Source organism: Bartonella sp. HY406 (assembly GCF_025449315.1).
Classification (GTDB): Bacteria; Pseudomonadota; Alphaproteobacteria; order Rhizobiales; family Rhizobiaceae; genus HY038.
On the sequence record NZ_CP104893.1, the window covers coordinates 3,205,001 to 3,261,520 of the forward strand.

Sequence of the window (56,520 nt, forward strand, 5' to 3'; positions counted from 1 at the left end):
ACTCGGCAAATTGCACGCGTAACTTCGGAAGAAGCGTGACCCTTTAGCGGGCAACCGTTAGGGGGTGGCACAGACCAGGGGGTAGCGACTGTTTACCAAAAACACAGGGCTCTGCGAAGTCGCAAGACGACGTATAGGGTCTGACGCCTGCCCGGTGCTGGAAGGTTAAGAGGAGATGTGCAAGCATTGAATTGAAGCCCCAGTAAACGGCGGCCGTAACTATAACGGTCCTAAGGTAGCGAAATTCCTTGTCGGGTAAGTTCCGACCTGCACGAATGGCGTAACGACTTCCCCGCTGTCTCCAACATAGACTCAGTGAAATTGAATTCCCCGTGAAGATGCGGGGTTCCTGCGGTTAGACGGAAAGACCCCGTGCACCTTTACTATAGCTTTACACTGGCATTCGTGTCGACATGTGTAGGATAGGTGGTAGACTTTGAAGCAGTGGCGCCAGCCATTGTGGAGTCTTCCTTGAAATACCACCCTTATCTACATGGATGTCTAACTGCGTTCCGTTATCCGGAACCAGGACCGTGTATGGTGGGTAGTTTGACTGGGGCGGTCGCCTCCTAAAGAGTAACGGAGGCGCGCGATGGTGGGCTCAGAACGGTCGGAAATCGTTCGCTGAGTGCAATGGCATAAGCCTGCCTGACTGTAAGACTGACAAGTCGAGCAGAGTCGAAAGACGGTCATAGTGATCCGGTGGTCCCGTGTGGAAGGGCCATCGCTCAACGGATAAAAGGTACGCCGGGGATAACAGGCTGATGACCCCCAAGAGTCCATATCGACGGGGTTGTTTGGCACCTCGATGTCGACTCATCGCATCCTGGGGCTGGAGCAGGTCCCAAGGGTATGGCTGTTCGCCATTTAAAGCGGTACGTGAGTTGGGTTCAGAACGTCGTGAGACAGTTCGGTCCCTATCTGCCGTGGGTGTAGGAATATTGATAGGATCTGTCCCTAGTACGAGAGGACCGGGATGGACGTATCTCTGGTGGACCTGTTGTGGCGCCAGCCGCATAGCAGGGTAGCTATATACGGAAGGGATAACCGCTGAAGGCATCTAAGCGGGAAACCCACCTAAAAACGAGTATTCCCATGAGAACCGTGGAAGACGACCACGTTGATAGGTCAGGTGTGGAAGTGTGGTAACACATGAAGCTTACTGATACTAATCGTTCAATCGGCTTGATCGTTCCCATTACCTATATCCAGTTAATAAAAAGCAGAAAATCAAAACCAGCTTCAATTCGTTCATGCCTTTCGCCGACCTGGTGGTTATGGCGGAGCGGCTGCACCCGATCCCATTCCGAACTCGGCCGTGAAACGCTCCAGCGCCAATGGTACTTTGTCTTAAGACACGGGAGAGTAGGTCGCTGCCAGGTCTGCAAAATGCATGATTGAATACTATCTCTTCACCATCAAAACACCCTTATTAATCTATCTGATCATGCTTAAATAACAACGCAAATACATCAATCAGATAATGACTTTGCTCGATTATCAATAATACTTCTAGCAAAGACTATAGGTGACGCGGGGTGGAGCAGCCCGGTAGCTCGTCAGGCTCATAACCTGAAGGTCGTAGGTTCAAATCCTGCCCCCGCAACCAATATTACCCATCATTGAAATAAGAAACTATTTATACCATACCCCCAAAGAGCGGTCGTTGGCGGTTCTAACGCCATAATGCCAAATCAGTACATGAGGGCTATAATACCAATTCGGTACATGCGCCAAAGCGAGCGCTGCTAATATGGTAGAACACACCTCTTCGCAACCAAGGAAAACCATAACCAAGATGTGTAAGTAATATCGAAGCAATAAAACAACTCAACTAACACCAAGTTTACAATAACCTACAAAGGGGGCTCTTGGCGTTCTTACGATTATGAAAAAGCGGTACATGCACAAAAACGAGTACTGCATGGTTATGATGTAGCTAAATGAACGACATAGGTAGAGCTAAGTTCCAAATTCATTGATGGTAGAGATAAGCTCTTCCTGAAGGCCAAAAGCTTTATGAAATACTTGTAAATGCCTCAAGACATTAAGCCTGGGTTGGTCTGGGATATTTGGCGTGATAACCTAACCCTAAATTTATTCTATTCTTAATCACCGTAGAATTAAAAGACATTTAAACTAGTTTTTGGTGATCTTAATACGGTGTTGGTGGTCGTTTTTTACGAGATATTTTTAGGTGATATAACAGCGTAAACATTGCGAAATAACCTTAATACAAATTTTTATATCTAATTTTGTTTTTGCACGATGGTGTAAATTTTTGCTTGTTTCATTCAACTTCCTTTGTAGTTTTAAAAGGCAAAGCCAACAAACCGTTTAAAATTGTTTCTACATCTGCATCGAGTTTAAGGTCACGCGTAGTGTGCACGCAATATAACCCCGCACCAACTACAATTTGATTTTTAGGATTGCCAAAAAAACGCGGAGCGAGCTCACATAAATAACGTGGTTCAAGTATATTCTGTTGCTTAGTTTGTCTATCGACGCATTTATATAGCGCAGGCGCAACGAGATCAGCTAACTCTAATAGAGGTTCCTCGCTCTTCTTCTTTACTGTTATTTTTTTAATGTCAATATATTGTAATTTTTGAGTATTTTCATGTCTCGGATTTGATTGGCATGATCGTAGTAAATTACGCATTTTATTGTAGTCCACGTTGGCATCTTCAAAAACAATATCAAGATTTTCGGGCGGAATTTGTCGTGACTCCATAAACCAACCTACGCGCTCCAAGAGATATTGGACGCATTTATTATAGTACATTTTACTATTATCATCAATGCGGCTTTTATAACCACCCAAAGTTTCTTTGCGTGATATAATCCCAAATAGGCGTATATTCTGTTTAATAATTTGCCGAGTGAAGTGAATTATTTGGTAATGATTTAGATCTGAACAGTGAAGTGATTTTTTTCGTAATTGGGTTCGAACCTCTACTAAAGTATTCTCAATGACTTCTCTATCTCGGTTAGCGATAAGGCACGCGCCTAATGTCATGTAAGGGGATGCACCGCTGGAAGATTCCGAGCGAATTTTTTAATGTCCGCCTCGCCACTTTCATCAATAAAAATTGTATATCTTTCTTCCATAATGAAGACCTTATAAAATTTTGAAATCAATATAAGTTATACTAAAAATTTTAAATTGTGTGAATATTTAATCTAGATGATTTATTCAAATTTTGGGGCTGGCATAGATAAGGTTTAAGTATAATTATTTCATAAAGCTTGACAATACTTTTATCAATTTCTGTGTTGAATGATTATTAAAACGCCATACACACTACTTTAAGTAGAGGTGAAAGTGCTCTTTTGGTATGCCATTAAAACGACGCATATGACGCTTGGCTTGGCTCCAGAAGTTCTCGATCCTATTGATATGATTGTGCTCATCCAAAAAGGTTTTTGCTCAAAGGTTTTAAATGGTTGATCCGCTCATGGTGAAACTCAGATACATCGAGAACATCATAGGCAGAAAAGCTTATCTCGATAAATAATGGAATCTGGCTTAATTGATTGCCTAATAATCGGTAAAAGTGTTTCATTACGGGCATTTGGTATAGGAAAAGCATGAACTTTTCCATTACGTTTTAACAATCCGAATACGGGTGTTTTCCCACCAGCTCCGCGCCCTCTTTTGCCTTTACTCACCCCACCAAAATAACTCTCATCAAGTTCAATTGCACCGCACATGAGTTCGGGGATTTCTTGCTCAAGGCGTGAGGCTATTTCCTCTCGCAGCTTGTGGAAATAAAGGGTAGCTGTGTTCCTGTTTACTCCTGCTAAAACGGCAGCAGAACGAGCCGTTGAGCCTGCTACGAAATACTTCAATCGGTTCTTCTTGTTTTACTTGCAAAAGACGACTTTTGCGATGGGACTTATCCATTTGAAACCAATAACTTTTTTTAGCTATCTATGCCAGCCCTAAAAATAAATACGCTCGCCCAAGTATTTTCCGTAAGGTTCACCACATTTCCATTCATCGCTTAGCAGGTAATAGCCGGTCAAGATATCTGCATATCCCTTTGCCTCCAATTCAGCAAAGCTTGAAGGATAAAACAATTTATCAAATACATCAAAATCGATGAGACAGGAGGGGGTATTATTTACACATTCATCAGGCGATGCAAAGGATACGGAAAATTCGCTATCCCAACCGATTAAACCAATCTTTTCCAATGTCCAAAATTCTATTTCAGCGTTATCAATATTAGGGTAGTAAAAATAGAGTTTCACTATAAAATCCTTTAAATGAATAGATGAATTTAATAAAATTGCACCACATCATCTTTGCTTAGCGGTTTAAGCACAGTTGTAGCTAACTTCTTTTGTAATAAGATTAAATAAAAATGAAAAAAAGTTTAACAATGCAATGAAAATTTTGTTTTATTGCGCTTCGATTGCGCTATTACTCTCATTTTCTTTGGCAAGAAAAGCATCAACATTTTTAATAACCTGCCGTGTTACTGCATCACGTTTGCCGCGTGTGCTCATCACTGAAAGATGGGCTTTGGCATAAATTGGATAACGTTCCGCAATTAACCGCTCCATGACGGCGCGGGGATTATCATTTTGCAAAAGTGGACGATGACTACGGCGTGAAACGCGATCCATCAAAGTATCAAGATCAGCATCAAGCCAAATCGCTAGTGCTTGATCATGAATAGCCTCGCGAGTTTGTTCATTAATATAAGCACCACCACCTGTTGCAAGAACAATTGGCCCTTTATTTAACAAACGCAAGATAACACGTTTTTCAAGATCTCTAAATTCTTGTTCGCCATATTGAGCAAAAATTTCACTAATGCTCATTTGTGAAGCGTGCTCTATTTCGTGGTCAGCATCATAAAAATCAAGATTAAGCAATTGGGCAAGCCTTTTGCCGATTGTTGTCTTGCCTGCGCCCATCAAACCAACAAGCACCAAAGAGCGCTCGCCAATATTGCTGCGCAGTCGATGGATAGCTTTGTGGATCGAAATATTTTTACTCATTTAAAATCTTTCGACATTTATCGCACATCAAGTCAAGAGGGTAGAGGCATTTCTTATGGATTTTAGCTACTGGAAGAGCAGTTTTTTGTGAAAATCTTTAAAATCAGCACGCTCTATTGTCATTTACTTGCCTTTTATCAAAAAATGAAATTTATAAATTGCAAGTCTTAAAACAGATTAGCCTAAGCAACGATTAGGCGGTTATTGGCTTTAATGGTAAAACATGTTTGACCTGCCAATTTTTAATTGCATTATGGCTAGATGCTGTTGATAATACCAACTGATCAAAAGCCATTGACTTACTGGCAAATATTTTTTGTATTTTTTCAATTTCTTGACGTTTTAACAGGCTATTCTCTACACCATAAGCTAAGGATAGATGCGGCATAAAGCTATCAAAATCATCGGTTTTTAAATAATCAGCAACTCGCTGTTTTAGAGCTGCCAAATTTTCTACCAGATCAAATGCAAGATAGAAAGAACGGAAGAAAACATCTTCTTGGCGCACATCAATAATTGGTGCAGAAAAAATGGATATATCCTTGGCAATTGCTTCCATTAGCGCAATGAGGCTTTCTTCGCCCTTTTCAATATCCATACTGATATCGCCTGCAAGGGTCATATGTGGCTCAAAATTCTCGCTATTAAAAAGCTGCGAAAAATGTGCGACAGAATCGCTCAAGGATGTAAAATCAACTGATTTTGGACGCAGCCAAATAGAATAATAGGATTTTTGCAACGCATTCCCCTTTGCTGAGATCTTTACTGGATTGCTTATAATGAGTGGCGGCTCTAAGCAATAGTTTTAAGCTGCTTGATGAATAATAATTGCTTGGTGATCGCTCGATATTCGATAAGCGATTTTTGCTATAATGATTTAAAAACCATTTATTTACGCTTTCAATAAAAGTTGAAAGCCTTTGTGTTTGCGGGTGTTGAGATTAGCTAAAATTTGCCATGATTGGGTGCAAATATCAAATTTTAAGAACATATTTTTAAACAATGGCAGAATGGGATTTAAAATGACCAACCATTATAAACAAATTTCAAAAAAGGCTCTTGGCAAGGTTCTTGCGTTTGCAGTTTTTGCAAGCCTTGTATCAAGCACAAATGTTTTTGCAGCGCCAAATGACCATATGCCGCAGCGCATTGAACAAAGAAATGGGCCGATCAATCAAGGACTTTATAATGGCTATAAGGGCTATCGCCATCATCGCCCAGGTTATCAGCGCCATAGTGATGGTTGGTGGTATCCAGAGGCGGCATTTAGGCATATTCGCCCTGCGCCACCAATTTATGACGGCCCTCATAATAGCGATCGTGGTCCGCGCCCACCGCTTTCTAACCACTTGGATCAACCGCGTCCCAACCATCCAAGTATCAATAGACCGATGCCGCAACGCCCTGTTTTGAACCAACGCCATATTAAGTGGTGTGCTCAACAATATCGCACTTACCGCCCATCCGATAACAGCTTTGCTGTTAGAAGAGGCGAGCGCCGCATCTGTGTATCGCCATTTTCACGCTAAAGCCTATATTTCAATTTTGAAATTCAAAGTTAGTTAATTTTAGTTGTAATTTAAATTTCAATGAAACCGTAATAAGATCCTTTCTTATTACGGTTTTTTATTTGGTTAGTATGAAAATATTCAATGGCGATGTCCAGTTTTGAAAGCATGGTTCTTAGCCAAAAATGCAATAATAAGTGCAATAAATATAAGGAGAAGAGAAAGCGTAGGTAAAGATTTGGCGCTTGTCCAGTCTAATAGATAGCCACCTATACGACCACCACCTGCCACTCCAAGGTTAAACAGCGTTACAAAGAAAGATTGTGCCATATCGGCTTCATCACTAGCGGCATCGGCAAGGGCGGTTTGTAGCAAAGTTAGCGCCCCCCAAAAAGTTAGTTCCCAAAGCGCAACACTTATATAAACCAGTGCCAAATGGTTAAAGACAAATGTTAATAAAACCATAGCGGTGGCAAAACGAGTAAGCAAAAAAGCGGCGAGACTGAAAAGGGGAGCGATAGTTTTTTTTTCATAACGATGCACCGCCATCGATTATAATATCTTGACCGACAAGATAATGCGGGCTTTGTGATAACCATTTTATAGTTTCAGCTATTTCTAAAAGGGTGCCAACTCGCTTCGAAGGGTTGCTGTTAAAGATTCTTATGTCACGCATTTTTTTGTCTTCTCCGGAACGATATGACAATTTAGTGTCAAATGGTCCAGGACTGAGCGTATGAACACGTAAATTAAAGGGCAAAACTTCAAGTGCAGAGGTTTGACTTAAAATGGTTAGAGCAGCTTTTGTTGCTCCATAACCACCCATTAGAGGTCGTATTGAGTGCAGACCAATATTAGACGCAATATTTATTATGCTTCCATTTTTATGGGGTTTCATCAATGCGATTTCTTCTTTCATACAAAGCCATACACCATAAAGATTCGTATTTATCATTTGTTTGAAATCACTGTTTGTCATGGTATCAATTTCACCATTTTTGACTAGCCCAGCGCAATTAATAGCTATATCCATTTTGCTATTTTGGTTTTGCAACCAATTATTGATATTTTTAAATGCACCAGCGACATAATTTTCATCACATACATCAATTTTTTCGGTCTTAATACTGCCTGTTGCGGACTTTATTTCATTATGAACCATGTGTAATTTTTGATCTGAACGTCCTGCTATAATAAGGTTAGCGCCTAGTTTTGCATAATGTTTGGCGAGATAATAACCAATTCCAGATGTTGCACCGAGGATAAATATTGTTTTGTTTTCAAAGCTCTTTTCGGACATCATTATCTTCCAGTATAATTCTTTGTTGATCATTAAAGAATGCAGACTTGTTTTATTTTGTCAAATGAATTATTTATCAATTGACAAAGAATGGCGTGGGAATTGACATATGAGATTGAAAAATGGCAGGTAGACCAAGGGAATTTGATAGAGATGAGGCTTTAAAAAAAGCACGTAATCTTTTTTGGCAATATGGCTTCGAGGGAACCTCTATGGCAGACCTCTCACAAGCGCTTAATATTGCATCGGCTCGTATTTATGCGGCCTTTGGCTCTAAAGAAGCGCTTTTTCGTGAAGCTGTTGAGCAATATCAGCTTGAAAAAGGCTCCTTCGCCAATGTAGCGCTTGCGCAAAATAGCGATGCACGTGCCGCAATCGAGCAAGTTTTACGTGGGGCAATAGATGTTTATACCGATAAATTCATGGGCTGCATGGTTGTATCTTCAGCCGTTAATTACTCGCAAGACCATCATAATATCGCACAATGGCTCACCGATATGCGCAATGAACGCACTGATCTGATTAAATCCTACCTTAAGCAGGCTAAATGTGATGGTACAATTGCGCCAAACTTTAATGAAACTGCTTTTGCTGATTTTTGTTGCACTGCCCTTTGCGGCTTTTCAGTACAGGCACGCGATGGGGTTGATACCAAACGTTTAAATGCTATCGTTGACCTGATCATGAAAGCCTATGACAGTGAAGCGCAGTCTAGGATTTAAAAATTCATCAAAATAGCTTATTTTTATTTGGTAAAATAACCCAATATGCAATAAAGCCATTTTCAGCGTGTTTATTCTGTTTTATAAACCAAATGCCCCAAAACTCTGCATTGGAAAAAATAGTGCTTTTTATACGATCGATATTATTCATATTTGCTTTTTATACCGCATCGATATTGCAGGTTTTTCTTTATACGCCGTTTTATTTTTTCTTGCCGCGAAAAAAAGCATGGATAGTGCCTAAAATATGGGGCCGCGTTACCATGTTTTTATTTAGGCATATTGTTGGCACTAATTATCGCCTTGAAGGCATGGAGAATATACCAAAAGGTGCTTGTATTATCGCACCCAAGCATCAATCCATGTGGGAAACAATCATGCTATGTATGTGCCTTGAAGATCCAAGTCTTGTGCTCAAACGCGAATTAATGCGCTTGCCAATTTTTGGGTGGTTTATGTGGAAAATTGGCATGATTCCTATTGATCGTGGCTCCCCAATCAAGGCGATGAAAGCGGTTATTAATGGGGCGCGTGAAAAGGCTGCCGATGGCCGGCAAATCGTTATTTTTCCTGAAGGCACGCGTCAAGAGCCGGGTGCGGAACCGAGCTATAAGCCGGGAATTATACCAATTTATAGTGAATTATCCTTACCCGTTATTCCTATTGCGCTTAATGCGGGGCTTTTTTGGCCGCGATCAACTGTCATGCGCTATCCTGGCACCGTTATTATGCGGGTTTTACCTGCCATTGAGCCAGGTCTTAATAAACGTGAATTTTTAAAAAAATTGGAAGAGGTTACTGAAAAAGCCTGTGATGATTTATTGATTGAAGCAGCAAATAGCAAAAATCCACCAGCTATGCCCCAAACAGCTGTTAAAAGACTGGCGGAACTTGGCATTGATTGGCAGGGGCAAATACGGTGAAAATTGCAACTGCCACGGCTTTAGCTAGTCCCACTTGCGATAAGCATATACAGTTGGAAGATGTCACATTAAAGCTTGGCAATAAGACCATCTTACAATCGATAAATGTAACATTACAACAACAGCGCATTGGTGTTATTGGCGCTAATGGTTCGGGTAAAAGTAGTTTTGCAAGATTGTTAAATGGGCTTTTGCTACCTAATACTGGCACGGTTTTTATCGACGGTTTAGATACGAAAAAGGACGGTAAAAATATACGTCGCAAAGTTGGGTTTATTTTTCAAAATCCCGACAATCAAATCATTATGCCAACAATTGAGGAAGATATTGCTTTTGGGCTTAAAAATATGAAGCTCACAAAGGCGGAAATCCAAAGGCGCAGTGATGATGTTTTACAGCTCTATAATCTTGATGCGATTAAAACATCATCTGCCCATAATTTAAGTGGTGGACAAAAGCAATTATTGGCGATTTGCGGTGTTTTGGTTATGCAGCCTGAAATTATGGTTTTTGATGAACCAACAACCATGCTCGATTTGCGCAATAAAAAGCGCATTGCCGCCCTCATCAACAATCTGCCGCAACGAGTTGTCTTGGTAAGTCACGATCTTGAATTATTGCAGGATTTCGATCGTGTGATCGTGATCGATGAAGGCAAAATAGCCTATGATGGCAGCGCCTATGATGCAATTGAATTTTATAAAAATTTAATGCAATGATGAGCAATTTTGAAAACAATGAGTCCGCACGTTTATGGGCGAAAAAAACACCTATTTGGGTGAAAATTATTTTCCTTTTTGCCCTTGGCTTATTTGTATTTTTTTTCACGCGCATCGATATTATGGCAATTGCCTTCCTATTGGTGCTGCTTGCTTATCCAATAGTTGGATTTAGCTTAACACTGCCAATTAAAAATCTTGTAAAATTATGGTGGCTGTTGCTTGGATTATTTTTGGTGCAATGGCTAACTATTCCATGGGCAGCTAGTTTAGCAATTACTTTGCGTCTTGCAATTTTATTACTTGCCGCAAATTTGATTAATGCAACGACCAAAGCAAGCGATATGCTTGACGCATTTGAGCGATTCTTTATGCTCTTTAAACCGCTTGGCGCTAACCCCAAAAAAATTGCATTGGCCTTGTCGTTGACCTTGCGATTTGTACCAGTTGTGAAAACGATTGCCGATGATATTTATGAAGCACAAAAGGCTCGCGGTTTAGAGCGTAGCTTTTTAGCACTCTTTATCCCTTTGCTTATTCGCATTATAAAAATGGGTGATGATGTTGCGCAAGCAGTTTTGTCGCGCAGCTATGACAATGAATGATTCGATCAAGACATTTTTAAGCTTGAGCATAAGACTTAGCAAAGCCAAAAATACCCAATAAAATATATAAAAAATGGCAAAGAAAGAAAGCGAAAAAATATGCGCCATGCTTTAGCCGTAATGCAAACCATTTTTTATCAGATTACGGCAAAATTAGGCCTTTATGAAAGAAATATGACTAAAAAAGGCGCTTTTTGCATGCTCTTCGCAGATCAGCTATGCAAAGTTAATACTACTCAAATTATCGTGAAAAACCTATATTCATTTTAACAAAACAATAAAACGTAACAAACAATATCTAGGTGATTAAAATGAATTTGGTTCGCTCTTTCAATAACTGGCGTCGTTACCGTACAACGGTTAATGAGTTAAATAGCCTTTCTGCTCGTGAGCTTAATGATCTTGGCATTAACCGTGCTGAAATTCCATCAATTGCTCGTCGCGCAACACGTTAATATTCAAAATTGATCATAAAATTTGATCATAAAATTTGATCTAGGCGCTCGCTGCTAAGTTGAGAGCCTTTAAATTGAAATTTAAATTTTTAGGGTAAATCTCCTCCTCCTATACCCTGAAAATTCTGGAAGACTGACATCTCCTCCTCCCAGTCGGTTTTCAATTCAAACACCTGCTGCATTTCCTCCCGCAGCAGGTGTTTTTTTATGGCAAAACGCATTGCCTAAAGAGCTATTTAATAAAGCCTATATTAGGAATTTTTTTAGAAATCTTTGTGAAATGGCTAGGGCAGCTATGCAAACTTGGCACTACTCAAATAAATGTGAACAGCCTATATTCAGGTTAACCAAGCAATAAAGCTTAACAAACAAAATCTAGGTGATTAAAATGAATTTGGTTCGCTCTTTCAACAACTGGCGTCGTTATCGCACAACAGTTAACGAGCTTAGCCGTCTTTCCTCTCGTGAGCTCAATGATCTTGGCATTAATCGTGCTGAAATCCCAACAATTGCTCGTCGCGCAACACGTTAATAAATTATTCATAGGCGCTCTCCAAAAATGGGTTGAGAGCTTTTGAGTTAGAAATAAGTATTACTACAGTTTTTTCAGGGTTCTCCTCCTCCTCCTATACCCTGAAAATTTTGGAAGACCGACATCTCCTCCTCCTCCCAGTCGGTTTTCAATTCAAGCGCCTGCTGCACCTCCTCCCGCAGCAGGCGTTTTTTTATGCGTAAAATTTAGTGTTAAGCAAAGCCGCGCAAAAAAACCGCATATAATATGCGGCTTTTTGATCAAAAATGGCGAAATATCAGCATATTTAAAAAGGTGAGATATTTAAACCAACTCTTATCCTGATATACGTTTGCTATTCCATTTCTTCGCGCAGCATTTCAAGCTCCAGCCATTCCTCTTCTTTTTCCATTAGCGATGTTTGCTTTTGCTCAAGCTTTTTAGAAAGGTCATGGAAACGGTCGGCATTTTTGCTATAAAGATTAGGATCAGATAATTCTTTTTCAAGAATCGCTATTTCACCATTGAGCTTTTCCATCTCAATCGGCAAATTATCAAGCGCATATTTTTGTTTAAAAGAAAGCTTCCGTTTTTGTTCCTTTGCCGGCGCATTATCGTTTTTTTGTCCGGCATTTGCCGTGTCATTATTTTTGGTTGCTTTTTGCTCTTTGCGTATGCTTAGCGCCTTATCTTTACGCTGTGCTAACATATCACTATAGCCACCGGCATATTCCAACCAATCGCCATCACCTTCTGGCGCAATAACCGATGTGACGGTGCGATCAAGAAAATCGCGATCATGACTTACAAGAATTACCGTGCCTGGGAAGCCGGCAACGAGTTCTTGCAAGAGGTCGAGGGTTTCCATATCAAGATCATTGGTGGGCTCATCGAGGATAAGCAAATTTGCAGGGCGTGCCAAAAGCCGTGCTAGCATTAATCTTGCGCGTTCACCACCCGAAAGCTCTCGAATTGGCGTGCGTGCTTGCTCGGTTTGAAAGAGAAAATCTTTCATATAGGATACAACGTGTTTTTGTTCGCCATTAACAATAACGCTATCGCCGCGCCCGTCAGTCAAATAATCTTTAAGGCTTTCATCAAGATTAAGGCTGCGTTTTTGGTCAAGCATTGCCACTTCAAGATTAACCCCAAGGCGCACACTGCCTTTATCAGGCTCAATAAGGCCGGTTAAAATTGAAAGCAGCGTGGTTTTGCCGGCACCATTAGGGCCAACAAGTCCAATACGATCGCCACGATTAATACGGGTAGAAAAATCTTTAATCAAAACACGCTCGCCATAGGCTTTAGCAATATGTTTGGCTTCAACCACTAATTTACCCGAATCGCGGCTATCGGCGGCTTGCAATTGCACAACGCCTTGTGGTCCTTGATGGCTACGATGGCGGGCGCGTAAATTATGCAATTCATCAAGACGGCGAACATTTCTCTTACGCCGCGCTGTCACACCATAGCGCAGCCAATGCTCCTCACGCTCGATCTGGCGGCCAAGCTTATGCTGATCGCGTTCTTCTTCTTCTAAAACCTTATCGCGCCATTCTTCAAAAAATTTAAAGCCTTGATCCAAGCGACGGGTAACACCGCGATCAAGCCATACGGTTGAGCGGCTCACGGTTTCAAGAAAACGCCGATCATGGGAAATAATTACCAATGCTGAGCGAATTTGCGCAAGCTCATTTTCAAGCCATTCAATGGTGGTAAGATCAAGGTGGTTGGTTGGCTCATCTAATAATAAAACGTCGGGTGAGGGCGCAAGTACACGGGCAAGGGCTGCACGGCGCGCCTCACCACCAGATAAATCACGCGGATTAGCTTCACCACTTAAACCCAGATGATCCAACAAATAACCAACGCGGTAATGGTCATCAGCTGGCCCAAGTCCTGCCTCAACATAGGCCTCCACCGTGTCAAAACCATCCATATCAGGACTTTGTGGCAAATAGCGAATGGTCGCACCTGGATGACGAAAAATTTCGCCATCAGTTGGCTCAACAAGGCCAGCTGCTATTTTTAAAAGGGTGGATTTACCAGACCCATTGCGGCCAACTAATGCAATGCGCTCCCCCTCGCTAACGCTTAAATTGGCATTGGTTAATAAAGGCGTGCCCCCGAAGGTAAGCGATAATTGATCAAGGGTTAAAAGAGGAGGATTGGCCATAATATCTCATATTGTTAAGCAGCTTTAAAACTTTAATAGCGCTGTATAGCATTTTAGCTCTAAGTGGAAACCGCTTTTATAGGAACTAGCAAAATAAAAGCAAAAAACCGGCTTTTTTAAAACCGGCTTTAAAGCAGTGAAGTAAATTAGGCTTTATTGTGCATCAAGTTCTTTGACCTTGTCGATGAACTTCATAGCATCTGCATCGCCCCAAGGAGCAGAGCCGATAAGGCTAGCCGTCAAACAACCATCCTTGTCAATAATCAATGTGGTTGGAAGTCCGAGTGCCAAACCTTCACGGCGTAATTTATAAAAAATTGCCATTGAAGTATCGCGATAAAACGGCAAATTATCGGCTTTATATTCTTTTAAGAAGTCATGCACATAGCTATCTTCTTGCTTATCAACATTGACTGCAACAACAGCAAGAGAATCATCTGCTTTTTCGTCTTGCACCTTGGCAATATCGGGCATTTCCTCACGGCATGGCCCACACCACGTTGCCCAAAGGTTTAAGAAAACTGTTTGTCCTTTAAAATCAGAAACTTTAACTTCTTTGCCGTCCGCGTTTTTAAAGGTTAAATCACCGGCATAAAACGGATCTTGTGCCATAATAACGTTGGTAAACTCGCCAGAACGACTTTTTTTCAACGAGCTTAATTTTTGTTCATTTAACGCACAAGACTTATTTTCTGCCATTGAGGGTGCGGGGAAAATCGCGTATAGCAAAAATGGTAGAAGGGCAAAAATATACGAGCTTTTAGGTTTAAAAATAGTTTTTATTGCTGTTTTAATCCTTTTGCCATAAGGTTTTTCTTCAAGCATTTTATTATTCCTTTAATTCAGGGCCAAGATTATGACTGAGACCGATAAAAGCAACCAGATGTGGGGTGGACGTTTTGCCTCTGGCCCCGACGCTATTATGGAAGAAATTAATGCTTCCATTGATTATGACCGCAAACTTTATAAACAAGATATCAAAGGTTCCCTTGCTCATGCAGCGATGCTTGCTAAACAAGGTATTATTTCTGCTCATGATATGCAAGAGATAGAGCGCGGATTGCATATTATTTTGAAAGAAATTGAAAGCGGTAGCTTTGTTTTTTCACGCCGCCTTGAAGATATTCATATGAATATTGAAGCGCGTCTTAAGGATCTTATTGGCGAACCGGCAGGGCGTTTGCATACCGCGCGTTCGCGTAATGATCAGGTGGCGGTTGATTTTCGTCTCTGGGTTAAGGATGAAACGCAAAAGACCGCTGCTAGCCTTCATAAATTAATTGTTCTTTTAGTAAAGCGTGCGGAACAATTTGCTGGAAATTATATGCCGGGCTTTACTCACTTACAAACGGCGCAGCCAGTTACCTATGGTCACCACCTTATGGCCTATGTTGAAATGTTTGGCCGTGATTTGTCGCGTATGCAAGATGCGGTCAATCGCATGGACGAGTCACCCCTTGGTGCCGCAGCCCTTGCCGGTACGGGCTTTCCAACCGATCGTTTCATGACCGCCAAATTATTAGGCTTTCGTGAACCAACCCGCAATTCGATTGATAGCGTATCTGATCGTGATTATGCGCTGGAGTTTTTAAGTGCAGCCTCGATTTGCGCCACCCATCTATCCCGTATGGCCGAGGAAATTGTTATTTGGTCAACACCACAATTTAATTTTGTGCGCTTGTCTGACAGTTTTTCAACCGGGTCATCGATTATGCCTCAAAAGAAAAATCCTGATGCCGCAGAGCTTATCCGTGCAAAAACGGGCCGTATCAATGGTGCGTTAATCACATTGCTGACTGTGATGAAAGGCTTACCGCTTGCCTATTCTAAAGACATGCAAGAAGATAAGGAAGCGGTATTTGACGCGGCTGAAACCTTAGAGCTGTGCATTGCTGCTATGACGGGTATGATGAGCGATATTCACATTAATACCGATGCTATGGCAAAAGCTGCAGGCTCTGGTTTTTCCACCGCTACCGATCTTGCTGATTGGCTAGTGCGCGTACTTGGCTTACCCTTTAGGGAGGCTCACCACGTTACTGGACGTGCGGTTGCACTAGCTGAAGAAAAGAAAGTGGAACTTGGTGCGCTAACCTTGCAAGACTTACAATCTATCCATAAGGGTATTACCAGTGATGTATTTGATTACCTCACCGTAGAAAAGTCGGTTGAAAGCCGTCAATCTTACGGTGGTACAGCGCCAAATCAAGTGCGCCAACAAATCGAAATTTGGAAAAAGCGCTTATCATAAAATTGCAATCTACTTTTTTAAGATTGCATAGTGCAACAGCATGGCGGACTCACATTTTAAGTCCGCCTGACTTAGCCTTTTTGATAAAAACAATTTTAAAATACCTCATTTTATCAATCGCGTGTAAAATTAATATGCGTGGGAAATATATTGGTAAAATAGATACGGTATAGTTTGATTTTTTGTCGCGAAACTTTGTTGAAATTCATTAAAGTATTTACAAATAATTAAAATTGAGGTTATCTAATTACTCAAGTAACCTGTTTAATCAGTATTTAAATACAACTTAAGCGCGATTTAGAGAATTATAAATATATTTAATCAAAAAATAATGGCTCGAAATGGAGCTAGTTTATATTTTCTAATATTAATTTCTTGGAAATTATGTAATTTTTAGTTGTATTTTTCTTAAGATTTAAAACAAAACAGTTTTCCACCACATTATAGCCATAAACTAATTAGCCGGTTAATTTTATTTGACATGAATCAAAATACACCATATAGTTGTATTGCTATCATATGATATCCTGCATGTGTTAGCGGCAGAACGGTGCCCCGCAATTAGCCGTCTGTCATCCCGGCCTCAGGACGTAATCCGGATGCTTCTGCATCCGGATTATTATTTTATAGAGATATTGGTTAGCAAGAAATTATTGCCGTTCCTGAGTAGTTGTATTTAAACCAATATAGCCTTATCTCTTGCCAGTTTTTACGCAAAAATATTAGTTTAATCTAAAATATCCAAAAATCTTTCGTAATACCGACTATAAGCTTTTAAAAAATCCAAAATTTATTCAAAAAAATCGAACTAAAAATTAATTAGGCAGTTTGTGTCGAGTTTTACTTGAGCTGGTTTGGCAAAATTCAGATTAGTTAATATTATGGACATAGAACTTCTGCATTTATGATAAGTCTTTCGTAAAATGCTTATGACAAAATATTCTATTAAGTGTTTGCTGCGACATTCATGCTATTTAAAGCGCCAAGGATATCAATATGGGCTTTGATGGGTAGGTGATCTGATGCAATGCGGGCCAAAGCACTTTTGTGCACCTCTACAGAATTTATTAGATTTTTAGGATAAGCAAACACGCGATCCAAAGCTAAGACGGGAAAACGCGCAGGAAAACTTGGTAAAGTTCCCATTGCAAGGTCAAAAAGCGGTGATAGGCTGGTGAGAGATGACCCTTTACCAATACGCCATTCATTCAGGTCACCAATTAATAAAGTTGGCATGTCTGGGCGCGTTTCAAGATAGCTTAAAATAGTTTTTGCTTGCTGTATACGCGAACGGTGTAATAAACCAAAATGCGCACCAATAACTCGTAGGGGGCCATAAATTAACTCAAATTCAACAATGACAGCGCCGCGCGGCTCTAATCCTGGCAATTTTATCTGATGTACATCACGCACTTCGCCATTACGAAAAAATAGCCCATTGCCGTGCCAACCGTGCCCCAGCGATGACATGGCCTGTATTGGTACGGGCTTTAATCCGGTGCGCTCATTTAAATAATTCAGATCCAAAAGGCCTATGCGTTCACCAAAGCGTTTATCGATTTCTTGCAAACCTATAATATCAGCATTAAGTTCAGAAATAACATTAACAATTCTTTCAGGATTAAATATCTTGTCAAGGCCCACACATTTATGAACATTATAGGATGCGATAACCGTATCGCCACCCTCCCTATCTGCTGATAGTGGCCGATGTCCGCGACGATTTCTAATCGCAGAATCGACATTCTGGCGTAGTGTTTTATTATTGAGCTTAGGAAAGGAAAATCGCTTTTTCTTTTTATCCATTTTTCACTTCCTCATAGATCATTTTTAGCAACTAATTTTCGTCACCGTCATTTTATCCATTACGATCCCAAAAAACATCAATTTACTGTTCATATTGTTAAAAAAATAATCAATTATCTGTGTAACATTGTCGTTTTGCAATTTGTCATTTTGACATTACAATTTTATGAAAGGTTCAACGCCGTCTAAAGTGTTTCATTATAAGGCAAATTCTAGCAACTTAAATCAGTTGCCTTTATTCAATTTATAAAGGTTTCTTTGACCCGTTTGGAGCAATATATATAAATTAATAAAATTATATCTATGAATAAAATCAAAAGAATCTCAAAATAAAATTTAAAAAAATAATTCAAATATTCAAAATTTGGTATTTGCTTTATATAAGCTGCATTATAAAGAAAATTACTTATTAAAAATAATATAAACATAGTAGGGAAATAATAGTATTTTTTGAAATATCCAATTGCAATGATAAAGAGCATCACAAATTGGAATAAAAATAATGGAAACAAAAAGTTTGTATTTAATAGCTTCGCTACAATGAAATTATTTGAAAAATCAGCATTAAAGAAATAAGTTGAAAAATCACTATTAAAAATTGCTATGATGTCGCGTATACATGAAATTGTAAATAAAATAAGATAAAGGGCAACCAAGTAAAGCGCGCCGCCAATTTTAGTATTTTTTACAATTTTTCCCTTCTTTGCGGTGATATTGCTACTTGTATTTATACCATTCATAACGGTTCCAAACTCAATCTAAGAATTGAAATAACTATATTTAAAAAACAATTAATTAACGAAGGTGTTTTTTACTCGCTTAGAAAAAATAATATAGAATAGAAAAATAACAGCTATAAAACAGCCTAGCCAATAAATAGGGGACGTAAACACTTCATCTTTTTTAAATCTATATTTAAAAAATAAGGCATAACCAACATCCAAGCAAATTCGATAGATCAAAAATGCAATAAATACATATGGGAAGGTTCGTTTTTCCTTAAGTAACCCTATGAAAGCCATTGTCATTAAGACTAAATCAAATGAGAATGGAGCAGAAAGAAATGAGACTAAAACTTGGGTAAAGCTGTCAAAATTGTAAATAAATTGAACCTTATTTAAAATATAGCTGACATTATAAACCACGTGATATGTTAAGTATATTGCAACCAAATAAAGCAATCCACCAATTTTAGGGTCACTTTTTTGCAATTTATTTTTCACTACTAAATTACTTGAAACGTTCAATATGTTTTCCTCGATTGGCAGCCAATTATAAATCAGTTCGATATAGTTAAAATATTAGAATTTTTTTAAGATATGACTTATTTGATATATGACTAAGGGTCGACTTTATAGTCAACGGCGTTACTATAAACAATGTAATGGTGGTTATTCAAGTGCTGGTTATTTTATATATTATAAAATCATTATTTTGCTTTAATATCTACTAAGGTAGATGTTGGTTAATATTTTTATGCTGATGGTTAAACAAAGAAAACTATCATAAATTTTGATAAATTCATTTATTTTATTTGCTGTTGCTAGTGAGCGCTTTTGGCTTGTACGCTTAATGTAAATACAAGACGCCAGCTATTAGCTTGTATTCTGGCACAAAATTGCGCGCTACAAATGAGCTCTTTATGATTTTTCAACATATTAGCTTGGCTTTGCTTGGAAATGGTGTGGCGTTTTCAGTATCAAAATAGCGTTTAGCGCTTCAATATCGGTATTTGGATAATTTGTTCAGGTTATTTTTCTTGCAAGAAATAGGTGCTAAACATGGTTGACGTTAAACAGGCTGCTATAAAGTTTACCGCCTGTTTTAGTCATAAAAATACGCAAATGAGTGATCCGCAAGGATATTAGCGATTAGGTTCGGGGAATATCAAAACTCAAACAAATTCTCGCACTTCGCGTTGATGGAAAAGCTCATAATTGGTTTAGCAGGCGTGAAATTATTAAAATTTTACGGCAGATTAAAAAACTGTTTAGATGAAAAAACATGAAATCTCATTGCACATTATTGAGTGAGATTATTGTGAATATATGTAAATGCATCAAGCTCTAAGTTAGATAATTAAAAATCTATGTTTTTTTTATCGCTCCCTTAATTGCCATATGGATAAGAGTAAAAAGGCTAATGAGGGCAGCAGCATAGATCAGATAAATAGAAATGCCAAAGGTTTGGTTAATGTCAACGCCGTTTTTGGCAAGGCATGAATTAAATGCTGTATCAATACGTTTTGCCATCACGAAGAATATGCCAAATAATGAAGCAAAGCTGCAAACTATGTATGCGAAAATAGTGCTTAAAATTTCGTAGACCGACATGATGATAAAAATAATGCCAAGGAGGATGCTTGCCCACATCATCGAATAGGAGCCAATACGCCACATCTTATATTGGTTCCGAAAAAGAAAACTAACACTGAGCACCAGTGGCAAGGCGACAAAAAGCAGCCAAATAATTGGACCAAATGTTGTTGCCAAAAGTGGGGTGCCGCCCCAAATAGTCAATTCGGGTTGGTTTTTTGGGTAATGATAGGTGGTGAATGCTGAGGCTATTATACAGATGATGACTGCAAAGCTTGCTACATTAAAAAAACGTTGTGATGGATTGTTCTCGGCTTTAAGAGTTTCAAGATCGTTTTTTTCTTGCATTTTCGCCTCCTTTAATATATTTGAACATAATTCAATATTGAACGACGTTCAATATGAAAGAGAAATAAAGCAAATTTATGATATTATAATTTGAAATGTGTTATGGAGTATTTAAAATTTTACATAATAAACAATTGGTTATATTTTTTAAGGAAATTAAGTGATTGTTTTGTGTTAAATGGAATCAAATAGGCGGATTGTTTACTTGGCGCTCGTCACTTGGTAAAAACCACTTATCAGCTACGGATAGAGAGCGTGACTGCATATTAAGTCGAGGCAAGCACTCTAATCTTTTTTTAAATGCTATTGGCAGCAAAATTTAGGAATAAATTTTAACCCTTTGGAAACCATAAAATAGAAGAAAGCATTTTTTGGCTCAAAATATAAAACTTGATTTCATTGTTTAAATCAAATTTTACACTTATTGCCGACAATGATGCTGTTTTCTTTTAAACTTTCAGGTAATATGGTTAATCTTGACCACTGGAAATGTGAAAACAAGGCGGGGTTTATATTGGAGTTTTATAACGTGTTTTTAGGTCATTACATACGAAGCGGCACAAAAAAAATAATTACTGCTGCACTTTTATCAGCCGCATCATTTGCTGCGCTACCCGCTATGGCTGCCGATTATAATAGTGGCAATGGCTATAATAATAATGGCAGTGGCTATAATGATGGCATTGCTATGCCGCAAGAAAAAGCACATTTTTGGTCTGGTAACTGGTCGCTCACCTTAGGCGGTTCTGCTTATAGTGCGCCGAGCTATGAAGGTGATTCTAAAAACGAACTTAAGTTTGCGCCCATTTTTTCGATCGGTCGCACTGGTTCTGAAGCACGCTTTTCTTCACGAAATGATAATCCTTCCTTTGGTCTCATTTCCTCTGGCCCATTTAATGCCGGTATTGTTGGCAAGATTATTTGGCAACGCGATGGTGGCACATCCGACGATCTTAAAGGCATGAAGCGCGTAAAGCTTGGCGGCGAAGCAGGTCTTTTTGCTGAACTTTATCCAGTTGATTGGATGCGCGCCCGTGTTGAAGTGCGCCATGGTATCCGCTCTCACCAAGGTGTTGTTGCCGATATTGCTGTTGATGCTTTCCACGATGTTACGCCAACCGTTCGTGTGTCGGCAGGCCCAAGAATGTTTGTTGCTTCAAAAGATTATTATAAAGCCTTCTATGGTGTTGATGAAATTCGTGCACCATTAACCGGCCTCAAGCCCTATAATCCAAAGGGCGGCATTGGTTCTGTTGGTGCTGGCGGTGCTGTGACTTGGAAAACTACTGATAAGATTACCACCAGTCTTTTTGCTGAATATGATCGCTTAACTGGTCCTTCTGCTGATTCTAGCCTAGTTAAGCAACGCGGCTCTAAAAATCAATTCACCGTTGGTGTATCAGGCAGCTACCGTTTTGACTTCACTCTTGATTAAGAGTTAAACATTAAGGCATAAATAAAGCGCTTGTGTTTGTTGAACACAAGCGCTTTATTTATTTTTGAGGCATGATTACCGCGATTATTAGACTTAATGGGCGGTATTTTTTTCTCTATAGGCATCAATGGCTGTTTTAATCGCTATACGAGCAGCCACCGCATCCTCAAAGCCATTTAACTCGACTTTTTTGCGCCCTTCGGGTAAATTTTTGTAAATGGCGAAAAATTGCTCAAGCCGCAAAACTTCAATTTTTGGCAAGTCTTTAAGGTCTTTTATATTGTCATAGGTTGGATCAATTTTTGATGTTGGTACGGCAACAATTTTATCATCGGCTTCGCCGCCATCAATCATTTTTAATATGCCTATGGGGCGTACTTTAATCGCTGCACCTGGCATAATTGGGCTGCGAGTATAAACAATGACGTCAAGAGGATCGCCATCACCTGCAAGACTGCTTGGCACCGAACCATAATTGGCAGGATAAACCACAGGCATAGATTGGAAGCGGTCAACAAAAATAAGCCCGCTTTCCTTATCAATTTCATATTTTACATTACTGCCTTGCGGTATTTCAATGACGGCGACAAATTCGTCTGGAACCTTGTCACTTTGCGGTAAGCGGTCAAGATGTACTTGTGCAAAAGCAGATAAAGCAGACATAGACAGCAGCGCCCCAATTGCGCAAATACGAAAAATTTTTAACATAATAACCTCGACATTCCAAATACAGTCAAGTGTTATCGTTACGACATTGCAGTTTCATGACAAAACTAGGTGGCGATGGGGCAAGCTTGTTTATATGGAGCTGTTGTGACAACTATTGCAGCGTGATTATTATCATAATAGTCAGATTTTCAGCCTGTTTAGCTTCTTCCTCTCGAAAATTTATTTAACCAACGACGTATGAGATAATTAGCAATAGAGCCTGTAGGAGGAAGACTAAAGTTCTGCGGATGCTCTTCAAGCAGCATGGTCTTCACTTCACTACGGTCAAACCATTGGGCCTGCTCAATTTCGCTATCATCAATTATAATATTATTATCAAGGGCATCAGCAAAACTACCAAGCATTAAGGCTTGGGGAAAAGGCCATGGTTGGCTTGCAATATAGGTGACTTCACCAATTTTAATCTGCACTTCTTCAAATACTTCGCGGCGTACCGCTGCTTCAAATGTTTCACCCTGTTCAATAAACCCTGCAAGACAGGAAAAGCGCTTTTCAGTAAAATTATGATTATGGGCCAAAAGGCATTTATCGCGTCGTGTTACCAACATGATGGCAATAGGATCAACCCGTGGGAAATGCTCCGCTCCGCAACGGCTACAACTGCGACGATTGCCGCCACCACGCATCAAGGTTTCATTGCCGCAGCGCGCACAAAAGCCATTATTATCATGCCAATTTAAAAGCGATGAAGCTTGCGCCAAAGCACCCACCAATGGTGGTGCAATTTTTGTATCAGTATAAAGGCTGCGTAAATTACTGGCAGTAAACGGCTCGGTTAAATCATCAATCTTGATATTACTATGGGCCGCGAGAATCGAACGGCCACGATATTGCCCGAGATAAACGGCACTTTTCCAATTGGGATCAAATTGCTGGACTTCGCCAAGAGTAAGTAATGGCGTATCTTCCTTTTGTACAGCAAGACCATTTATAAACAATATTACTAAGCTTTCGTCAGATTTTAGTGCAAGCTCCACACAATCGTCGCTGCGCTTTTCGCTATCGCGGATAATTGGATTGCCAGTAAAAGCAATATTTGACAAAGAAATTGGTGCTGGCATATCATTCCCCCGAAAACTGCAATATCACAAATAAAAGAATGCCTTGACGTTTACAGGCCAACTTGAAAAAGCCTACTTGGTCCGAAGCAAAGATGAACAGATTTTACAGAGCAAAGCATCTTGTGTTCGCTCGTTCTATTCTACATATGGCAGCATTTAAAAATTTCATCAGCAAAGATAAAAATTTTAAAATGACCGATATTTAAATGCTATTAAATAGGTTAGTCGTTTTTTCGGCTATAGATTAACATCTTGTAAATTATATTTAAAATCATATAATCTTTGCTTCTCAAAGCTATGCTGCAACTTTATTTTCTTTTTTAATTAAGCACATCTTTGCCTAAAGCATGTTTGATTTTATCCATTACAGTAAAGGCAGCCTCATCATCATAAGCTATTTTTCCTGCAACGCCCCAAACTGGTCCTGGCCAATTTACATCATTTTCATGGCGGGCAATAATATGAATATGCAATTGGCGCACAATATTGCCAAGCGCACCGGTGTTGATTTTTGCATCGGGGAAAATATTATGCAAGGCTTGCGATACACTCATCATCTCAGCAAATATCGCGCTTTGGCTGGTTTGATCTAGCATGTGTAATTCAACCACATTAGCGATTCTTGGAATAAGAACTAACCAAAGCCAACGGCTATCATCAAGCAGGCGTAAATCACAAATTTTTAAGGAACATATTAGTTTTGTGTCGTTTTCTAAGCGTTTATCAAGGGAAAATTGGCTATTCATTGTATTTTCTTACCATTTTTTAAAAATCAATACTTGCTTTTTGCGCCCAAATTGACGATATGACAAGTGGGAAGCTGGTGGTGGACGAACCACTCGCCAATCGGGTCAGGTCCGGAAGGAAGCAGCCCTAACGAATCTGGGTCGGGTCACCGTGCCAGTTTCCCACCTTTGTAAGGTTTGCAGCAAATCAAATATTCTTTAGGATATCGATATTTCAGCTGTGTAAAGCGCATTTTTTTTGCAAATAAATAAATTGCAAAGCTGTTGGCAAAATGCCATAAATCTAGAAATATTTTAGCCAACCTTTTTTCAGATATTTGGATTGATAGCATGGACAATAATACGGCAGAACAAGCTTATCGCGTTCTTGCCCGCAAATATCGTCCGCAAGATTTTTCTGATCTTATCGGTCAAGAGCCGATGGTGCGCACCCTAACCAATGCCTTTGAGGCGGGGCGCATTGCGCAAGCATGGATGCTGACTGGTGTACGCGGTGTGGGTAAAACTACTACAGCTCGTATTTTGGCGCGCGCTCTTAATTATAAGACTGATACTATCGACCGCCCAACCATTGACCTATCAGTGATGGGTGAACATTGCCAAGCGATTATGGAAGGGCGCCATGTCGATGTGGTAGAAATGGATGCTGCTTCCCATACCGGTATTGATGATATTCGTGAAATTATTGAGCAAGTGCGTTATCGCCCTGTTTCAGCACGCTATAAAGTCTATATCATCGATGAGGTGCATATGCTTTCAACGCAGGCCTTTAATGGTCTGCTTAAAACATTGGAAGAACCGCCACCCCATGTGAAGTTTATTTTTGCAACCACCGAAATTCGTAAAGTTCCAATTACAGTATTAAGTCGGTGTCAGCGCTTTGATTTGCGCCGCATTGATTCTGCTACCTTGACGCAGCATTTGCAAAAAATTTCGAGTGCCGAGAATATCACTGTTGATAGTGAAGCTTTGGCGATGATTGCGCGCGCTGGTGAGGGATCGGTGCGAGATGCCTTGTCTATTTTGGATCAAGCTATTGCTCACGGTGCTGGCAGTGTTCATATTGAAGCGGTTCGCTCAATGCTTGGCCTTGCCGACCGCGCTCGTATTATCGATTTATTCGAGCTTATTATGAGCGGTAATATTGCCAGTGCTTTGCAAGAATTTAAAGGCCAATATGATGCCGGTGCTGATCCGGTAGTGATTTTAACCGAGCTTGCGGACTTTAATCACTTGGTAACCCGCTTGCGCTTTACCCCGCAATTGATTGATGATGTATCGCTTTCCGAAGAAGAGCGCCGCCGCGGTGCAGATTTTGCAAGCAAGCTTTCTATCCGCACTTTGTCACGTAATTGGCAAATGTTGCTAAAAGGCATTAGCGAAGCTGATAATGCGCCGCGCCCATTGCAAGCGGCAGAAATGCTGCTTATTCGGCTGGCTCATGCTGCCGATTTGCCAACAATTGATGAAGCTTTAAAAGCTATTACTGACGGTAAAACCCCTGATATTGCATTGAGCCAAATGGCTGTCGCCATGCAAAAGGCAGCGCCCCAACAACTAGCTGCACCACAAAGCGCAAATGTAATAAGTCTAAATGGGCAAAACAAAATTGAGCAAAATCCTGCTCTGCAATCCTTACCAGTTGTTGATAATGCTGCAAATGTAGTCATAGAGGCAACCACTCAATTAGATAATACTGGCTTAGATAATAAAAATCATGAGCAAGCACCAGTGGATAAGCAATCGGCTTTAATCCCACAAGTAGAAGACAAGGTTGAAGAAAAGACGCAAGTTGCTAACGCAGTGAAAGATGAAGGCGTTGCACCGCTTTCCACCGTTGATGAAGTAGACAGCTCTTTATCAATTGAAGCAACCGCGCCTTTAAGCGACAAGCAACAAGCTGAAAGTCAAGCGGTTGAGGTTGACGTTTTACAGCAAGCTGAAAATCAACAACCTGAAAGTCAAAAGCCTGAAAATCAACAAATTGAAAGTAAAGCGCAGGGCGAAGATGAAGCCTCTATTGATGGGCAAGTAAAAAGCGAAAAAAAAAAGCCTGAAATTAAACGCTTTAATGATTTAATCACGCTTGCTGATGAAAATCGCGATCTGCATTTTAAATTTTATTTAAAAGAATATGTTCGCCCAATAACCGTCAAGCAAGGCGTGTTGGAATATGTACCAACCGATGATGCACCACGTAATCTCTCAACCATTATTACCAAGACTTTATTGGAATGGACGGGAGAGCGTTGGGCGGTAACCGCCTTGCGTGATGGTGGTGGCATGACAATTGCCGAAGCCGAACAAGCTCATCGCGATGAGCTTTTATCAGATGCCGAGGCTGATCCCGATGTTGGTCGGATTTTATCACATTTTCCCGGTGCAAAAATTGTTGATGTGCGTTTAAATAATATCGATCCGGAAGATGAAAGCGATGACGATATTGATTTAAGCGATGAGCATGCCGATATGGAAGAAGAATAAGCTTTAGCGTTAAGCTATGGTTCGTTGATTATTTTAAGGAGTTATTGATGCGCGATATGATGGGCATGATGAAAAAGGCCAAAGAAATGCAGGCCAAAATGCAAGAAATGCAAGATGAAATGGCCAATATGGAAGTAACCGCCACATCTGGCGGTGGCATGGTCAGTGTCACATTATCTGGGCAAGGGCTGATTAAGGGCATTAAAATAGATCCTTCACTTAATAAGCCTGAAGATACCGAAATTTTGGAAGATCTGATCATGGCTGCCCACAATGAAGCCAAAGGCAAGATCGAAGCTGCAATGGCGCAAAAAACTCAAGAAATGACTGCAGGTCTGCCAATTCCTCCAGGTTTTAAATTGCCATTTTGATTTTTCAATCAAATAATTTTTACAAAGCCCATCTATTGCTAAGCAATTGGTGGGCTTTTTTTATAATAAAGGCAGTTGTTTGTGCAGAGCATAAAAAATGCCATTGATTGAATGGGCCGATGATGGCACAGTTGATGGAGTAGGAAAAAAGCGTTTTCAATTTGTACTTTAGGGTTCAGTGAAGGGATCAATCACCGGCATTATAGCTCTATGGTAATCATTATCGTTTTTTTTAGAAAAGAGTGTTTATGTCTCAGTTTCAAACTTCTTTGCTTAGTTCATCTGTCGTCATTGCATCGGCTGCACGCACGCCGGTGGGGTCATTTAATGGAGCTTTGTCGTCTCTGCCTGCCCATGAATTAGGAAAGGTGGTGATTGAAGCTGTGTTGGAGCGTGCCAACATTACTGCTGAGGCAGTTGATGAAGTTATCCTTGGGCAAGTTTTAACCACTCTTGGGGGGCAAAATCCCGCACGTCAAGCGGCGCTTTTGGCGGGACTTAGACAAGAAAGTACAGCTTTTGGCATTAATCAGCTTTGTGGCTCGGGGCTGCGCGCCATTATTCTTGGCATGCAACAAATTGTAACAGGGGCGGCTGATATTATCATTGCTGGCGGTCAAGAATCTATGTCGCAAGCGCCTCATGCAGCCTATTTACGCCAAGGTATAAAAATGGGCGATGGTTCTTTTGTTGATACAATGATTTATGATGGCTTGCGTGACGCTTTCCACAATTATCATATGGGCATTACTGCAGAAAATATTGCTCGGAAATTGAATATTAGTCGTGAAGAGCAAGATCAATTTGCACTCCACTCCCAACATAAGGCAGAAGCTGCCCAAAAGGCTGGACGCTTTGACGCGGAAATCGCACCCGTTGTGATTAAGGGGCGTAAGGGCGATATAGTTGTTAGCAAGGACGAATATATTCGTCAGGGAGCAGTAATTGAACAATTGCAAAGATTGCGTCCCGTTTTTGATAAAGAGGGCAGTGTAACTGCCGGCAATGCATCTGGCATTAATGACGGCGCAGCAGCGGTTTTATTGATGAGTGCTAATGAGGCGCAGCGCCGTAATATCGAGCCGCTTGCTCGCATTGTGTCATGGGCAAGCGTTGGGGTCGATCCAGCGATTATGGGCATGGGACCAATTCCAGCCACCCAAAAAGCTTTACAGCGTGCTGGTTGGACAATTAATGATCTTGATTTGATCGAGGCGAATGAGGCTTTTGCAGTGCAAGCTTTGAGTGTATGCCGCGGTCTTAATTTTGACCACTCTAAGGTTAATGTTAATGGCGGTGCGATTGCGCTTGGCCACCCAATTGGTGCATCTGGCGCACGTATATTAACTAGCTTATTGTTTGAAATGCAGCGACGCGATGCCAAAAAAGGCTTAGCCACTTTGTGTATTGGCGGCGGTATGGGCATTGCTTTATGTGTTGAGCGTTAAATAATTATTTTGGCGCAATGATCACTATTTTAAAAAATTGATAGGCGGATAGATGAGCGTTGTAAATGCTTTTTCATCGCTTTCATTGCAGCACTACTATCACTTTCAATAATCGCCTTAACTATGGCATCATGTTCGCCCTCAGCTGCTATAAAAGTGCCTTTGACTTTGCTGGCATTATCATGGGCAAGGTATAAGAATTGTGTAAAAAGTGGATAGAGATTTTCAATGACCGATGAAAAAAGTGGATTTTTACTGGCTGTTGCAATGGCTGTATGAAAACGCATATCGGCTTGTGTGCGCTCATGAAGTATATCGCCAGCATTTTTCATAATGGCAATTTCTTTTTCTAAGGCTGCAATATCGCTTTCATTGCGCCTTAATGCGGCAAGCCCAGCAATTTCAGGCTCTATAATCCGTCTTAGTTCCATAATATTGGTAGGAGAAATGGAAGGCTGCAAAGACGAAGCCAATATATCAATTGTGGTTTTTTGCTCGACAACAAAAGCTCCGCGCCCTTGTTGGGTCTCTATATTGCCAGTTTGTTTAAGGCGGGCAATTGCTTCGCGGATGACAGATCTACTCACTTTAAACGCTGCAGATAGCTGCTGTTCGGTTGGTAGTTGATCGCCGGGGCGCAGACTTCCCGTGGCAATGCGTTCCAGTAATACATCGCAAATCTGCCCTGCCAAACTTTGTTTGCGTTTGACAGGAGCAATATCAAGGCCATTGGTTGTTGGCTGGTTTTCTTGCGTCAATGATATGTTATTTTTCTTTGCCATTGCCTATGCTCCCATGCCATAGAAACATACACTATCTGAAAAAAATAATTCAATGAAAGAATTCAAAGGTCTTATTTCATTGATCGCTTTTGCACCATTTATTGTAATTTTTCTAAATTTCAGATCCCATATTCTCGTTTTGATCATTAATGAGAGAGAGAATATGGCGACCAATGGGCAGTGATGCGGTAGCAGCCGGCGATGGCGCATTGCAAATATGGATACTGCGCGCCGTCTGCTTGATAAGAAAATCATGCACAAGGTCGCCATTGGCCAAAACTGCTTGCGCACGAATGCCACAAGGATAGGGTTGCAGATCAGAAAGTTTTAAGCTTGGGCAATATTTTTGGCATAATTTTAAATATTGGCTACGCATAAAGGCGCTTTTTAATTCAGATATTGCTGATTTGCGATTCTTCCACACCACATGCCAAAGCCCCGAAAAGCCAATCATGGTGGCAAAATCTTTAAGGCTAAAGCCAAAGCGGCTATATTTTTCGCGTGCCAAGGCAAGACAGGCATTGGGACCAACAGTTATAGATCCGTCAATCATGCGGGTTAAATGCACACCCAAAAACGGTAGATCAGGGTCAGGAACAGGATAAATTAAATGCTGGGTGATATTGTTGCAAGAAGCTGGCAGCCGGTAATAATCGCCGCGAAAGGGAACAATTTGAAAGTCAACATCAAGGTCGGCCATTTTAGCGAGCCGGTCAGCTTGTAATCCAGCACATACAATCAATTTTTTGCAACAAATTTCAAGCTTATCGGTGGTAACGGTGACATTTTCAGTGGTTTCTTTAATGTCAATACATTGATTGGCAAAGGCAATCTTACCACCAAGGCGGGTAATTTCCTTAACCATGGCTCTTGACATGCCCGGATAATCAACAATACCGGTATCTTTAACCAATAGGCCACCAAGTCCAGTAATATGGGGTTCACGCTCGCGCAATGCCGCGCCGTCAAGCCTTTCTAAATCAAGACCATTTTGCTCGGCGCGCTTTTCCAAGGCATCAAGGCGCTCTAGCTCTAAAGGCGAAGTTGCAACGATTAGTTTGCCGCATTGATCATAGGCAACATTGTGAGTTTTGCAAAATTCAATGGTATCAGCAAGTCCCTCGCGGCAAAATTTAGCTTTCATACTGCCCGGCGCATAATAAACACCAGCATGGATGACACCGCTATTATGGCCGGTTTGATGAAAAGCGGGCGTTGCCTCTTTCTCAATAACAATCAATGATGCATTTGGCTTTGTTTGCAAAAGTTGCATGGCTGTTGATAGGCCAACAATGCCGGCGCCAATAATACAAAAATCAAAATTTTCCAAAATATCCTCCCAATACCGCCCATAATCTTTATATTTTTGTGATGTCAAAAACAAAAATGCCCAAAGGTGATTTTCGTTATAAATCGAAATGCTGATCTATCTTAATGCAAATTATCGAACTTGCATGTTATCAGACAACATGATAACTAGTCAAATAATTCTTTGCATCAGCGTTGAGAATGTTTTCAATAAAATTATTGTAATATACTGTTTTTACATGGCTATTTTTTCTCATTGAGGGTGAGTTAAACAATATGCAATGTGCTGATGCAATATTGGTTTAAATTTTTTTTGTAAGTTTTACGACAAATTTTAAACAAAGCACATAGTGGAGTGTTAGGAGGAGGAAGTAATATGGGTGCAATAAATCAGCCCGAAACAGCGCATGAAGAGCGCAAACGTATTCGCAAAGTTGCAGTTGCAACTATTGTTGGCTCAATGTTGGAATGGTATGATTTTTATCTTTATGCGACCATGGCATCAATTGTTTTTGGCCGTATCTTTTTTGATAATACTGATCCCAAAACAGCAACATTGAAAGCCTTTGCCACTTTTGCCATTGGTTTTATAGCCCGCCCATTTGGTGGCATTTTCTTTGGTTATCTTGGTGATCGTTATGGACGTAAGAAAATGCTCATGGTGACTTTTTGTCTTATGGGTGTTTGTACGGCATTAATTGGTGTTATCCCCGGTTATGAAGTTATTGGTATTTGGGGCGCGGTTTTTCTTGTTATTATACGTATCTTCCAAGGTTTGGGCGCAGGTGCAGAACTTGCCGCTGCCGCTGTCACATCTTATGAACATGCAAATAGCAAAAGGCGCGGTCGTCAAGGTGCTTGGCCGGCCTTGGGATTAAATCTTGGCTTGTTACTATCTTCAGCGACTGTTTATCTGTTGACTATCAATGGTGATGAATTCTTATTGTCTGGTGGTTGGCGTATTCCGTTTCTTTTGTCGATTGCTTTAGTGTTTGTTGGTTTGTGGGTGCGCAAAAGCTTGCCTGAAACACCTGATTTTGTGAAGCTAGAGCAAACCAAAAAGGAGAATAAAACGGCAATCCTAGATGTTTTCAAGTATAATTTTAAAGGTTTGCTCGTGGTGTTCGCCATTGCTATCGGTTACAATGCTTTGAGTTATATTTTCAAAACATTTTCCCTTGCTTATTTAACCCAATTTCAAGATGTTAGTGCGTCTGTCACCTCGTTATCGGTAACGATTGCCAGTTTTGTCGCAATCTTTGCAGTACCAGCACTTGGTTGGTTATGTGACCGTTGGAGCTCTAAAAAAGTGCTTATAATGGGTGGTGTGCTTTCGGTATTTTTCGCCTATCCATTTATGGCTCTTTTGCAAACGGGGCAAGCGCATTTAATTTATCTCGCTCTTGCTATAGCAACCGGTATTTTGGCGCCAATGATGTTTGCACCGCAGGGATCGTTTTTAAGTCGGCAATTTCCCGTAAATACCAGATCCACAGGCTTTGGCATGGGGCGTGAAATTGGTACGGCGATTGCTGGTGGTTTAGCACCCTTATTAGCATTGGGGTTAGTTACGGCTTCGCCCACTAATTCGGTAACAGGGGTTATAGTAATATTGGTAATCTCTGCAATTATCGTTGTTGTTGCTGCCTTGTTTGACCAAGGTGGGCGCTATTCAGGCGATAAGAACTAAAGCATTTTCAGCAAAAGTTGTATTGACTTTTGCGTTCGAAGAAATTGAAAAACGACAATTTAGCGCGCTGCCGTTTTTTTAATCAATATTCGTGTTGCAAATGCGCTAATTAACTTAAAATATTTATATTAAAGCTTAGCCCTATTTATTTGCGGCTAAGCTTTGTTTTTATTTTATCATTTAAATATATAAATCTTTATTGTTGATTTTTGCAAATAATTATGCTAGCCGTTTGCCATCAAAGGAACGGGATAATGTAATAGATATTTTTTTGCCACATAATTAATAATAAAGAAAAGAAATCAGCTTTGATTTCTCAATGAATTATTGTTGGCACATTTCTCACAAATTATGAATATTGGTTGTCAAAGAATGTGATCTTTGTCAGGAACCTTTTTGCTTGAGTTTTATGCAAACATGCATGAGACAATGGTAAATTGTGTTTTTGGTAAAAATCAGTTTATTGAAGACAGATTAACTTCCCTTAAATATTGGGGCGATTAGGCACTTGCCATCATGCTTGGCAAGGATTGGTTTATTGCGTCTTTATGCGCGTAACTGATGGTGCTTTTGCTTGTCTTTATAATAGTTTTCTTTGCGCAACTCTTAGAGCATTTTTAACTAAGGCCGTTTTCACGCTTTTAGTTAGCAATACTCTGTGTTTAAAAGAGTTATCTATTATGTCTCATTTATTCAATTCTATCCGCAAATATCCCTCGACACCGCATCTTGATGGATCAGGCTTGCAAAAAGGTGATAAACAAGCGGATATTATACCATTTTCGGCGCTTTTGGGGCGCAATGTGGTTTATGAAGAAAAATTGGATGGTGCGAATACCGGCTTTGGTTTTCATGATGATGCAACGCTTTTTGGTCAAAGCCGTGGGCATTATCTGGATTTAGCAAAGCGCGGTGGCCGTGAACGACACTTCAACCGCTTCAAGGATTTATTGCTTGCAATAGAAGACGCGCTTTTTGATCGTTTGGCTGGCCGTTATATTGTCTATGGTGAGTGGCTTTTTGCAGCTCATACTTTGTATTATGACCGTTTGCCGCATTATTTTCATGAATTTGATGTGTTTGATACGCAAAACCAAGTCTTTCTTGATACGCCCTCGCGCCATCAATTATTACAGGATTTGCCATTTTGCCATGTGCCGGTTTTATATCAAGGGCCAGCTCTAAGTCTTGACCATCTTAAAAGCTTTATCCAACCATCGCTTTATCGCAGTTTAAATTGGCAAGACCATTTGGTTGCAACCCTAAAACGCGAGGGGCTTGATGAGGCACGCAATATGTCGCGTTTTGAAGCCAGTGAATTGTCGGAAGGTATTTACGGCAAGGTGGAAGAAAATGGCATTGTCACCATGCGCTTTAAGTTTGTGCGACCAAATTTTGTGCAAACGATCATTGACAATAATAGCCATTGGCATTCGCGGCCGATTGTACCAAACGGCCTCATTAAGAGTGATACATTTTATCAGATGAAAGGAGATGAGTGATGAAATCTTGGCTTAAAAGCATTTTTGATGGCGATATCCAATTAGCAAAAGCCATATTTCCCTTTGCTGATCTTCTTGCCAATTGCCCTCATGATCCAGTCTATCATGGTGAAGGCGATGTTTGGATTCATACGCAAATGGTGGTTGATTGTATGATTAATCATCAAGGTTTTCAAAAAAGCGATAAAGAGCAGCAAATCATTTTGCTGCTTGCTGCTTTTTTGCATGACCTTGCCAAACCGCGCACAACGGTTGAATTGTGGGATCCGATTGAAAAACGCATCCGCGTTAGCCAGCCGGGGCATGCTCTTAAAGGCGCGCATCGGGTGCTTGATCTTTTATGGCATAATGGCGTTGCTTGGCCAATTATTGAAAAGGTCTATTGGTTGATTGCTTGGCATCAAAAGCCGTTCCATATTTGGAAAAGCGATAGGATGAAGCGTCAAGCTATTGAGTTTTCATGGATTTATGATTGGCGGCCGCTGCTTATTTTAGCAGAGGCTGATAATCTTGGTCGCATTTCGCCACAGGTCGAACAAACCGCATTTGAGCTTGAACTTTTGCGGCAATTTTTGAACGAAGAATCCATGCTTCATGCGCCATATCCTTTTGCTAATGAAGAAAGTCGGATTTCATATTTTGAAAAGCCTGACCGCTATGAGGGCTATCAAGAATATGAAAAGCCAACGGCAACAGCTCATATATTAAGTGGTTTGCCGGGGGCGGGCAAAGACACATATATTGGCAAGCATTTGCAAGAATTGCCAGTCCTATCGCTTGATGCTATCAGGGAAGAAATGGGAATTCTTCCAACGAAAAATCAAGGGAGAGTGGTGCAAGCAGCGCTTGAGCAAGCAAGGGAATATTTGCGGCGTGAACAAAGCTTTGTTTGGAATGCTGTTCATATTAGTGAGCTTAATCGCGGCCGCGCCATCAAGCTTTGCCGCGACTATGGTTTCCGTGTTGAAATTCATGGGCTTGTGACCAATAGTGTTCAGCTTTATAGCCAAAACAAAAAGCGTGAAGCTAGGGTGCCAGAAAACATCATTGCGGGTCTTGCTGCCAAATGGGAGCCGGCAACATTGCTTGAGGCGCATCACGTCCATTGGATCGTTACGTGATTGACCATAATAGCCGAGCGTTTTTAAAAAATGCTCGGCTATTTAATTGAGTTTTGCAGCAAATATTATATGCTTGTTAAAAATCTTATTATTGGGTGTCAAATGAAGCACATTAAAGCAAGTGATTATAAAGTAATGCCATGGAAAAATGGCGGTGGTGAAACCCGTGAAGTGGCATTCGGCAATAATGAAAAAAGTACCCAACAAGCTCCAGATTGGCGGGTGAGCATTGCTACCATTTCAAAGTCTGGCCCATTTTCCACCTTTTTTGATATTGATCGCACCATTGCTTTAATAAAAGGCGATGACGTTGTTCTAACCATTGATGATACGGAAAAGGTTGTCCTTAATCAAAATGGCGATTGTTATTCATTTAAAGGCGAAGCCAAGGTTTATGCAGAGGTTAGCGGCGGCGCATCGACTGATCTTAATATTATGACCAATCGTCATTACTTCCAGCATCATATGCAGCGTTTAAGCCAGCCTTTACCATCACTTAATGCGGCTCAAATTATCAAAATATTTCTTATAGCAACCGCTGCCACAGATTTAAGCATTGGTGAAAAATTAGTAGCTTTAGGCGAGTTAGATACGCTTATTTGGGATGGTGGCGATGTGCTTGATAATTTGCCACAAAATGCCAATGTCATTGCCATATTTGTTATGAACAAGGCCTAAAATATCGGCTCAAAATTCTATCTGCCAAAACTTAATGCAACGCGCCTTACTTCATTCATAAAAAATTCAACGGCAGGGGATATCGCCCCTTCCGCTCTCAAGGTCATGCCAACTGGCCCCAAGGTTGATGAGGTATCAATCGGCAAAGCGGCTAATGCACCGCTCGCAATATCTTCTAAAACAACGCCTTCCGATATCACCCAAACCGTATCACTTGCCCGCACATATGAACGGCTAAAGGCAGTTGAAACTGTCTCGGTAATGATGTTAAGGCGCGGTAAATTGGCAATCAAAATTAATTTATCCACCGCAGGGCGAATAATTGATTGCTCGGATGGCATGATGAAATCATATTGGGCAATTTTAGCTATATCAAAAGTTTTAAGGGCTAAAAGTGGGTGATCGGGGCGCACCGCAAAGCATATTTTTTCTGAATAAAGATGCTCGAAATGTAAACCCATCATTTCGGTAGGTTCCCCCATGCGGCCAAGGACAATATCTACCTTACCTTCGCGCAAGTCGCGGATAAGATAGCCATTAGAGCCAGTTACAATCACCGGCTTACCCCCAAGTTTCTTGGTGTTGTAGCGCAAAATTGCCCTTGGTAATAGCCGCGCTGATACGGTTGGCAAAGCCCCAATTTTTAAAGGAAGTGCATTGCGTTCTTTAGCTTCTTGTATTTCTTCAATACCTTGGTTTAACGCCAGCATCGAATTTTCAATATGGGTTAAAAAACGCTTGCCAATTGGGGTTAGCCGCAAAGTGCGGTGGCTACGGTCAAATAATTCGGCATTTAATATGGTTTCCAGCTCTTTAATGGTTTTAGATACGCCGGGCTGGGTAATGGCTAGCACATTAGCCGCACCGCTAATACTTTTTTGCCGTGCAACTTCTTGAAATGTTTTTAAATGACGAAGCCGAATAAGATCACTGGGTAGCATTTTATCACCGCGTTTAAATAACCTATAAGTTATATTTCTTGTATAATTTATCATTTTACATAATCTGTCAATTCATTTAGAACAATTATTAGGAGGACAGACCAATGCAATTTACCATCGCCAATGATATAGTCATGCATTACCAAACTGCTGGTCGTCAAGACGGCCAGCGCCTTGTCTTTATCAATTCGTTGGGAACAGATTTTCGTATTTGGAATGATGTTATTGCAGGTCTTGAAAAAGATTATGCTTGTCTTTGCTATGATAAACGCGGGCATGGTCTGACAGATCTTGGTTTAGTTTTGCAAGATGACAGTTACTCGATTGATCTTTTAACTGATGATTTGCATGCTTTGTTGCAAAATATTGGTTGGGATAGCGATATAACGCTTATCGGCCTATCGGTCGGTGGTCTTATTGCTCAAAATTATGCCTATCGTTTTAAGGATAAGGTTAGCCGTTTGGTGCTTATGGATACGGCGGCAAAAATTGGTACTGAGCAATCTTGGAATGAGCGGATCACTACCATAAAGGCGCATAGTATTGCAGCTATTGGCGAACAAATCATGGCGCGCTGGTTAACCGATGATTTTAAGAATAATCAGCAAGCTGCCTATCAAGCCTATCGCAATATGTTGGAGCGTACACCAAAAGTCGCCTATTGCGCGACCTGCGTGGCTTTGCGCGATAGCGATTTACGTGAGCAAACGGCTAAATTATCGCTTCCTGCTCTTGTTATTGCTGGTGCACAAGATGGTTCGACACCGCCAGAATTGGTGAAAGAAACCGCACGATTGATTAAGGGCGCGCGGTTTGAACTTATTGACGCATGTGGTCATTTGCCCTGTATCGAACAACCGCAAGCAACAATAGAATTATTAAAAAGTTTTCTTTCGGAGGAAGTCCATGGGTGATAATGAGCATAGTGAACGCTATCAAAATGGCTTGAAAACACGTCGGCTTGTGCTTGGCAATGCTCATGTTGATAAAGCTTTGGCAAGTGCCACACCGTTTGATGACGCTTTTCAAACCTTTATTACTGAAGGCGCATGGGGAAGCCTTTGGTCGCGCGATCATTTTTCTAAGCGCGAGCGTTCAATCGTGACGCTTGCCTTGCTTGCCGCTCTTGGCCATGAAGAAGAATTTGCCATGCATGTGCGGGCAACGCGCAATACGGGTGCAAGTCCTGAAGATATTCTTGAAGCTTTAATGCATGTTGCAGTTTATGCCGGCGTTCCTGCCGCCAATAGCGCTATAAAAATCGCTAAAAAAGAATTGCAGGAAGTGGAGGAACATAATGACGAATAATTTTTTTGAACGGGGTGGAAATTATTTTCAACGCGATAGAGAATGGCACCCAGCCGCCTATACGCCAGATTATAAAACCAGTATTTTGCGCTCGCCGCGTAATGCACTTTTATCCTTGCCTGCCACCATATCTGAAATAACAGGCCCAGTTTTTGGTCATGATATATTGGGGCAATATGATAATGACCTTATTCGCAATTACGCCAAGGATGGCGATCCAATTGGTCAACGTATTGTAGTCTATGGTCGCATTTTGGATGAAAATGGCAAGCCGCTGCCCAATACTTTGCTTGAATTTTGGCAGGCAAATGCTGGCGGACGTTATCGTCATAAAAAAGAAACTTATCTTGCTGCAATTGATCCCAATTTCGGTGGGTGTGGGCGTACCATTACCGATGAAGAGGGACGTTATATGTTTCGCACCATTAAACCTGGTGCTTACCCTTGGCCAAATGGCGTTAATGATTGGCGCCCCGCACATATCCACTTTTCGCTATTTGGCCATGCCTTTGCTCAACGTCTTATCACCCAAATGTATTTTGAAGGTGATCCGATGATTTGGCAGTGCCCGATTGTTAAGACAATTCCTGATCCCGCGGCTATTGATCGGCTTATTGCAGCTCTTGACCGTAGTGCCACTATTCCAATGGATAGCCTTGCCTACAAGTTTGATATTGTCTTGCGTGGACGACGTTCAACCATGTTTGAAAACCGTATGGAGGGCAATTAAAATGGCACAAGAATTAAACTATTTAAAAGAAAGCCCTTCGCAAACGGTTGGCCCTTATATCCATATTGGTGCAACGCCTAATTATGTTGGTATTCATGGCGTTTATCCTGAAGATTTAGGCAATAAAATGATTAATGCGCACACCAAAGGCGAGCGTATTATTATCGAAGGACAAGTTTTTGACGGGGGCGGCGAGCTTATCAAAGATGCTTTAATCGAGATCTGGCAAGCCGATGCGGATGGTCTTTATAATTCGGTTAATGAAACGCGTGGCGTAGCTGATAGCAATTTTACTGGTTGGGGGCGTCAGCCAGCATCAAGCGACGCAGCTTTCTTCCAATTTGAGACCATCCGCCCGGGTTCGACGCCCTATCCTGATGGGCGCAACCAAGCGCCGCATATTACCTTTTGGATTGGTGCGCGCGGTATTAATATGGCGCTCCATACCCGTGCTTATTTTTCTGATATGAGCGAGCAAAACGAGCAAGATCCGCTCTTAAACCGTATTGATGCCAAAAAACGCCGTGAAACATTAATTGCGCAAAAATCGATGCGTGATGGCGTGCCTGTTTTTACCTTTAATATTATTGTTCAAGGTGAAGGCGAAACTGTGTTTCTAGATATGTAAAATCTTGCCCTTGCAAATTCTAAGTAACCGTAAATTTTAAGTTTTTTCAAGACTTGAATTTTGTAAGGGCAAAAATAAACGGGAGATGAGGCGCTTAAGCCTTTTGGGTAGATTTTTGCCCTTATCAAAATTGGGAGGTTTTGATGACAAAATTAGATGGATCAACACGGCTTTATTTTGTGGTTGGTGATCCAATAGCACAAGTACAAGCACCAGTTGGCGTCACCGCAGCTTTGCAAGATTTGGGGCTTAATGCGGTTTGCGTTCCAACCAATGTTGCAAGTCAAGATATAGCGACATTTTTTAATTCTGCCAAAACGATTAAAAATCTTGATGGTATTTTAGTCACCATTCCTCATAAAATTTCAGGTTCGCAATTTTGCGACCATTTAAGCGATAGGTCGAAATTTTTACGTGCGGTTAATGTTGTGCGTAAAGATGGAAACGGTCTTTCAGGCGATATGGTTGATGGTCTTGGCTATATTGCTGCTTTAAATGCCAAGGGTTGTGAGTTTGTGGGTAAGCGCGTTTTATTATGCGGCTTGGGCGGTGCAGGTAGTGCTATTGCTCATGCCCTTGTTACCAATGGCGTTGGCGAACTTGCAATTTTTGACATGGATGAAAACCGTCAAAATGATAATATTGCACGTTTAAATGCCTTGGGGCTTTGCCGTGTTGTGAAAGGTAGCCGCGATGTGAGCGGTTTTGATGGCGCCATTAATGCAAGCCCAGCGGGCATGCGTGATGATGATCCGCTACCCTTTGATGTAACAACCCTTAGCGCTCATACTTGGGCTGGCGATGTGATTGCAAAACCAGTTGAAACAGCTTGGATTATTGAGGCTAAAAAACGTGGTTCAACCACGGTGCTTGGGGTTGATATGTTTGCCAAGGTGCGTGATCTTGTCGTCAATTTCCTATTGGCAAAAGATACAAACGCGTAAATTGAAAATGCATTGCTCATTTAAGGATGCAATAAAATGCCCCATTATTTTTCGCTTGCTTTTCTAACTGTTGGTAATATTTCACCGGTTGAAACCATTAAAATTGCGGCTCAATACGGTTATAAAGCGGTTGGCTTGCGTATGTTGCCTGCCGCACCAACCGAGCCTGCCTATCCATTATTAACTGACAAGCAATTGCTAAATGATACAAAACAAGCATTGTTTGATTATGATATGGCAGTGGGCGATGTTGAAATCATTCGCCTTAAGGACAAAACCAATATTGCTGATTTTAAACCCTTTATTGAGCGCGCTTATGAATTAGGGGCAAAAAATATTTTGGTTGCTGGCGATGATTTTGATGTCGCACGCCTTAGCGATAATTTTGCCCAATTTTGTCAGCTTGCTGCAACTGCCAATCTTACCGCAGACCTTGAATTTATGCCATGGACCGCGGTTAAATCTTTAAACGAGGCTCGTCATATTGTTGAAAAGGCGGGCGAAAAAAATGGCGGAGTGCTGATTGATGCCTTGCATTTTGACCGCAGCACGTCAACCCTTGATGATGTGGTAGCGCTTCCCCCATCAATGATTCATTATGTGCAATTATGTGATGGGCCAGTGCCTTATGGTAAAAGTGATGAAGAGCTAATTGCCATTGCAAGGGGCGCACGGCTTATGCCCGGCGATGGTGGCATTGATCTACCAGCCTTGATGCAGGTTGTGCCGCAAAATACCCCAATTAGCATCGAAGTTGCTAGCCATGAAATTATCAATGCTTTTGGCGTTGAAAACTGCGCGCGTATGGCGATTGAATCGGCACGCAAGATTTTAGACCTTGCACAGCGAGACTATGTCTAAAACGCGTCTTTGGGAGGCATAAGGGAGAGAGAAATGGGAAGTAAAATTCGCGTTGCAGTTATGGGCGCAGGTCTTATTGGCAAACGCCATGTCACTATTATTGCACAAGATAAAAATGTTGAATTATCGGCAATTATTGATCCTGTTGATGCTGCAAAAGATTATGCGATAAGCCTTAATGTACCATGGTATCCTGATATTAAGACCATGCTATTAAGTGACCGCCCTGATGGCATTATTATTGCAACCCCTAATCAATTTCATGTCGCCAATGGGCTTGAAGCAATAGCCGCCAAAATTCCAGTTTTAATGGAAAAGCCGATTGCAGATAATGTCGATGAGGGCTTAAAGCTCGTTGAAGCGGCAGAAAAAAATAATGTACCGCTTATGGTTGGCCATCACCGCCGCCATAATCCCATGCTGCAAACGGCTAAAAATATTATTGAATCTGGTAAGTTAGGGCAAGTCCTCGCTGCTCATTGCATGTTTTGGATTTTAAAGCCTGATGATTATTTTAACGCGCAATGGCGGCAGATAAAAGGGGCAGGGCCAGTTTTTGTCAATATGATCCATGATATTGATTGTTTGCGTTATCTTTTTGGCGATGTCAAAACCGTGCAAGCGGTCGAAACAAAGCAAATTCGTGGTTTTGAAAATGAAGAAAGCTGCGGTACATTATTGCATTTTAAAAATGGTACTATTGTCACCCTTTCCATTTCTGATGCGATTAGCGCACCTTGGAGCTGGGAACTTACCGCACGTGAAAATCCTGACTTTCCCCCACGTGAGCAAAATAGCTATTATATTGGTGGCACCCATGGTTCTCTTGCACTGCCAAGCCTTGAATTATGGAGTTATACCAATGAGCGCACTTGGCTTAAACCAATTGATAAAAGCGACAATGACCGCCCATTGATTGATCCATTCATTTTGCAATTAGAAAATTTCCGCGAGGTTATTTTGAAAAAAGCGCAACCTTTGGTGTCTGGGCGTGAGGGATTGGAAACTTTGCGGGTTACTTTTGCGGTTAAACAAGCAGCACAAAGCGGCCAAACCATTCATCTTGAGTAGAGCACGTCTGTTTATTGTTCAAGCAACATCGTGCTTTAAATTCTTCAATTTGACGCATTATCCGTACGCTAAAGTTGACCCAACTTTAGTTGGAAATGCTCAAGTTATTAGTTTTTGCAGATCAGCAGAAAAGAGCAGTTATAATGCAACACCATCCTTCTAGCGATATGGAACAGATAGAATGTGACCTACTGGTTATCGGTTCTGGCGCTGGTGGTTTATCAGCAGCAGTTACCGCCGCTTATCACGGACTTGATGTCTTGGTGGTGGAGAAAGACCGGTATTTTGGTGGTACTACGGCTTTTTCTGGTGGGTGGCTATGGATACCACAAACATCGCATGCCAAAAAAGCTGGTATTATTGAGGGTGATGATGCGCCACGGCTTTATTTGAAAAATATTATGGGCAACCGTTATGATGATGTGATGGTGGATACTTATTTGAAAAAAGCACCTGAAATGGTGGATTTTTTTGAAACAAAAACCGATGTTGCTTTTAATGGCGGCAATGCCGTTCCTGATTTTCATGGCAAGGTGGATGGCGCGGTGATTGGCGGTCGCTCGGTGGTTGCAGCACCTTTTGATGGTCGAAAATTAGGAGATCTTCTTTATAAATTGCGCAAACCCATTCCGCAAATGACGCTTATGGGCATGGCCATCGCATCAGGCGCAGATATGCGGGCATTTTTAACGGCTTTGCGGTCAATATCGTCCTTTAGCCATGTAACAAAGCGGCTTATGCGGCATTTTTATGATTTGGCGTTTTATCGTCGTTCAACGCAAATTGTTAATGGCAATGCGCTAGTGGCACGTTTGTTAAAGTCGGCGCAGCATTATAATGTCAGGCTTTTATCCGACACTCCAGCTTTATCCTTGATAAAAAATAATGATGATATTTGTGGCGCTATTATTGCGCACAATGGTGTCAAAAAACAAGTCTTTGCCAAATATGGCACGGTGCTCGCAACTGGAGGCTTCCCTCACGACCAATTAAGAAAGAAACGGCTTTTTGACCATGTGCAAAATGGCTCGCCGCATGAAAGTGCCGCACCTTTAAGCGTTGATGGTGATGGCTTAAAAATAGCTGAAAATATTGGTGCCTTGGTTGATGAAACATTGATATCATCAGGTGCTTGGGCGCCAGTGTCCTTAGTACCTAACCGGCAAGGTGGCTTTAACCGTTTTCCCCATTTAGTGGAGCGTGGTAAGCCAGGGCTTATTGCCGTGCGGCAAGATGGTAAGCGTTTTGTTGCAGAGGATATATCCTATCATGATTTTATGGTCGGGCTACTCAATGCAACCGCGAAGGGCGAGCCGGTAAAAGCTTGGCTGCTTGCTGACCAAAGGTTTATCCGCCGTTACGGGCTTGGTGCGGTCAAGCCTTTTCCGGTGCCTTTTTCTAAATGGCTTAAAAATGGCTATTTAAAACGCGCTAATAGTTTGGCAGAACTTGCCCAAAAATGCGGTATTGATGAAGGTGCCTTACAAGCAACCATTGCCAATTATAACCGCGACGCCGAGCAGGGCATAGATAATGAATTTCACCGTGGCACAACGCCTTACCAATTGGCGCAAGGCGATAAAGATCATTTACCCAATCCCTGTATTGCGCCCATAGTGAAAGCTCCATTTTTTGCGGTTGAAATTACTGCTGGCAGTTTGGGAACTTTTGCTGGGCTTATTTGTGACGATAAAGCGCGGGTACTTGATGGGCATGGTGAGCCAATTAATGGGCTATTTGCAGCAGGAAATGATATGAATAGCATTTTTGCCGGAACTTATCCAAGCGGCGGCATAACCCTTGGGCCTGCAATGACTTTTGGTTACATTATTGGTGAAAATGTTGCCGTTGCGCGAAATAGAGTACAAGATAAGGCATAGGGGAGGATTAAACATGTCAGGGAGTAAGCCAAATGCGCCTTTATCTCAAAATACTATTGAGGAAGTAGATGTTTTGATTTTTGGTGCTGGTGCTGGCGGCATGAGTGCAGCATTAATTGCTAAGCTTGAAGGGCTTGAGGTTTTGCTATGCGAAAAAACCACACAAGTTGGCGGCATTACTGCAACATCAGGCGGTACAACATGGGTACCGGGTACTAGTCTAAGTGTTGCAGCTGGTGTCGCTGATAGCGCCAAAGACGCTGAAAAATTTTTAAAAGCCATTATTGGTAATCGCGGCGGTGAAGCTAAGCGGTTAGCTTTCTTGCGCTCTGGCGCAAGCGCAATTGACGATTTTACCCAAAAGACCGAAGTGCAATTTGTGGCTTCCAAAGCCCATCCTGATTATCTTGATGGTGACGGCGCAGCCTTTGGCGGCAGGGCGTTATCGCCTTTGCCGTTTGATGGCCGCTTGCTTGGCAAGGATTTTGAGCGGGTGCGACCACCGCGCCCTGAATTTATGGGACTTGGCGGCATGATGGTGGGCCGCGATGAATTGGACATCATCTTAAATCGCTTTAAAAGCCTTGCCAATTTAAAAACAACTTTAAAAATTGTTAGTCGCTATTTTAAGGATCGTTTGCGTTTTTCACGCGGGACTCGCGTATTAATGGGCAATGCGCTGGTTGCACGGCTATTTTTTAGCCTAAAACAGCAAGGCTGCATGCCAGAATTTGAGCATAGCCTTAAAGAACTTATACAAGAAAACGGCCGCATCATTGGTGCTAAAGTCGCAACGCCAAACGGCATACGCATTATTCATGCGCGCAAAGGCGTTGTTTTGGCAACAGGTGGCATTGCTAATAATAAGGAATTGCGCCAATCGCTTTATCCTGAGGGGACAAGGGAGCAGTGCCTTGCACCTTTAAGCAATAATGGTGATGGTGTTGACAATGCGATTAAAATTGGCGCGCGGCTTGATGATGGTTGCGATAGCCCTGCTTTATGGATGCCATGTTCATCTTATAAAAAGCCAAATGGTGAAATGGCGGTTTGGCCGCATATTATTTTAGATCGCGCTAAGCCTGGGCTTTTGGCTGTAAACCAAAAGGGCGAGCGGTTTGTAAATGAATCCAATAGCTATCATGATTTTTGTATGGGGGCGTTGCAACGAAACAAAATGGTGCCAACCATACCAGCCTATTTGATTGTTGATGATGCCTTTATCCACCAATATGGTTTGGGGCTTGTTTTACCAGGTGGTGTTGGTCTTAATCGACTTATCCAATCGGGTTACATCATTAAGGCCGATACATTGGAGGCTTTGGCGCAAAAAATCAATGTCGATCCTCAAGGGCTCATCAATACCGTAAAGCAATATGATGAGGATGCATTAACCGGCGTCGATCAAGCTTTTGGGCGTGGAAGCAGTGTTATGAACCGCTTTAACGGCGATAAGGACAATAAGCCAAATCCGTGTATGCGCGTTTTAGGTAAAGGGCCATTTTATGCGGTGAGCGTTCGCCCCTATGATCTTGCTAGCAGTGGCGGCATAGATTGCGATGAATTTGGCCGCGTCGTCGATAATGATCAAAAGCCGATAGAAGGGCTTTTTGCTTGCGGCAATGATGCAACCTCAATATTTCGTGGCACCTATCCAGGCCCTGGCACAACCCTTGGACCAGCGATGGTTTTTGGGTGGCGCATTGGCAAATATCTCGCCGGTTTACTTAAAGACTAAAGTCAGTTTTATGGCCGGCTTATCGTGATAAGTCGCTTTAATTTATACAAACCAAAAAAGAATTTATATAACCCAAGAAAGGTCAATTATTATGGAACGTTATGAAATTGCAACATTGCAGCTTGCCATGGGCGGCGCTGCCAAGGCCGCCCCTGCGATTGAAGAATTTTGCTCGCAATCAGGGGCAAGGGGTAAGCTTTTAGGAGCTTTTGCCACTGAAGTTGGACCACTAAACCAAGTTATTTTATTGCGTGGTTTTGATAGCGAAGATGATTTTAATAGTGAGCGTCAGCGCACCTTAAATGCCGCTAATCCTTTTGGCGCTTCAGAATGGATGAGCAATTTGGTTTTGGATAGCTACATTCCTTTTCCATTTTTAAAGCCAGTTGAAGCTGGTGAATTTGGCCCAATTTATGAAATGCGCAGCTATGTCTATAAGCATGGCGGTTTACCGCATATTTTAAAAGCTTGGGAAAATGCCGTGCCAGCGCGTGAAAAAATATCGCCCCTCACTATTGCGCTTTATAGCATTGATGGCGAGCCAAGGATTACCCATATTTGGCCATTTAAAAATGCTAGCGAGCGTTTTGATTTACGCAGTGAATCGGTCAAGCAAGGTGTCTGGCCACCAGTTGGTGGGCCGCAATGGCTAACGAGCGATATGCGCTCGCTTCTTGCTGTACCGCTTAGTATTTCCCCTTTACGCTAAACTATTTTAAGTACAAAATTTTATGCATGAAAAAAGCAGCCATTTTATAAATGGCTGCTTTTTTTAAATTTTAAAAAAACTTATTAGAAGCGGAACTGGGTTGAAATGAGGAACGTTCTACCCTGACCGGAATTCGCCGAGCTTAAGAATGGCGTATAAGTTTTGTTAAAGAGGTTGTTGACCTTGAAGGATAATTCAATATCTTCTTTGAATTTATAGGTGGTGAAGATATCAACAAGGCCATAGCTGCCATCTGATTTATCAACACCTGTATAGGTTGAGACCTTGCCTGATGATACATACCGATAACGACCACCAACAGTGAGTTTACGCTCGAATAGACGTGCACCACCACCGATTGAAAAGACATTATCTGGCAAATATTGGCTAGCACCAAGGCCAGGTAATATACCTGGAAGATCGGATTTTGTATGGGTATAGCTTAAATTGGCAAAGGCAAAGCCAGCATCATAAAGGGCTTCAGCTTCAAAGCCGCGGACGCGGGACGTACCGGGCACATTATTATACCAAGTTTGGCAGCGACGGTTTGCCAATGGATCACAACCATCACGCCCTTCACTGACGATATAATCTTTAATATCCATGTCATAATAAGCAGCTCTTGCACGGACGAAATCGCCTGCAGTAAAGACATCAGCCTTTTTGACATTTACACCAAGTTCCCAACCTTTTTGCTTTTCTGGCTCAAGATTAGGATTGGCAATAAAGCCAAAGGTTGTGCTGCCTGGATGAATGCCGCCAACCATAGTTTCTTGTAAAGTGGGGCTGCGCATAGATTGAGAATAGGTAACATAAGGTTGCAACCAGTCGGTAACATTAACCGCTAAGGTAATACGCGGGTCAACCGAATTATGCGATTGGTCAACAAGGGACGTACCATCTTTTGCATCACCATTCATTTTATAGAAATTATAACGCAAACCAGCAGTTAGATCGACAATCTTATAGGAGAAGGTTGCATCAGAAAAAACGCCGCCACTGCTTGCTGTACCATTACTTGGATTAACGCCAGAATTAGCTCCTTCAATCTTATCGCGGAAATATTCAACGCCATAAAGCCATTTGACGCCAACCTCTCCAAGATTAAAGCGTGATGTATTGGAAATATCAAAGCCAACACCACGATCTTCAATTTCACGGCCGCTAGAGCCTCCCCATACACCGCGTAAATTTTCAAAATATTCCATTTTCAAGCGGTTGTAATAAGCATTGACATGCAAATCCACCCAATCATTATCCGTAGGATTATAGGAATAATTGGCGGTTAATGTAGTATTTTTGACATTTTGATTATAGGAATTTGCACCAAAATCATTATTATAGAAAACACCACCAAGATTAAGACGATGATCGGTGCCATAGCCAAATTCGGCTTTAACCAAACCCGAAGTCAATTCTTGGCCGGTATTGCTTTGGCGGTTGCCATCACCATCCTTAAAATCGCGTGAATCACGGCGGCTGATTGCTGCTGCAACACCAGCAATATCATTGCGCGCACCGCCAGCAATCATCTCAGAAAAGCCAACACCGTTGCTGCCCCATGATGCCTTGCCAAGAACGCCATAATTTTGACCGGGCTTGATAATATCTTCAACGCTTAAAGTGCGCAAATTAACGCTACCAGCCAAAGCGCCGCCGCCAGCGCCAACAACGGCACCGCGCTCTACATCTATTTCAGTTAATAGGTTTGAATCAACATAGGAATAGCCCGAAGCATCATGGCCGGTAAAGCGGAAGTTTTGACGCACGCCGTCAATCATGGTGTTAACGCGGCCAGAGCCTTCAAAGCCACGAATATTAATTGCAAGGCCGGGCTGGCTAGGATTATCCCAAGTGAAAGTACCTGGAATATCACGGATAACATCCTGTAAATTGCCACTACCATAGCGGTTAATGTCTTCAGCCGTAACAACACTTACGCCAGCTGGTGTCATTGCTCCATTGCTGCCGGTAACCGTTACGGTTTGCAATGTATCACTATTTTCGCCGCTATGACTATCTTGGGCATGGGCAATATTGGCCACCAAAAGGATGACCGAATTAAGTGCTATACCAGCCATTAAAAGATGCTTTTTCATTTTAAAAGCAACGCGCATAAGTATTCTCCAAAAATAGAAAAAATTTTAATTGAACCATTTTTATTAAATGAACAAATGCACCAATCATAAAAATCGAAATTATTTTTAGAATCATTCAATTTAAAGGAAGTTAATACTTGACTTTAAATTTTAATAACCAGATTTAATATTTTAAGATGGTGCAGATATAATATGGCTGGCTATTTTTTTAAATTTTTGCTGGCTTTATACTGTATTATACCTATGTTCTACATAAACAGATTTTTTCTATCAAACATGACTATAATAATCAAGTATTAATTCACGGAAAATTTATCTTAAGTGTATAATTTAAAATAATTGGAAAATTGGCGCCAATAAGGGGGCTTCTGCTTGCAAAAATTTTTAAAATTACAAACGCAATTGGAGCATTGGCAAGCATTGATTTATTTTGCCAGTGTCTTGCTGGCACTTCTCATTGTTTGGGGTAATCCCAATAGTCAAAAATTTACACCATTTTTGGAAAATCTTATCAATCCAGCCCTTGCTTTCATGCTTTTTGTAACATTTTTGCAAGTACCGCTTGCGGCTCTTGGGCAGGTGTTTAAAGATTTACGCTTTTTGTCAGTTTTGCTATTTGGCAATTTTATAGTCATTCCATGCCTTGTTTTTGGTTTAAGTCAGATTTTCCCTTTGGATTTTTTAATCAAGCTTGGCGTTCTAATGGTATTATTATCACCTTGCATCGATTATGTGGTGACTTTCACTCATATGGGTAAAGGTGATGCGCGCGCGCTGCTTGGTGCAACGGCACTTTTATTATTATTGCAAATGATGTTTTTACCGCTTTATTTATCACTTTTTTTGAGTAAAGAAGCAGCAAATTATATCCAAATTGCTCCCTTCACTGATGCATTTTTATGGCTGATCATTATGCCCTTATGTCTTGCAAGTTTTGTGCAGATTTGGGCAAAAAAGCAAAAATTCGGCTTTCGTTTAAAACAGTATTTTGATTGTCTTCCAGTTCTCGCTACAGCCATGGTGCTATTTATTGTCATTTTAGCTATTGCACCGCAACTTGGCTTGGCTGGCAAAGCGCTGCTTACTGTTTTGCCTATTTATATCAGTTTTGCAATTTTGGCGCCAATTCTGGGGGTAATTCTTGGCAAAATTTGCAAGCTAAATAAACCACAAAAACGCAGTATTGCCTTTAGCATGGCAACACGTAATTCTTTGGTGATTATGCCGCTTGCCTTAACAATTCCAAACGCCGTGCCATTATTACCGGCGATTATTGTTACGCAAACCCTCATCGAATTAATATGCCAATTGATTTATGTTGAGATAAGCAAACGTCTTTAGTGTGCAAAATATAGGTTTTATTTCTTATAAATATCATTATTTATTCATGTTATTTTTCTGACATAAATATGTCATTTATCTGTAACATCGCTACTGCATTAGCACCCTTAATAATTAACTTTGGCAACATTGGATATTGAGGGCAGCTTTGATGCTAAAAACGACACAGAAATTTTTTTCCTATCTTTTATTGAGTTCGGCTTTAGTGACGATTGCAGGGGTGCAAGCACAAGCGCAAACCAATACAAATATTAAAGCGACAGAATTGCTTATGGGTTTTAGTCAGCTAAATTCAACCGAAGCTGGCCGCAATGCCTTGCGTGAAAACTTGGAAACAACGTTGCGCATTAATAATCAGGCAACAGCAGCAGAGCGCCAACAGGCAATTTATGATGATACAACCGGCTATCTCGTCGGCTCGCTTTATAATGGTCTTTTAGCAGCAGATGCATTGGGGCCGCAGCTTGCACAAGTCTATAAGGACAATAATTCCGTTACTGAGCGCTTTCAAGTAACGACCTTTTCACCAAACTTTTCTAAATATATGAGCGCAATGAGCGCGATTGTTGTTGGTGGCGATTCTGCTGTGGCGAAAAATTATTTTGCCAATGGTAGTTATGATGGTAATCCCGATCATCCGCTAACCGGCATCACAATGCCAAGTGATGGCATATTTAATACCTATGATGTTGCTTATAATCCATTGCCAGAAAACGCCAATAGCGTTGGTGACAGCCGACCATTGCAAGTTGCACCAGACCGGGTTGTGGCTTTTGATGGCGTTAATTATTTTGGCAAGCCAGTTAATACTGCAACCAATATTTTCCCCGGTGTAAGCCATAATGCTGCTTTTCCTAGTGGCCATTCGGCAACCGGCTTTGTAACGACGATGAGCATGGCAATGATGGTGCCAGAGCGTTATAAGGAAATGATGCTGCGCGGTAGCGAATATGGCAATAGTCGTATCGTGCTTGGCGTGCATTATGCGTTTGACGTCATCGGTGCGCGTATTCATACGCTTTATGCTTTGACCCAAGCGCTCAATAATAATCCAGATTATTTAAATAGCGAAGTTCCTGGTATTTTGGGCGGTCGTTTTGCCTTGCCATCAGATTTTAAAGCGCTTTTTGATGCTGCCCAGCAAGATTTGCGTAATCTTTTAAATGAAGGTTGTGCGGGAGATCTTACGCTTTGCACCAAAACCACCGATGGTTTTGCCCAATCATTAAAAGATAAGGAAGTTTATCGCTACCGTTTAACTTACGGTTTGCCAACTGTTGGTGCCACCAATCTTGATGCCGTTGTGCCAGAAGGCGCGGAAGTTTTAATTGCCAACCGCTTTCCTTATATGAGCAAGGAACAATTGCGCGAAGTTTTGGCAACAACTGAAATTCAATCAGGCCACGCTTTAGATAATGGTAGTGGTTATGCACGTTTAAACCTTTATGATGCAGCAGATGGTTATGGTGCTTTTAATGGTCTTGTTACCATTAATATGGATAGCACCAAGGGCGGCTTTAATGCCTATGATACATGGGGCAATAATATTGGCGATTATGTTGCGCCATCAACAGGTGTTACAACTCAAGGCTCATTTACTAAAAATGGCACGGGTATGCTTGAGCTCTATGGCGATAATAGCTGGAGCGGCACAACAACTATTAATGGCGGCTCGCTGATCTTTACCGGCAATTCACGCCTTAGTGGTGCAATGATCAATAATAGCACCTTGTCGCTTACTTCAATTAATCGCCCATTGCCTGGGCATCAATTAACCGTTGGTTCTTATCACGGCGGCGCGGGCAGTGTACTTGAAATGGCAACCAGCTTTGGTGGCGATCAATCAGCTACCGATATGTTGCATGTGACTGGAGACACAAGTGGTACAACCGCATTGCGTGTTATGCGCACTGGCGGCGAAGGCGCAGAAACTTTAAATGGCATTAAACTGATTGAAGTTAATGGCGCATCAAATGCACATTTCACTCTTGCTAATGGTGACTACATCATTCCCGAGGGCAAGCAGTCAATTATTCACGGCATTTATGGCTATTCCCTGCATAATAGTGGCGGTATTACTGGTAATGATGGCAATTGGTATTTGCGCTCGCATTATCAGCCTGCTGTGCCAGTCTATGAAACTTATGGCCAAGCCTTGCTAGATTTAAATGCTGTTTCTACCTATCGCGAACGCGCTGGTGGTCGCTATTTCTTTGATCCATATAGTGCTGCCAATAATACAGCCGAGGCAGGCAAAGCTGGCTCATTATTTTGGGGCCGCGTTGAAGGTGGGCATAGTAAATTTGACCCTAGCCGCAGTACAAGCGGTGCCGATCATTCGACCAATATGGTTAAGTTGGAAGCTGGACTTGATCTATTGCTCAGCGAAAATAGCAATGGCAAATTGCTTGGCGGCATTTTCGTGAATTATACTAATGGCTCCACCAAAATTGATGCGAATGTAGGTGATGGCAAGATTAAAACTGACGGCTATGGTTTTGGTGCTAATTTAACTTGGATCGGCGAAAACGGTTTTTATGTCGATGGTCTTGCCAAGATGAATTGGTATAATAGCGACCTTGATTCAAACATTTTACAAGGCTTGCGCTCAGATAATGATGGCACAGGCTATGCATTGTCTATTGAAGCTGGTCGCCGTTTTGGTTTAGATAATGGTTGGATCATTACGCCTCAAGCGCAGTTAAGTTGGTCATCAGTTGATTTTGATGATTTCACCGGCCCTTATAATGTGCATGTATCATTGGATAAAGCCGAAAGCTTAACCGCCCGTATTGGTCTTGGTTTTGAACGCGAAACCATCATCAAACAACAAGATGGCAGCCAGAATAAAAGCAATATTTATGCAATTGCCAATATCTATCAAGATTTTGCCGATGGTGTAAAAGTTAAGCTTAATGACAAAGCCTTTGAAAACCGCAATCAACGCACTTGGGGCGGTGTAACTATTGGTGCTAATTATAGCTGGAATGATGATAAATATGCGCTTTTTGGTGAAGGCACGGTTAAAACCAGCTTACAAGATTTTTCAGACAGCTATGCACTAAAAGGCAGCGTTGGCTTTAAAGTAAAGTGGTAGTTTTTGCACTTATGATAAAAAGAAAACGGCTGCCTTGGGCAGCCGTTGTTTTAAAATAGCTATGAATTAATCTTGTTTTATAAGACAGCATATAGCTTCGGTGCGGCGTGAAACCAAATATGTCTATTTGTCTTCATTTGGACAAAGTTGCAACGCCTTTTTCAACTCTTTTTCTGTGAAAAGTGAATGATATTGAGGGGTGTTAACAATAAAATACTCCATGGTGAGGTCAAGTCGTCCCAGTTGAAGTAATTTGATATAACCTTCTTCTTGCTTATTAGATCCCAATAAGTTCTTGGCTGTTCCTACGCCACCATGTTCCTTTATCAAATTTTTGAATCTTTTTGGATTATAATTTGTCTCAGCATATGTTCTTTCAGCTAAAGCAAACAGTTCTTCCTCAAATTGTTTTTTTAAATCCTTCACAATATCCCCCAATGTTAAAAATGAAGTTTTAAAATTAGGCTAATCTATAAGAAAGTCAATTTTAAAAGAATGGGAATGGTTTTAGGTGAAAAAATTTGCTTTTCAGTTATAAAATAAAGATATCTCAAAAGCTTAGGGAAATTAAAGAAGCTTGCTATGACTGGCGGAGAGGGAGGGATTTGAACCCCCGATAGAGTCGCCCCTATGCCGCATTTCGAGTGCGGTGCTTTCAACCACTCAGCCACCTCTCCAATCATGCGCTTTGTCAGTTGCTGTTTACAAAAAAGCGCAAAGATAGTACATATCATGCTAACCGGCTTAATAGCTGTGAATTTAATCGCTGACAAGTGTTATTTTATCAAATTCTGCAAAAAATCTTGACATCGCAGCAAAAATTCGCAATAGAAAAACTTGCATGAATTGGGTTTGGGATTCTATGCCTTAAATTTTGTGCAATTTTGATGAAAAACAAGTTGGTCGCATGGTTTTAGCTTAAAGCTATAAATGGGATACAAACTATAAAAAGACTAGCCACTGTTAAAATAACGGCATTTGCCTTTATGTTTAAAATCTTTCATTTTTGAAAGTTTTATAATTGCAGTGAGATCTGGTGTGTATGAAAGGCTTATAAATGTTTGCAGTTATCAAGACCGGAGGCAAGCAGTATCGCGTTGCTGCTAATGATCTCCTTAAAGTAGAAAAAGTTGCTGGTGAAGCTGGTAGCGTTGTAGAATTTACCGATGTCATGATGGTTGGCGTTGGTGCAGATGCCAAGATCGGCCTTCCTTTCGTTAAAGGTGCTGTGGTTAAGGCAACTGTTGTCGAGCAGGGCCGTGCCCGTAAGGTTATCGCTTTTAAAAAGCGTCGCCGTCAAAATTCAAAGCGCACACGTGGCCATCGTCAAGAATTGACAACAATCCGCATTTCCGAGATTGTTGCTGGTTAATTAAAAGATTTAAAAACCATCACTGGTTTTTATAAAAGTTAAAACCGCTGATACATGCGCCAAAACTGGCAGCAGTAAATTTCAGCAAAATGTTAAATTATTTGCAATAGCAATAAAGTTTTTAGGAGAACACCTATGGCACACAAAAAAGCTGGTGGTTCGTCACGCAACGGTCGCGATTCAGAATCAAAACGCCTCGGCGTGAAAAAATTTGGTGGTGAATCTGTCATTCCTGGCAATATCATTCTTCGTCAACGTGGCACCCAGTGGCACCCTGGCGACAATGTAGGCATTGGTAAAGATCACACTATTTTTGCACTTGTTAACGGCACGGTTTCGTTCCGTACGAAAGCCAATGGCCGCAGCTTTGTATCTGTCGTGAAAATGGCAGAAGCAGCAGAGTAAGCCGGAGCTCTTAAAACAGTCCGGCGTCCCATTGGACCCCGGTACTGTTAATCCAGACCAAAATATAAGGGAAAGATGGGACGCCATCTTTCCCTTTTTTCTTTTGCTCTGGAGGTTATAATGAGCAACGACCCCTTGGATAATAATGAGCCGTTAAGTAATAACGGCATCAGCAATAATGAGCGGCGGCGGCAGTTGCATTGCCCTGTTTTAGTAACTGAACGATTGGTATTGCGATTACCCCATATTGAAGACATGGACGCCATTGCCGATCTCGCCAATAATCGCCGTGTCTCTGCAATGCTTAGCGCTATGCCTTATCCGTTTACGCGAAAACATGCGGCCGACTTTATTCTACGTGCGGTTGCGGGCGAGATGGGCCATTGCGTCTATGCCATTACGTTGGGTGATACAGGCGAATTTATTGGCTCTTGTAGCGTTCGAGAACGCCATGACGATCCAAATGGTGTTGAGATCGGCTATTGGCTTGGTGAACCCTATTGGAAAAAGGGCTATGCAAGCGAAGCGACTAACGCATTAATCGATACTATTTTTCGCGCAACTGATCTTGATAGCATTTATGTCACCTGTTTTGCTGCCAATACCCCTTCGCGGCGGGTTATCCAAAAATTAGGATTTCGTTATGAAGGTGTTAGTGAGCAACAATCGATCGTATCAGGATTATTAATAGCTGATAATTTCAGCTTAAGCCGTGAGGATTGGATTGAGCAACGCCGCATTGCTCAAGGTGCTGCTTCTTCACGCATCCAAACATTGCAAAATGCTGCCTGATGAGATTGGACGCATTGTCGTCGCCACATAAGCGGCTATGCAAAAACCATAAACTTGTTTTTTAAAATTTTATCTTTAAAAACGCTTTGCATCTTTTGATGTAAAGCGTTTTTGCATTTACCTCCCTTTGTCTCATGTAAGTTTCTGGTGAAAACAATTTTTGTGGCTGCCCAATCCGTATTTATTACTCTATGGATCGCATTACGGTTTACTCAATGATAGAATCAAAGGCTTGGTTATATAAATTTTAGGCTGAAACATTTGGGACTAAAGAGACGATCAGCTTTTTTAAATAATCACTTTATTTTTTAGCTTCTGCCTTAATGGTTAACAAATTTTCTAAAAACGTAGACCAATGGCGCAACCAATTAGCAGTAAATTTTATGCGTTATTTTGATAATGGTTAATTTTTTATATAAATATATGTTTATAACCTAATTTTGATTCTTGTTTTTAAAGACTCACTCATTCACAAGCTTGATCGGCTTAAAATGAGTCTCTTTATAACAATGTGAGTCTTATCAACACCCACTCAATATTGCCTTGTTTTTGTTAAGTTTTTTAACGTTCCCACCTTGGACAATTCAAAATTTTATC

Annotated in this window: 51 protein-coding genes, 2 tRNA genes, 2 rRNA genes, 1 other RNA gene and 1 pseudogene (1 of these 57 running past the window's edge); 35 read left to right on the forward strand and 22 right to left on the reverse strand. The window is 41.2% G+C overall.

Going from position 1 to position 56,520, the window contains the following annotated elements:
• From N6B01_RS13490 to N6B01_RS13500, 3 genes are all read left to right on the forward strand, one after another.
• A 23S ribosomal RNA gene (locus N6B01_RS13490) occupies positions 1–1,193 on the forward strand; it begins 1,620 nt to the left of the window's first position.
• Between the two features lie 74 nt (positions 1,194–1,267).
• Positions 1,268–1,382 (forward strand): 5S ribosomal RNA (gene rrf, locus N6B01_RS13495).
• 150 nt (positions 1,383–1,532) lie between these two features.
• Positions 1,533–1,609 (forward strand) — tRNA-Met (locus tag N6B01_RS13500).
• A 681-nt stretch (positions 1,610–2,290) separates the two neighbouring features.
• On the opposite strand, the gene N6B01_RS13505 is transcribed toward N6B01_RS13500, so the two are convergent.
• The 5 genes and pseudogenes from N6B01_RS13505 to N6B01_RS13525 all read right to left on the reverse strand — a co-directional run bounded on the left by N6B01_RS13505 (position 2,291) and on the right by N6B01_RS13525 (position 5,752).
• On the reverse strand, positions 2,291–3,055 hold the full coding sequence (locus tag N6B01_RS13505; RefSeq protein ID WP_262080678.1) for a DUF3800 domain-containing protein: 765 nt from the start codon (positions 3,053–3,055) through the stop codon (positions 2,291–2,293).
• A gap of 180 nt (positions 3,056–3,235) precedes the next feature.
• Positions 3,236–3,907: pseudogene (locus N6B01_RS13510) on the reverse strand (IS1595 family transposase).
• Positions 3,908–3,945: 38 nt separating this feature from the next.
• The gene (locus N6B01_RS13515) at positions 3,946–4,257 is read right to left on the reverse strand and encodes a hypothetical protein (RefSeq protein ID WP_262079244.1); all 312 of its coding nucleotides are present in this window, start codon (positions 4,255–4,257) and stop codon (positions 3,946–3,948) included.
• A gap of 150 nt (positions 4,258–4,407) precedes the next feature.
• The gene (locus tag N6B01_RS13520) at positions 4,408–5,013 is read right to left on the reverse strand and encodes a shikimate kinase (protein ID WP_182418276.1); all 606 of its coding nucleotides are present in this window, start codon (positions 5,011–5,013) and stop codon (positions 4,408–4,410) included.
• Between the two features lie 193 nt (positions 5,014–5,206).
• On the reverse strand, positions 5,207–5,752 hold the full coding sequence (locus N6B01_RS13525; RefSeq protein WP_262079245.1) for a 2'-5' RNA ligase family protein: 546 nt from the start codon (positions 5,750–5,752) through the stop codon (positions 5,207–5,209).
• 283 nt (positions 5,753–6,035) lie between these two features.
• Here N6B01_RS13525 and N6B01_RS13530 point away from each other — a divergent pair, with 283 nt between their 5' ends.
• Positions 6,036–6,542, forward strand: a complete 507-nt coding sequence (locus N6B01_RS13530; protein ID WP_262079246.1) for a BA14K family protein — start codon at positions 6,036–6,038, stop codon at positions 6,540–6,542.
• Between the two features lie 120 nt (positions 6,543–6,662).
• Here N6B01_RS13530 and N6B01_RS13535 read toward each other — a convergent pair whose 3' ends face one another.
• The gene (locus N6B01_RS13535; protein ID WP_262079247.1) at positions 6,663–7,070 is read right to left on the reverse strand and encodes a hypothetical protein; all 408 of its coding nucleotides are present in this window, start codon (positions 7,068–7,070) and stop codon (positions 6,663–6,665) included.
• Positions 7,051–7,821 carry an SDR family NAD(P)-dependent oxidoreductase gene (locus N6B01_RS13540; RefSeq protein ID WP_262079248.1) on the reverse strand — a complete coding sequence of 257 codons (771 nt, stop codon included), beginning with the start codon at positions 7,819–7,821 and terminating at the stop codon, positions 7,051–7,053. Before N6B01_RS13540 ends, N6B01_RS13535 begins: the two co-directional genes overlap by 20 nt.
• Positions 7,822–7,943: 122 nt before the next feature.
• On the opposite strand from N6B01_RS13540, the gene N6B01_RS13545 reads away from it, so the two are divergent.
• The 6 genes from N6B01_RS13545 to N6B01_RS13570 all read left to right on the forward strand — a co-directional run bounded on the left by N6B01_RS13545 (position 7,944) and on the right by N6B01_RS13570 (position 11,777).
• A complete protein-coding gene (locus tag N6B01_RS13545; RefSeq protein ID WP_262079249.1) occupies positions 7,944–8,543 on the forward strand; it encodes a TetR/AcrR family transcriptional regulator in 600 nt (199 codons plus the stop codon).
• 92 nt (positions 8,544–8,635) lie between these two features.
• Positions 8,636–9,466 (forward strand): lysophospholipid acyltransferase family protein, encoded by an 831-nt coding sequence (locus N6B01_RS13550; protein ID WP_182418281.1) that lies wholly within the window; start codon positions 8,636–8,638, stop codon positions 9,464–9,466.
• Positions 9,463–10,185 carry an energy-coupling factor ABC transporter ATP-binding protein gene (locus N6B01_RS13555; RefSeq protein ID WP_262079252.1) on the forward strand — a complete coding sequence of 241 codons (723 nt, stop codon included), beginning with the start codon at positions 9,463–9,465 and terminating at the stop codon, positions 10,183–10,185. The genes N6B01_RS13550 and N6B01_RS13555 overlap by 4 nt, the downstream gene beginning before the upstream one ends.
• Positions 10,182–10,790 carry an energy-coupling factor transporter transmembrane component T family protein gene (locus tag N6B01_RS13560; RefSeq protein WP_262079254.1) on the forward strand — a complete coding sequence of 203 codons (609 nt, stop codon included), beginning with the start codon at positions 10,182–10,184 and terminating at the stop codon, positions 10,788–10,790. Before N6B01_RS13555 ends, N6B01_RS13560 begins: the two co-directional genes overlap by 4 nt.
• Before the next feature lie 311 nt (positions 10,791–11,101).
• Positions 11,102–11,245, forward strand: coding sequence for a DUF1127 domain-containing protein (locus N6B01_RS13565; RefSeq protein WP_182418283.1), 144 nt, complete (start codon positions 11,102–11,104; stop codon positions 11,243–11,245).
• A gap of 388 nt (positions 11,246–11,633) precedes the next feature.
• Entirely contained in the window at positions 11,634–11,777 is a 144-nt protein-coding gene (locus N6B01_RS13570; protein WP_182418284.1) for a DUF1127 domain-containing protein, read from the forward strand.
• A 334-nt stretch (positions 11,778–12,111) separates the two neighbouring features.
• On the opposite strand, the gene N6B01_RS13575 is transcribed toward N6B01_RS13570, so the two are convergent.
• Entirely contained in the window at positions 12,112–13,932 is a 1,821-nt protein-coding gene (locus N6B01_RS13575) for an ABC-F family ATP-binding cassette domain-containing protein (protein WP_182418285.1), read from the reverse strand.
• Between the two features lie 153 nt (positions 13,933–14,085).
• Positions 14,086–14,757, reverse strand: a complete 672-nt coding sequence (locus N6B01_RS13580; RefSeq protein WP_182418286.1) for a TlpA disulfide reductase family protein — start codon at positions 14,755–14,757, stop codon at positions 14,086–14,088.
• Between the two features lie 31 nt (positions 14,758–14,788).
• On the opposite strand from N6B01_RS13580, the gene argH reads away from it, so the two are divergent.
• Entirely contained in the window at positions 14,789–16,183 is a 1,395-nt protein-coding gene (gene argH / locus N6B01_RS13585; RefSeq protein WP_262079255.1) for an argininosuccinate lyase, read from the forward strand.
• A gap of 945 nt (positions 16,184–17,128) precedes the next feature.
• Here argH and N6B01_RS13590 read toward each other — a convergent pair.
• From N6B01_RS13590 to N6B01_RS13605, 4 genes are all read right to left on the reverse strand, one after another.
• Complete coding sequence (locus N6B01_RS13590; protein ID WP_262079257.1) at positions 17,129–17,989, reverse strand: endonuclease/exonuclease/phosphatase family protein; 861 nt, start codon at positions 17,987–17,989, stop codon at positions 17,129–17,131.
• Positions 17,990–18,228: 239 nt separating this feature from the next.
• Positions 18,229–18,729 (reverse strand): DUF2569 family protein, encoded by a 501-nt coding sequence (locus N6B01_RS13595; RefSeq protein ID WP_262079259.1) that lies wholly within the window; start codon positions 18,727–18,729, stop codon positions 18,229–18,231.
• A 51-nt stretch (positions 18,730–18,780) separates the two neighbouring features.
• Positions 18,781–19,236 (reverse strand): DUF2569 family protein, encoded by a 456-nt coding sequence (locus N6B01_RS13600; protein ID WP_262079260.1) that lies wholly within the window; start codon positions 19,234–19,236, stop codon positions 18,781–18,783.
• An 840-nt stretch (positions 19,237–20,076) separates the two neighbouring features.
• Positions 20,077–20,652 carry a hypothetical protein gene (locus N6B01_RS13605; RefSeq protein ID WP_262079261.1) on the reverse strand — a complete coding sequence of 192 codons (576 nt, stop codon included), beginning with the start codon at positions 20,650–20,652 and terminating at the stop codon, positions 20,077–20,079.
• 619 nt (positions 20,653–21,271) lie between these two features.
• Between N6B01_RS13605 and N6B01_RS13610 the strand changes: the two genes are divergently transcribed.
• Positions 21,272–22,087 (forward strand): MipA/OmpV family protein, encoded by an 816-nt coding sequence (locus N6B01_RS13610; RefSeq protein ID WP_182419789.1) that lies wholly within the window; start codon positions 21,272–21,274, stop codon positions 22,085–22,087.
• A gap of 93 nt (positions 22,088–22,180) precedes the next feature.
• Here the strand turns inward: N6B01_RS13610 and N6B01_RS13615 are convergent, their stop codons facing one another.
• The 3 genes from N6B01_RS13615 to N6B01_RS13625 form a co-directional block, all read right to left on the reverse strand.
• Complete coding sequence (locus N6B01_RS13615; RefSeq protein ID WP_262079262.1) at positions 22,181–22,750, reverse strand: inorganic diphosphatase; 570 nt, start codon at positions 22,748–22,750, stop codon at positions 22,181–22,183.
• A 203-nt stretch (positions 22,751–22,953) separates the two neighbouring features.
• Positions 22,954–23,877 (reverse strand): NAD(+) diphosphatase, encoded by a 924-nt coding sequence (nudC, locus tag N6B01_RS13620; RefSeq protein WP_262079263.1) that lies wholly within the window; start codon positions 23,875–23,877, stop codon positions 22,954–22,956.
• Between the two features lie 320 nt (positions 23,878–24,197).
• Positions 24,198–24,623, reverse strand: a complete 426-nt coding sequence (locus N6B01_RS13625) for an HIT family protein (protein WP_262079265.1) — start codon at positions 24,621–24,623, stop codon at positions 24,198–24,200.
• A 69-nt stretch (positions 24,624–24,692) separates the two neighbouring features.
• On the opposite strand from N6B01_RS13625, the gene ffs reads away from it, so the two are divergent.
• From ffs to N6B01_RS13645, 4 genes are all read left to right on the forward strand, one after another.
• Positions 24,693–24,789, forward strand: an RNA gene (gene ffs, locus N6B01_RS13630) — signal recognition particle sRNA small type.
• 164 nt (positions 24,790–24,953) lie between these two features.
• Complete coding sequence (locus N6B01_RS13635) at positions 24,954–27,107, forward strand: DNA polymerase III subunit gamma/tau (RefSeq protein WP_262079266.1); 2,154 nt, start codon at positions 24,954–24,956, stop codon at positions 27,105–27,107.
• Positions 27,108–27,154: 47 nt separating this feature from the next.
• Complete coding sequence (locus tag N6B01_RS13640) at positions 27,155–27,478, forward strand: YbaB/EbfC family nucleoid-associated protein (protein ID WP_182418296.1); 324 nt, start codon at positions 27,155–27,157, stop codon at positions 27,476–27,478.
• Between the two features lie 248 nt (positions 27,479–27,726).
• The gene (locus N6B01_RS13645; protein ID WP_262079267.1) at positions 27,727–28,926 is read left to right on the forward strand and encodes an acetyl-CoA C-acetyltransferase; all 1,200 of its coding nucleotides are present in this window, start codon (positions 27,727–27,729) and stop codon (positions 28,924–28,926) included.
• A gap of 29 nt (positions 28,927–28,955) precedes the next feature.
• Here the strand turns inward: N6B01_RS13645 and N6B01_RS13650 are convergent, their stop codons facing one another.
• Positions 28,956–29,708, reverse strand: coding sequence for a FadR/GntR family transcriptional regulator (locus N6B01_RS13650; RefSeq protein ID WP_262079269.1), 753 nt, complete (start codon positions 29,706–29,708; stop codon positions 28,956–28,958).
• 112 nt (positions 29,709–29,820) lie between these two features.
• A complete protein-coding gene (gene lhgO / locus N6B01_RS13655; RefSeq protein WP_262079271.1) occupies positions 29,821–31,038 on the reverse strand; it encodes an L-2-hydroxyglutarate dehydrogenase in 1,218 nt (405 codons plus the stop codon).
• Positions 31,039–31,392: 354 nt separating this feature from the next.
• Here lhgO and N6B01_RS13660 point away from each other — a divergent pair, with 354 nt between their 5' ends.
• The 4 genes from N6B01_RS13660 to N6B01_RS13675 all read left to right on the forward strand — a co-directional run bounded on the left by N6B01_RS13660 (position 31,393) and on the right by N6B01_RS13675 (position 36,007).
• Positions 31,393–32,706, forward strand: coding sequence for an MFS transporter (locus N6B01_RS13660; protein ID WP_262079272.1), 1,314 nt, complete (start codon positions 31,393–31,395; stop codon positions 32,704–32,706).
• 680 nt (positions 32,707–33,386) lie between these two features.
• Positions 33,387–34,208: an RNA ligase family protein gene (locus N6B01_RS13665; RefSeq protein ID WP_262079274.1), complete on the forward strand. Its 822-nt coding sequence runs from the start codon at positions 33,387–33,389 to the stop codon at positions 34,206–34,208.
• Positions 34,208–35,329 (forward strand): AAA family ATPase, encoded by a 1,122-nt coding sequence (locus N6B01_RS13670; protein ID WP_262079276.1) that lies wholly within the window; start codon positions 34,208–34,210, stop codon positions 35,327–35,329. Before N6B01_RS13665 ends, N6B01_RS13670 begins: the two co-directional genes overlap by 1 nt.
• A 102-nt stretch (positions 35,330–35,431) precedes the next feature.
• Positions 35,432–36,007, forward strand: coding sequence for a HutD/Ves family protein (locus N6B01_RS13675; protein ID WP_262079277.1), 576 nt, complete (start codon positions 35,432–35,434; stop codon positions 36,005–36,007).
• A 17-nt stretch (positions 36,008–36,024) separates the two neighbouring features.
• On the opposite strand, the gene pcaQ is transcribed toward N6B01_RS13675, so the two are convergent.
• Positions 36,025–36,948 (reverse strand): pca operon transcription factor PcaQ, encoded by a 924-nt coding sequence (gene pcaQ, locus N6B01_RS13680; RefSeq protein ID WP_262079278.1) that lies wholly within the window; start codon positions 36,946–36,948, stop codon positions 36,025–36,027.
• 104 nt (positions 36,949–37,052) lie between these two features.
• Between pcaQ and pcaD the strand changes: the two genes are divergently transcribed.
• The 10 genes from pcaD to N6B01_RS13730 all read left to right on the forward strand — a co-directional run bounded on the left by pcaD (position 37,053) and on the right by N6B01_RS13730 (position 46,817).
• On the forward strand, positions 37,053–37,862 hold the full coding sequence (pcaD, locus tag N6B01_RS13685) for a 3-oxoadipate enol-lactonase (protein WP_182418303.1): 810 nt from the start codon (positions 37,053–37,055) through the stop codon (positions 37,860–37,862).
• Entirely contained in the window at positions 37,855–38,256 is a 402-nt protein-coding gene (gene pcaC, locus N6B01_RS13690; RefSeq protein ID WP_262079280.1) for a 4-carboxymuconolactone decarboxylase, read from the forward strand. The genes pcaD and pcaC overlap by 8 nt, the downstream gene beginning before the upstream one ends.
• Positions 38,246–38,986 carry a protocatechuate 3,4-dioxygenase subunit beta gene (pcaH, locus tag N6B01_RS13695; RefSeq protein WP_182418305.1) on the forward strand — a complete coding sequence of 247 codons (741 nt, stop codon included), beginning with the start codon at positions 38,246–38,248 and terminating at the stop codon, positions 38,984–38,986. Before pcaC ends, pcaH begins: the two co-directional genes overlap by 11 nt.
• Before the next feature lies 1 nt (position 38,987).
• Positions 38,988–39,614 (forward strand): protocatechuate 3,4-dioxygenase subunit alpha, encoded by a 627-nt coding sequence (pcaG, locus tag N6B01_RS13700; RefSeq protein WP_262079282.1) that lies wholly within the window; start codon positions 38,988–38,990, stop codon positions 39,612–39,614.
• Between the two features lie 143 nt (positions 39,615–39,757).
• Positions 39,758–40,558: a shikimate dehydrogenase family protein gene (locus tag N6B01_RS13705; protein ID WP_262079284.1), complete on the forward strand. Its 801-nt coding sequence runs from the start codon at positions 39,758–39,760 to the stop codon at positions 40,556–40,558.
• A 36-nt stretch (positions 40,559–40,594) separates the two neighbouring features.
• Entirely contained in the window at positions 40,595–41,419 is an 825-nt protein-coding gene (locus N6B01_RS13710) for a sugar phosphate isomerase/epimerase family protein (protein WP_262079285.1), read from the forward strand.
• Between the two features lie 33 nt (positions 41,420–41,452).
• Entirely contained in the window at positions 41,453–42,490 is a 1,038-nt protein-coding gene (locus N6B01_RS13715) for a Gfo/Idh/MocA family protein (RefSeq protein ID WP_262079286.1), read from the forward strand.
• Positions 42,491–42,633: 143 nt separating this feature from the next.
• Positions 42,634–44,370: an FAD-dependent oxidoreductase gene (locus N6B01_RS13720; RefSeq protein ID WP_262079288.1), complete on the forward strand. Its 1,737-nt coding sequence runs from the start codon at positions 42,634–42,636 to the stop codon at positions 44,368–44,370.
• Positions 44,371–44,383: 13 nt separating this feature from the next.
• Entirely contained in the window at positions 44,384–46,108 is a 1,725-nt protein-coding gene (locus N6B01_RS13725; RefSeq protein WP_262079289.1) for an FAD-binding protein, read from the forward strand.
• 91 nt (positions 46,109–46,199) lie between these two features.
• Positions 46,200–46,817 carry an NIPSNAP family protein gene (locus tag N6B01_RS13730; RefSeq protein WP_182418312.1) on the forward strand — a complete coding sequence of 206 codons (618 nt, stop codon included), beginning with the start codon at positions 46,200–46,202 and terminating at the stop codon, positions 46,815–46,817.
• 83 nt (positions 46,818–46,900) lie between these two features.
• Here N6B01_RS13730 and N6B01_RS13735 read toward each other — a convergent pair whose 3' ends face one another.
• Complete coding sequence (locus N6B01_RS13735) at positions 46,901–48,934, reverse strand: TonB-dependent receptor, heme/hemoglobin family (RefSeq protein WP_262079290.1); 2,034 nt, start codon at positions 48,932–48,934, stop codon at positions 46,901–46,903.
• 354 nt (positions 48,935–49,288) lie between these two features.
• Here N6B01_RS13735 and N6B01_RS13740 point away from each other — a divergent pair, with 354 nt between their 5' ends.
• Both N6B01_RS13740 and N6B01_RS13745 read left to right on the forward strand, forming a co-directional pair.
• Positions 49,289–50,257 carry an arsenic resistance protein gene (locus N6B01_RS13740; RefSeq protein ID WP_262079291.1) on the forward strand — a complete coding sequence of 323 codons (969 nt, stop codon included), beginning with the start codon at positions 49,289–49,291 and terminating at the stop codon, positions 50,255–50,257.
• Between the two features lie 151 nt (positions 50,258–50,408).
• Complete coding sequence (locus tag N6B01_RS13745; protein WP_262079292.1) at positions 50,409–53,354, forward strand: autotransporter outer membrane beta-barrel domain-containing protein; 2,946 nt, start codon at positions 50,409–50,411, stop codon at positions 53,352–53,354.
• A 123-nt stretch (positions 53,355–53,477) separates the two neighbouring features.
• Here the strand turns inward: N6B01_RS13745 and N6B01_RS13750 are convergent, their stop codons facing one another.
• Entirely contained in the window at positions 53,478–53,780 is a 303-nt protein-coding gene (locus N6B01_RS13750) for a hypothetical protein (protein ID WP_182418316.1), read from the reverse strand.
• A 161-nt stretch (positions 53,781–53,941) separates the two neighbouring features.
• Positions 53,942–54,031, reverse strand: a tRNA-Ser gene (locus N6B01_RS13755).
• Positions 54,032–54,411: 380 nt separating this feature from the next.
• Here N6B01_RS13755 and rplU point away from each other — a divergent pair.
• From rplU to N6B01_RS13770, 3 genes are all read left to right on the forward strand, one after another.
• Positions 54,412–54,726, forward strand: coding sequence for a 50S ribosomal protein L21 (rplU, locus tag N6B01_RS13760; protein ID WP_182418317.1), 315 nt, complete (start codon positions 54,412–54,414; stop codon positions 54,724–54,726).
• A gap of 135 nt (positions 54,727–54,861) precedes the next feature.
• Positions 54,862–55,131, forward strand: coding sequence for a 50S ribosomal protein L27 (gene rpmA, locus N6B01_RS13765; protein ID WP_182418318.1), 270 nt, complete (start codon positions 54,862–54,864; stop codon positions 55,129–55,131).
• Positions 55,132–55,251: 120 nt separating this feature from the next.
• Positions 55,252–55,923, forward strand: coding sequence for a GNAT family N-acetyltransferase (locus N6B01_RS13770; protein WP_182418319.1), 672 nt, complete (start codon positions 55,252–55,254; stop codon positions 55,921–55,923).
• Positions 55,924–56,520 lie beyond the last annotated feature (597 nt).

Bases quoted from the DNA above. Each gene is read 5' to 3' on its own strand.
- N6B01_RS13520 (WP_182418276.1), bottom strand. From the start codon at position 5,013: ATGAGTAAAAATATTTCGATCCACAAAGCTATCCATCGACTGCGCAGC.
- N6B01_RS13530 (WP_262079246.1), top strand. From the start codon at position 6,036: ATGACCAACCATTATAAACAAATTTCAAAAAAGGCTCTTGGCAAGGTT.
- N6B01_RS13535 (WP_262079247.1), bottom strand. From the start codon at position 7,070: ATGGCGGTGCATCGTTATGAAAAAAAAACTATCGCTCCCCTTTTCAGT.
- N6B01_RS13540 (WP_262079248.1), bottom strand. From the start codon at position 7,821: ATGTCCGAAAAGAGCTTTGAAAACAAAACAATATTTATCCTCGGTGCA.
- N6B01_RS13545 (WP_262079249.1), top strand. From the start codon at position 7,944: ATGGCAGGTAGACCAAGGGAATTTGATAGAGATGAGGCTTTAAAAAAA.
- N6B01_RS13550 (WP_182418281.1), top strand. From the start codon at position 8,636: ATGCCCCAAAACTCTGCATTGGAAAAAATAGTGCTTTTTATACGATCG.
- N6B01_RS13560 (WP_262079254.1), top strand. From the start codon at position 10,182: ATGATGAGCAATTTTGAAAACAATGAGTCCGCACGTTTATGGGCGAAA.
- N6B01_RS13565 (WP_182418283.1), top strand. From the start codon at position 11,102: ATGAATTTGGTTCGCTCTTTCAATAACTGGCGTCGTTACCGTACAACG.
- N6B01_RS13570 (WP_182418284.1), top strand. From the start codon at position 11,634: ATGAATTTGGTTCGCTCTTTCAACAACTGGCGTCGTTATCGCACAACA.
- N6B01_RS13575 (WP_182418285.1), bottom strand. From the start codon at position 13,932: ATGGCCAATCCTCCTCTTTTAACCCTTGATCAATTATCGCTTACCTTC.
- N6B01_RS13580 (WP_182418286.1), bottom strand. From the start codon at position 14,757: ATGCTTGAAGAAAAACCTTATGGCAAAAGGATTAAAACAGCAATAAAA.
- argH (WP_262079255.1), top strand. From the start codon at position 14,789: ATGACTGAGACCGATAAAAGCAACCAGATGTGGGGTGGACGTTTTGCC.
- N6B01_RS13590 (WP_262079257.1), bottom strand. From the start codon at position 17,989: ATGGATAAAAAGAAAAAGCGATTTTCCTTTCCTAAGCTCAATAATAAA.
- N6B01_RS13595 (WP_262079259.1), bottom strand. From the start codon at position 18,729: ATGAATGGTATAAATACAAGTAGCAATATCACCGCAAAGAAGGGAAAA.
- N6B01_RS13605 (WP_262079261.1), bottom strand. From the start codon at position 20,652: ATGCAAGAAAAAAACGATCTTGAAACTCTTAAAGCCGAGAACAATCCA.
- N6B01_RS13610 (WP_182419789.1), top strand. From the start codon at position 21,272: ATGGCTGCCGATTATAATAGTGGCAATGGCTATAATAATAATGGCAGT.
- N6B01_RS13615 (WP_262079262.1), bottom strand. From the start codon at position 22,750: ATGTCTGCTTTATCTGCTTTTGCACAAGTACATCTTGACCGCTTACCG.
- nudC (WP_262079263.1), bottom strand. From the start codon at position 23,877: ATGCCAGCACCAATTTCTTTGTCAAATATTGCTTTTACTGGCAATCCA.
- N6B01_RS13625 (WP_262079265.1), bottom strand. From the start codon at position 24,623: ATGAATAGCCAATTTTCCCTTGATAAACGCTTAGAAAACGACACAAAA.
- N6B01_RS13635 (WP_262079266.1), top strand. From the start codon at position 24,954: ATGGACAATAATACGGCAGAACAAGCTTATCGCGTTCTTGCCCGCAAA.
- N6B01_RS13640 (WP_182418296.1), top strand. From the start codon at position 27,155: ATGCGCGATATGATGGGCATGATGAAAAAGGCCAAAGAAATGCAGGCC.
- N6B01_RS13645 (WP_262079267.1), top strand. From the start codon at position 27,727: ATGTCTCAGTTTCAAACTTCTTTGCTTAGTTCATCTGTCGTCATTGCA.
- N6B01_RS13650 (WP_262079269.1), bottom strand. From the start codon at position 29,708: ATGGCAAAGAAAAATAACATATCATTGACGCAAGAAAACCAGCCAACA.
- N6B01_RS13660 (WP_262079272.1), top strand. From the start codon at position 31,393: ATGGGTGCAATAAATCAGCCCGAAACAGCGCATGAAGAGCGCAAACGT.
- N6B01_RS13665 (WP_262079274.1), top strand. From the start codon at position 33,387: ATGTCTCATTTATTCAATTCTATCCGCAAATATCCCTCGACACCGCAT.
- N6B01_RS13670 (WP_262079276.1), top strand. From the start codon at position 34,208: ATGAAATCTTGGCTTAAAAGCATTTTTGATGGCGATATCCAATTAGCA.
- N6B01_RS13675 (WP_262079277.1), top strand. From the start codon at position 35,432: ATGAAGCACATTAAAGCAAGTGATTATAAAGTAATGCCATGGAAAAAT.
- pcaQ (WP_262079278.1), bottom strand. From the start codon at position 36,948: ATGCTACCCAGTGATCTTATTCGGCTTCGTCATTTAAAAACATTTCAA.
- pcaD (WP_182418303.1), top strand. From the start codon at position 37,053: ATGCAATTTACCATCGCCAATGATATAGTCATGCATTACCAAACTGCT.
- pcaC (WP_262079280.1), top strand. From the start codon at position 37,855: ATGGGTGATAATGAGCATAGTGAACGCTATCAAAATGGCTTGAAAACA.
- pcaH (WP_182418305.1), top strand. From the start codon at position 38,246: ATGACGAATAATTTTTTTGAACGGGGTGGAAATTATTTTCAACGCGAT.
- pcaG (WP_262079282.1), top strand. From the start codon at position 38,988: ATGGCACAAGAATTAAACTATTTAAAAGAAAGCCCTTCGCAAACGGTT.
- N6B01_RS13705 (WP_262079284.1), top strand. From the start codon at position 39,758: ATGACAAAATTAGATGGATCAACACGGCTTTATTTTGTGGTTGGTGAT.
- N6B01_RS13710 (WP_262079285.1), top strand. From the start codon at position 40,595: ATGCCCCATTATTTTTCGCTTGCTTTTCTAACTGTTGGTAATATTTCA.
- N6B01_RS13715 (WP_262079286.1), top strand. From the start codon at position 41,453: ATGGGAAGTAAAATTCGCGTTGCAGTTATGGGCGCAGGTCTTATTGGC.
- N6B01_RS13720 (WP_262079288.1), top strand. From the start codon at position 42,634: ATGCAACACCATCCTTCTAGCGATATGGAACAGATAGAATGTGACCTA.
- N6B01_RS13725 (WP_262079289.1), top strand. From the start codon at position 44,384: ATGTCAGGGAGTAAGCCAAATGCGCCTTTATCTCAAAATACTATTGAG.
- N6B01_RS13730 (WP_182418312.1), top strand. From the start codon at position 46,200: ATGGAACGTTATGAAATTGCAACATTGCAGCTTGCCATGGGCGGCGCT.
- N6B01_RS13735 (WP_262079290.1), bottom strand. From the start codon at position 48,934: ATGCGCGTTGCTTTTAAAATGAAAAAGCATCTTTTAATGGCTGGTATA.
- N6B01_RS13745 (WP_262079292.1), top strand. From the start codon at position 50,409: ATGCTAAAAACGACACAGAAATTTTTTTCCTATCTTTTATTGAGTTCG.
- rplU (WP_182418317.1), top strand. From the start codon at position 54,412: ATGTTTGCAGTTATCAAGACCGGAGGCAAGCAGTATCGCGTTGCTGCT.
- rpmA (WP_182418318.1), top strand. From the start codon at position 54,862: ATGGCACACAAAAAAGCTGGTGGTTCGTCACGCAACGGTCGCGATTCA.
- N6B01_RS13770 (WP_182418319.1), top strand. From the start codon at position 55,252: ATGAGCAACGACCCCTTGGATAATAATGAGCCGTTAAGTAATAACGGC.